This window comes from Actinomyces naeslundii (assembly GCF_001956585.1).
In the GTDB taxonomy this organism is placed as follows: Bacteria; Actinomycetota; Actinomycetes; order Actinomycetales; family Actinomycetaceae; genus Actinomyces; species Actinomyces naeslundii.
In genome coordinates this window covers 1-57,671 of sequence record NZ_MSRR01000031.1, presented here as the reverse complement: position 1 = coordinate 57,671, position 57,671 = coordinate 1, and the positions used below count along the sequence as shown (strand labels likewise).

Genomic DNA, 57,671 nt, shown 5'->3' with positions numbered 1-57,671 from the left:
GCTCACAGCGGATGCCGCCCTGGACCTGCGGGCCAACCCGGAGACCGAGGCCCGCGGCGTCACCATCGAGGCCAAGCTCGACAAGGGCCGCGGTGCCGTGAGCACCATCCTGGTCGAGCGCGGCACGCTGCGGGTCGGCGACCCGATCGTGGCCGGAAGCGCCTACGGGCGCGTGCGGGCGATGTTCAACGAGCACGGGGAGAACCTCACCGAGGCCGGGCCCGCCCGTCCGGCCCTGGTCCTGGGACTGACGAACGTGCCCAGCGCCGGCGACTCCTTCATCGTCGCCCCCGACGACCGCACGGCCCGTCAGATCGCCGACAAGCGTGAGGCCGCCGAGCGCGCCGCCCTGCTGGCCAAGCGTCGCAAGCGCGTGTCCCTGGAGAACCTCAGCGACGTCCTCAAGGAGGGCAAGGTCGACACCCTCAACCTCATCCTCAAGGGTGACAGCTCGGGTGCGGTCGAGGCCCTGGAGGACTCCCTGCTCAAGATCGATGTCGGCGAGGAGGTCGCCCTGCGCGTCATCCACCGTGGTGTGGGTGCCATCACGCAGAACGACGTCAACCTGGCCACGGTGGACTCCGCCGTCATCATCGGCTTCAACGTCCGGCCCGCTGAGCGGGTCTCGGAGATCGCCGACCGCGAGGGCGTCGACATGAAGTTCTACTCGGTCATCTACAACGCGATCGAGGACGTCGAGGCCGCCATGAAGGGCATGCTCAAGCCCGTCTACGAGGAGGTCGAGCTCGGCACCGCCGAGATCCGGCAGATCTTCCGCTCCTCGAAGTTCGGTTCCATCGCCGGCTCCATCGTCCGCTCGGGCATCATCAAGCGGGGTACCAAGGCCCGCCTGGTGCGTGACGGCGTCGTCATCAACGGCGATCTGTCCATCGAGACACTGCGCCGCGAGAAGGACGACGTCACCGAGGTCCGCGAGGGCTACGAGTGCGGTATCAACCTGGGCTTCAAGGACATCGCCGAGGGCGACGTCATCGAGACCTGGGAGATGCGCGAGAAGCCTCGCGACTGAGCGCTGCCGCCTCAGTAACAACGGCGGGCCGGCCACCCACTCGGTGGCCGGCCCGCCGGCGTCATCAGACTGCCCTGAGATCGGTCGGTGTGATGTCGTCAGATGCGTGCGTTGACGTCCTGGTATCCGGAGTCCTCGCGGGTCCCGCCCATGCCGTCACCGACCTCGCTGTAGTGACGGATCACCGTCACTGACCGGACCCACTTGATCATCTTGTACCCGTGGCTCGTTTCGCAGCGCAGTCGCAGTGGGGCGCCGAACATGCCCGAGAGCGGCTCGTCATTGCGGTCCCAGGCCAGGATCGTGTCATCCTCGAGGGCCATGTCCAGTGAGAGGCACGTGTAGTACGGCTCGACCGGGCGCCCGTCGTGCATGTGCTGGGCCATGCCGAAGGACTCGAACATCACCCATCCGGCCTCGGGGTCGACCTGGCCGACCTGCTCGAGCAGATCCCGCACCCGGATCCCCGTCCACTTGGCGATACCCGTCCATCCCTGCATGCAGGTGTGCATGGTGATCTGGGACTGGCTGGCGATCGCCTTGAGCTCTTCGAGGGAGAAGGACGCCGGCTCCGAGACCATGCCACCTACTTCGAGGCGGAAGTCGGCGAAGTCGTTCGCCGCCAGCTCCTGGTACTCCGGGGACTCCTCACGCGAGGGGGTACGGGTGTTGACCCAGTGGAACTTGGAGATGTCCTTCTCCGTCCACGGCCTCTTGGCCGCCTGCTGGGAGTTGAAGCGGTCCACCGTGACGTGGCGGATCCCCCGCGTGGCGTCCCACAGGATCCGCTGGCTGCGGCGCGTGTCCGTCAGCGTCCAGTAGGACATGGCGATCCACAGTGCCACGACGACGATGATCGTCGCGATCACGGTGACGTAGGCCTGACCCACACGGCTGGGGTCGTAGTAACCGAAGACGATGTGGGTGAGGTTGTGGGGCGCGTGCACGATGAACACCAGGCCCACGTGGACGACGGCGAAGCCCAGGTAGGTGAACATGCCGATCAGGTGCAGGGAGCGGGCGGCCTGGCGTCCACCGAACATCTTGGCGTACCAGGGGAAGCGCCCGACGACTGCCGGAGACATGACCGGGCCCGTCACGATCATCAGCGGGGCGGCGATGAAGACGATGAAGAAGTACCCCAGCTGCTGAAGGCTGTCGTAGGGGGTGAAGTCGCACAGGGACGGGGTGCGCAGGTGCGCGTAGGTCAGTAATGAGTCCCAGGCGTCGGGCAGGATCCGCCAGGTCGTCGGAACCAGGCGCTGCCACGCCCCGGTGCCCACGAGGAAGACGACATACACGACGCCGTTGAGCAGCCAGAAGCTCGTGGCTACTCCGTGCCAGGCGCGTCCTAACCCGATCTTGGCCCGGCCGGGCAGCGAGATGAGTGGGGAGAGGTCGCGCTGGTCGTCTCGAGCGGTGAAGGCGCCCTCCTCGAGGGGCACCTTGTCCTTGGTGAACCGGATCCACTCGGAGCCGGGCTCGCACTGGTCCTTGAGGTAGAAGCGCGGGTGCGAGGCGATGATCTCGATGCCTGAGCGGATGAGGACGCCCATGAGGAGGAAGTTGATGAAGTGGGTGACGCGCAGCCACAGTGGAAAGGTCTCGGTGTCGACGCACTGCTGGGCGACGTCGTTGACGGTCTGTGCGGCTAGAGGCAGAAGGGACATCGTCGTGCCTAACAAAACGGGATGAAAACACTTGCCGTACAAACAATTGTACTGCTGATCATCGGTTTTATGCAGGGTTTTGTGACGGTGTGTTTCGATCAGCTCTGCGGGGTGAGAGTTGTAACCCAAGAATGCCTTACCTAAATAACAAAGTATGTTGTTGTCAAAATGATCGGCACCTCGGCCGTCGGCCGATTCGACACGTTGAATATATATGGTTTATTTCTGATGAAATGGGGCCGATCGGTCGGTGGGCTGACGGAGTAGTACCGGATTGCTCCGTAAGTGGACAGCGTGGTGCTTGTACGGTGGCTGCCAGACGCGGAAGACATCCGCCGTCTCCTGAGATACACGGAGGTACTCTCATGTCATCCGCTGCCACGGCTGAGGGGGCGACCTCCCGACGCGCTCGCCTCATTGGCAAGGGGTGGATCCAGGGCGTCGCCCTGGTCATGCTCTTCGGATTCACCGTCATGGGCCTGCTGGCCTATCGCACCTACACCAACTCCATGCCTCAACCGGAGAGGGTTGTCACAGAGAGCGGCGAGACCCTCTTCACGACGCAGGACATCACCGAGGGGCAGAAGCTCTTCCAGGCCAGAGGCCTCATGGAGTACGGCTCCATCCTGGGGCACGGCGGCTACCTCGGCCCCGACTTCACCGCCGAGTACCTCCGCATGGAGGCCACGAGCGTCAAGGAGCAGCTTGCCTCCCAGGGCGTCGACGACCCGGCCGCCGCCACCAAGGAGATGCTGCGGACCAACCGCTACGATCCCTCCACGGGGACCCTGGTGTGGACCGATGAGCAGGTCAAGGCCTACAACGACGCCGTCGGTCACTACACCAAGATGTTCGGGCCCGATGCCCACAGCCATGGTCTTAAACCGGATCTCATCACTGATCCCGTCCAGGTCAAGCAGGTGACGGCCTTCTTCGGCTGGACCGCTTGGGGCTCGTCTGCGCAGCGCCCGGGTCACGACTACTCATACACGAACAACTGGCCCCCGGAGTCCCTGGTCGGCAACGCGCCCACGGGAGACCTCATGATCTGGTCGGTCCTGTCGCTGATCGTCCTCATCGGCGGAACCGGGGTCATGTTCGCCATCTACGGCCGCTGGAGCCAGAAGATCGGCTGGCACTCGGAGGAGGCCCCGGCCCTGTCCTTCCGACAACCCGAGGAGATCGGACTGACCAAGTCGCAGAGGGTGGTGGCCTGGTACGTCTTCACCATCGCCGCCCTGTTCCTCGTGCAGACGCTCCTGGGCGCCCTGGCCGAGCACTACCGGGCCGACGTGCTGTCCTTCTTCGGCCTCGACCTGGGCAGGCTCCTGCCCTTCTCACTGGCCCGCACCTGGCACGTCCAGCTCTCCTTGTTCTGGACCGCCATCGGGCTGCTCGCGGCCGGCCTGTTCCTGACGCCTTTCATCGCCAGGCGCGAGCCGAGGAGGCAGCACGTCCTGGTATGGACCCTGTTCATCGCGGCCACGGTCGTCGTCGTTCTGTCCTGCCTGGCCGAGGGGGCCAGCCAGCACGGTCTGAGCTGGGCCAAGGGGCCGCTGTTCTCCCAGCAGTGGGAGTACCTCGACCTGCCCTTCGTCTTCCAGGTCCTGCTCACCGTGGCCCTGTTCGTCTGGGTGTTCATCATCTGGCGCGCCATGCGCCGGCGCCTGAGCAACGAGCACGTGGCCAACATGCCCTGGCTGTTCATGTTCGCCGCGCTGGCGATCCCGGCCTTCTACGCCGTGGGGATGATGGCCCGCACCGGTACCCATGTCACCGTCGCCGAGTTCTGGCGCTTCTGGGTGGTGCACCTGTGGGTCGAGGACTTCCTCGAACTGTTCACCACCGTCATGGTCGCCTACGTGTTCGTCCTCCTGGGCGTCGTCCGGGAGAGGATCGCGCTGGGCATCATCTTCATGGACATCATCCTGTACTCCGCCGGTGGCGTCATCGGGACCATGCACCACCTCTACTTCTCCGGCACGCCGGTGGAGCACATGGCCCTGGGCGCCTTCTTCTCAGCCGCCGAGGTGATCCCCCTGACCTTCCTGACGGTGGAGGCCTGGGCCTTCATGCAGCTGGGCGCCAACCGTCACGGCAAGGAGGCGGGGCCCTTCCCGCACCGCTGGGCCGTCATGTTCCTCATGGCCGTCGGCTTCTGGAACTTCCTGGGTGCCGGTGTCTTCGGCTTCCTGGTCAACCTGCCCATCGTGTCCTACTACGAGATCGGCACCGCGCTGACGGCCAACCACGCCCACGCCTCCATGATGGGGGTCTACGGCTTCATGGCGCTGGCACTGGGAATGTTCGCCCTGCGCTACCTGGTACCGGTCGACAAGTGGCCCGAGAAGCTCGCCAAGACCTCCTTCTGGAGCCTCAACATCGGCCTGGCCTGGATGTGCTTCGCCACCCTGCTGCCGCTGGGCATCCTCCAGCTGCGCTACTCGGTGGGCACTGGCTACTTCGAGGCCCGCCAGCTCACTTACGTCACCAACTCGGTCAACACGATCATCGAGTGGGGACGGATGCCCGGAGACCTCATCTTCATCATCGGCGGAGTCCTGCCCTACCTCTACATCGCCTTCCTGGGACTGAGGAACTGGCGTCGCGGACGGACGGTGGACACCTTCGCCGAGGACGCCCTCTACGAGGAGATCAAGGGCGGGCGCAAGGCCTGGCGCGGTGAGCGCGCGGAGCTGAACGACTGATGGGCTCACCCGACCTGAGCGTGTGGCTCATCTCCGCCTACGCGCTCATCATGCTGGCCGCCGCGTGGGTCGTGGACGTCCTCGGCTCACGCAGCGCCCGGCACTCGATGTCCTGGCGCCACTCGGACTTCGTCTACCACGACGACGTCGACGGCTGGAGGTGCCACGAGGACCAGTGGCTGTGGCCCACCGCCTTCGACCCGGACAAGCGCGTCATCCGCTATGAGGGGGCCCACGCGATCTGCGGGCGCTGCCCGTCCAAGGACAGCTGCTCACCGACTCCCGGCCCGCGGGAGATCACCCGGCCCGTTGACCCGTGGCCCTACTCCGACGCCGGACGCTTCCATCGCGGTGTGGGCCTGGTCATCGCCTGCGTCGGCGTCTTCATCCCGCTGCTGCTCATGATGGCCTTTCACGCCGTCGGCGACCTCATCGTCCTGGGCACAACGGCCGTTGTCGTCATTGTCACCGGAGTCCTGCCGCTGGCCCGCCACCTGTGGAGCACTCCTGACAACGCACCGGCACACCTGCCCCACGTCGGCTCCCAGGAGTACCGGGAGGCCGAGGAGTCCCGTCGCTTGGCGGCGAGCGCCCCAGCCGGACCCGTGCCGGTGACGATCGGCTCTCGCCCCTCGGGCTACCGCTCGGTGCGCGAGGCGGCCGAGGCGATCGCCGCCGCTCAGGCGCGTGCGGCGGCGTCGGGGCGGTCCGTGCACGTCTCCTTCGTCGCCGAGCCCGACGGCGTCGGGAAGGCGGACGGCGGGACTGCCGCCTCCGCAGAGCCCGAGCTGCGCCGTGTCACTGCCCTGCGCACCCGCAGACGAGTACCGGTCGCCGGTGCCGAGCTCGGCTCGGACGGTGTTCGTGATGGTGCCCGTGGTGGAGCTCGGCGCTCATGGTCCTCGGCATGGAACGAGGCCACCGACACCACAACCAGATGATCCGGCCCCAGCCCTGACCCGCTTCGACCCACCTTCCTGAAGGACCCTTCATGACTACTTCCGTCTCCGCCGTCGTGGCGCTCGCCGTCCTCGTGCTGCTCGCCCTGGCGCTCTCGCTGAAGATCATCACCCAGTACGAGCGGGGCATCGTCTTCAGGCTGGGGCGCCTGCGGCCCGTCTACGAGCCCGGTCTGCACCTGGTCGTCCCCTTCCTCGAGCGCCTGGTACGGGTCGACACCCGAGTGGTCACCCTGACCATCCCGCCACAGGAGGTCATCACGGAGGACAACGTGCCGGCGCGCGTCAACGCCGTCGTCCTGTTCAACGTCACCGACCCGGTCAAAGCCGTCATGGCGGTGGAGAACTACGCGATCGCCACCTCCCAGATCGCGCAGACCACACTGAGATCCGTCCTCGGGCGGGTCGACCTGGACACCGTGCTCGCCCACCGCAGCGCCCTGAACGCCGACCTGCGCGACATCATCGAGAAGCTCACCGAGCCCTGGGGTGTGGAGGTCAGCGTCGTCGAGATCAAGGACGTCGAGATCCCCGAGCAGATGCAGCGGGCCATGGCCCGTGGTGCCGAGGCCGAGCGCGAGCGCCGTGCCAAGATCATCAATGCCCGCGGTGAGCTTCAGGCCTCCGAGGAGCTGCGCCAGGCGGCGGACACGCTCTCGAAGTCACCGGCCTCCCTCCAGCTGCGCTACCTGCAGACCCTCCTGGAGCTCGGCGCCGACCAGAACTCCACAGTCGTCTTCCCCCTCCCGATGGACATCATCGGTCCGCTCCTGGAGCGTTTCAGGGCCGAGGCCGGTTTGCCGGACGCGGATGAGGACGGCGAATGAGCTGGTGCACGGCGTCGCCGATGAAGACCGCGACCGCCGCCCACACCAGCACCATGGCCGCCCAGCGCGCCGGCGGGATCTGCTCATGGAAGACGGCCCAGGCCAGAAGGAACTGGATGGTCGGGGCGATGTACTGACTCATCCCCACCACCGACAGCGGTACCCGCCTGGTCCCTGCGGCGAAGAGCAGCAGGGGCACGGCCGTGACCGGACCGGCCACCACGAGCAGAGCCATGATCTGCCAGCCCTGGTCGGGGGACTGCCAGGCCGACTGCCCCTGCCAGGCCAGGCAGCTCAGGTAGGCAAGGGCGATAGGCGCCACGACGGCGCTCTCCACCGTCAGTCCGGTCAGGGCATCCACGTCAGGCCCGATCCGCTTCTTGACCAGCCCGTACAGGGCGAAGGAGAAGGCCAGGGCCAGGGAGATCCACGGCAGCGAGCCCTGGAGCACCACCAGGAGCGCGACGGCGGCGCTCGCCAGCACGATCGAGACCCGGTGGACGGGGCGCAGCCGCTCGCGCAGGACCAGCGAGGCCAGGGCCACCGTCACCAACGGGTTGATGAAGTAGCCCAGGGCGGCATCGGCCGTGCGTGCGGTGTTGACACCGTAGACGTAGACGAGCCAGTTGACCGAGACCAGGAGTCCACAGACGGTCAGCGCCCCCAGCAGTCGGGGCGTGCGGCAGACGCGGGCAAGGCTCGCCCAACGGCGGCGCGCGGCGATGAGCGCCAGACAGGTGCCCAGGGTCCACACGATCCGGTGACCGATGATCTCCACACTGCCGGCCGCGGACAACAGGTGGAAGTAGAGGGGGAAGACGCCCCACAGGGTGTAGCAGCCGATGACCAGGGCCATCCCGGTACCGTCGAGCGCCCCGGAGGCCGACGCCGGCCCTCGGGCGCCTGCCGGAGAACTCGGCGTCGCGGAGGGTTCGGGTTCCAAGGAGGATGCACCGGGGGAGGAGCTCATTGTGATCTGTTCCTGATCCGTTCGCGCTCGGGGATGGCGGCGGTGACAGCGTCGCCGCTCCACGTAGCATAGTGAGGCGCACTGGATCGCCTCGGAAGGGCTCGCTCTTTCGCGGGCGAGGACGACGCGCCGATCGGTCCCGATCGCTCAGCCCCGGGCCTCACAGACCCGGCCCCCGCACGTGAAGGAGCCCCGCCATGGCCGACGCCGCCCGCGCCCGCAAGGTCGCCGACCGCATTCATGAGACCGTCGCCCGCCTCCTTCAGGGGCGTATCAAGGATCCGCGCCTGGGCTTCGTCACCGTCACCGACGTCCGTGTCACCGGCGACCTGCAGCAGGCGACCATCTTCTACACCGTCTACGGCAGCGACGAGGAGCGCGAGGAGACGGCCAAGGCACTGCGCTCGGCCAAGGGCCTCATCCGCTCAGAGGTCGGCAAGGCCCTGGGGATCCGTCTCACCCCGTCCCTGACCTTCCAGCTCGACGCCCTGCCCACGACCGCCAAGACCCTCGAGGACGCCCTGGCTCAGGCCCGCGTGCGCGACGCCCAGATCGCCAAGGCCGCCGAGGGCGCCACCTATGCGGGAGAGGCCGACCCCTACCGCCACGACGACGAGGACACGGGCGAGACCGACGAGGATGATGAGCAGACGGCCGATCAGGGGCCGGCTCGGGACGCAGAGGGCCTGTGAGCGTCTCCGATCAGGCCGAGCCGGTGGAGCGGGCCGGTGGCGATAACGACCACCACCGTGCGCGTCGGCGCCGCCCCGACGTCCCTCGCGGAGCCGTCCCAGCCTCCGACGGGATCCTCCTGGTGGACAAGCCCCAGGGGCTGACCAGCCACGACGTCGTCGGTGCCACGCGGCGCCTGGCCGCCACCCGCAAGGTGGGGCACGCCGGCACCCTCGACCCCATGGCCACCGGCCTGCTGCTCCTGGGCGTCGGACGCGCCACCCGATTCCTCACCTACCTGGTGGGAGCGGACAAGACCTACGCGGCCACCATCCGCCTCGGGCTGGAGACCACTACCGAGGACGCCGAGGGCGAGGTCACCGCAGCCCACGGCTGCCGGATCGACGACCTGTCCGGGGACCGCCTCCAGAAGGCACTGGCCGGCCTGACCGGACAGATCCAGCAGGTGCCCAGCGCCGTCTCGGCCATCAAGGTCGACGGCGTGCGCGCCTACAAACGGGTTCGCGACGGGCAGGACGTCGAGCTGGAGGCCAGGCCCGTCACCATCCACGATCTGCGCCTGACCGGAGAGCCCCGTCAGGCCGGTGTCGACCTCGCCGGTGCTGCGGCAGGGGGAGTCGCAACGGGCGCCGAGACGGACGGAGCCGAGGGCGAGGTCCAGGTCGTGGACCATGATGTCGTGGTCTCCTGCTCGTCGGGCACCTACGTGCGAGCCCTGGCCCGTGACCTGGGCCAGGCCCTGGGGTGCGGCGCGCACCTGACCGCGCTGCGGCGCACCGGGGTCGGCCCCTTCGACGTCGGTCAGGCCAGCACCCTGATCGAGCTGTCCGAGCAGGTCGAGACCGACGCCGTCACCCCTGACCCGCGCGGAGCCGCCACAGTCCCGTTGGAGGAGGTGGCCCGGCGCTGCTTCGAGCGGCTCGCCCTCACAGAGCCCGAGGCTCGCGGACTGCGCCACGGTCAGCCGCTCGACGCCGCGGTCCTGGAACGGGCCGAGGCGCCCGAGGGCCGGTTGGGGGAAGTGGCCTCCAAGGGGATCTCCAGGCAGCGCGTCGTGGCCGGATTCGCTCCTGACGGGCGGCTCGTGGCACTGTTGAGGCATCAAGGCTCGCGCGCGCGTCCGGTGCTGGTCCTCGACCCGGCCTGAGACGGGCTCGGAGTCGAGCCGCCGGCTCGTCCGGCGTGAGCAGACATGATGAGTGCCTTTATCTGAGGAGATCTGATGAGCCAGACCGGTGGGTGCAGCTGCGGATGCGGCGGTCACGCCAAGCAGAGCGAGCGGGACGAGCGGGCGGCCGCTCCCGAGGTTGCCCAGCCCCTGGGTGAGGGCTACCGGCCCCAGCCCGTGCAGACATCGCCGGAGGACGTGGACGCCGTCGCAGTCGCCACAGCGGTGACGACTGCGCTGGGGGCGGCGGCCCCGCAGGGCGTCACTCCCGGACACAAGACCGGCAACCTGCTGGGCCTGCGTGACGTCTCCGCGTCCGCCTCGAGCGGCGGCGGTTGCGGCTGTGGCGGTCACTGAGTCCGGTGCCTTCACACGCTGCGGCGCTGAAGGGCCTCGGTGACCGTCGTCAGGCGTGAGGGCGCCTCAGCCTCCTCATAGCGCCCCAGGGAGAGGTCCTCCACGATCCGTCCGTCCACGAGCACCAGGACCCGGTCCGCCCGGACCGCCACCTGGGCGTCGTGGGTGACCATGACGAGAGTCGTTCCCGAGGCGTGCACCTGACCGAGCAGGTCGAGGATCTGCAGCGCGGTGGCTGAGTTGAGCGCTCCGGTGGGCTCGTCGGCGAACACGATTCCGGGATCATTGATCAGGGCCCGGCAGATGCCGGCTCGTTGGAGCTGGCCTCCGGAGACCTCGGTGACGCTGCTGGCGGCCAGCTCGGCGATCCCCATGCGTTCCATGAGCTCCTCTCCGCGCGCCGTGACCTCGGGGCGCGGACGCAGACCCGCCAGGAACCCGGGTAGGACGATGTTGTCCAGCAGGCACAGAGTGGCCATGAGGTGGGCCTGCTGGAAGACGAATCCGAAGCGCGTCAGCCGTAGCGCCGCCAGCTCCTTCTCGCTCAAGGTCGTCATTTCTGTGTCTCCCAGGAGCACTGAGCCGTCAGTGGGCCGGTCCATGCCGCTCAGGCAGTGCAGGAGGGTGGACTTCCCGGATCCGGAGGGGCCCATGATGGCGACGAACTGCCCCTGCTCGATATCCAGGTCCAGCTTCGTCAGAACGGGGCTCTGGTAGCTCTTCGACAGGCCCCGGGCACTCAGGGCGGGACCCGTGGTCCCGGCCGGTGTCGTGCTCGCAGCGTTCAGGCGGGCGTTGGTGGGGATCGAGGTGTTCATCGTTTCTCTCTCATTCGCCGGTGGTCAGAGCAGTGGACAGGGACATGGTGCGAAGGCGTCTGAGTGCCAGGGCGACCGCGCCGATGACGGTGGCCAGCAGCGCACCCGGCAGGAGCAGTCCCACCAGCCACGGGTTGGGGAGAAGCTGAAGATCGGGCGCTCCTCGAGAGGACATGGCAGCCCCGATCGCGGAGGCTCCCAGTGTGAAGGAGCCCAGCAGCCCCAAGGCGATACCGGTCAGGGCCAGGACGCCGAAACGGATGAGGTACTGACGGGCGATGGCGCCCCTGGTGCAGCCCAGTGCGAGGAGGACGCCCAGCTGGGGCCTCTCCCTCGACACGACCAGGACGGTGAACAGGACGGTGATGAGGAAGGACAGTCCCAGTGCGATGGCGCAGGCCATCATGGTGATGCGGTGAACCTGGGAGCCGGTGGCCCCGAAGAACTGGGAGGCGTACTGGTTCATGCCGATCGCCTGGACGCCCGGGTACTTCTCGTTCAGGTCACGGGCGAAGGCGCTGGCCTGGTCCGGGGAGTGGGCATCGGCGTAGATGACCTGCCACAGCGCGGGAGCGCCGTCGTCGAAGGTGGCCTTGGCGGTCTTCCCGTTGTTGGTGATGTCCTGGTAGACGCCCGTGACCGTGAGGTCCTTGTCCCCGTCGGCGGTCTGCACGGTGACCGTGGATCCCTCCTTCGCGCCCGTGGCCTCGGCCTGGCTGTAGGACAGGGAGACCTCGTCGTCCGTGGTGGGACCATGTCCGGAGATGTACTTCATGGGGAAGGCCTCGTGATTTCCGATATCGATGATCACCGGCTCCCAGCCGCCACTGCTCGTGGACATCTTGTAGCTGCGGCGCAGTACCGTGGTGTGCCGGGTGATACGGGGGTCGGAGTCGACCTCCTTGTCCACCGTGGCCAGGTCCTGGACCCCGGTGCGCACGTCGATGCGCAGATCCGCCTGGCCGACTCCCAGATAGGTGGCGATCTGCGGATTGCTCAGGGTGGTGGAGACATTGGTCGGCAGCACCATGGTGAAGGTGCACAGCGCCAGGACGCCGAGCAGCAGCGCGTTGGAGGGGCGTAGCGCCTCACGCGCGCCGAGCCATACCTGGACCGGAAGACGACGCACGCTACTGAGCCTCCACCGCTGACGGCGCGGGCGCAGGGAGGCGCTGGTGCCGCTGTGCAGGGCCTCGATCGTCGAGATGCGTCCGACGCGTCGCAGGGACAGCCACGTGAAGCCGACGATGATCGCGGCCAGAACCAGCACCGCGAGGATGGGGATCCCCACGCTCCAGACGGTCCTGGGTGGCGTGCCCAGGTAGAGGGTCGTGGGGGCCTCCAGCTGTGCCGCCAGGGGCTGGCCCGCTGCGTAGCCGATGATCGCTCCCACCGCTGACAGGGCCAGGTACTTGATCACGTAGAGGCGGCGTATCCGGCTGTGAGGCGCTCCGATGGCCTTGAGCACGGCGATCTGGGCCAGGTCCGACTCGATGGCCGCCAGCACTGTGTAGCGCAGGGCGAGGATGGCGACTACGGCCAGCACGATCGCCACCACCAGGGCCACGGCCACGATGAGCATGGTGTTCAGGGAGTTCATGAGCTGAATCATCGAGGCGCTGATGTTGATGCCGTTGCTGGGCAGGCCCGCTTCCTTATAGCTGCTGATGACGGTTCCGGGGCGGGCGGAGCCGGTCAGGGTGAACTCGATGAGGTACTCGGGCTCGCTGATCTGCTGCTCCAGGGCGGAGAAGTCCTTAGGTGAGACCACGAGGCGCTTGGAAGTGATCATGGCGGCATTCATCTGCGCGTCGCGTGCGAAACCCACCACTTTCAGCGTCGTCGTCCTGCCCCCGGCGGTGACGGTGACGGTGTCACCGACGTCGGCGGCCTCGATCGCCCGGTAGTGGATCGGCAGAACCACCTCGCCCGGCCTCGGGTCCACGGGGTTGCCTTGATCATCGAGCAGCAGGTCGAGGCGCTTGGGGGAGGTGACGAAGGCGGGCTCACTGTAGGACTCGCTCTGGTTGCGGCCGTTGATCGTCAGCTCTTGGCGCGGTACCGGCAGGGTCTTGATGACCTCGTGATCGGCGATGTCGCTGCGCGTCGCGGCCCACTGGTCAATGGTCTCGGAGTCCACTGTCCCGGTGTGCATCTGGACCAGATCCGGCAGCTTGGCCTGGGTGGACAGCCGGCTCGTTGCCGACAGGCTGTCCACGATCAGGGACGTCCCGGCCGACATCAGCGTGGCCGCCAGGGCGATGAGGGCGGTCAGGGTGGCGGCCACGACGGCGCCGCGCGCCAGGTCGGCCTTGAGCAGTCGCGTCAGCATGGCAGCGGCCTCCTTGAGTCTTTCTCTCCGGTCTCTGTGTCTCTTTTCTCGGTCACGTGAACGGTTTCGAGGTGAACCGACCATCGGTCGATATTGAGAATAGACCGACGGTCGGTTCACGTCAAGGCGGGTCTGCGGCGATGAGGTCGCGCCCGAAGGCGTGACCGTGGCAGGGTTGTCCCGCACAAGCAACCTTCCCCGACCTGTCTGTGCAGTTCGGGAGCATGCGGACAAGGGTGCAGGTAAGGATGCAGGCGGGGACGCGACGCGTCCCTCGAGGAGACGAGAGCAGGGATATCGGCAGTGGAGGTCTGGTACGGCGCCGAGCAGGTGCCAGCGAGCCTGAGCGCGCCGGGCGGAGTGGGGTCCGTGGTCACCATGGGGATCTTCGACGGCGTCCACCGCGGACACCAAGCGGTCCTAGGACGCGTCGTCGAGCTCTCCTGTGAGCTCGCCTGCGACGGCGAGCGGCCACTGGCTGTCGCGGTCACCTTCGACCCGCATCCCCGCAGCGTCCACCAGCCGGAGGTGGACCTGCCCCTCATCACCTCCTTGACCGACCGCCTGGCCTCCCTCAAGGACCTCGGTCTCGACGCGGTCCTGGTCATCACCTACACCCTCGACTTCGCCGCCCAGAGCCCGCAGGACTTCGTGCGCACCTGGCTGGAGGGGCTGCTGGGGGCGCGAGCGGTCGTCGTCGGTGATGACGTGCGCTTCGGCTGCCGCAACTCCGGCGACGCCACCACCCTGGAACAGATCGGCCGCGATGACGGCTTCGAGGTCGAGATCGTCTCCAAGATCCGCTCGGAGGAGGGACGGCGCTGGTCATCGACCTGGATCCGCCAGTGCCTCAAGGACGGAGACATGGGGCGGGCCAGCCAGGTTCTGGGCCGTCCCCACCGGCTGCGCGGCGTCGTCGTGCGGGGGCTGCGCCGTGGGCGCGAGCTCGGGTTCCCCACTGCCAACCTGGAGGCCGCCACCGCCGGCGTCGTGCCGCCGGACGGCGTCTACGCCGGCTGGCTGGTTCGAGGCAGTAGCGCCGAGGCCGGTGGCCAGCGGCTGCCCGCCGCCATCTCGATCGGCACCAACCCCACCTTCGACGACGTCCCCCAGCGCACGGTCGAGGCTCACGTCCTGGGACGCGCCGACCTCAACCTCTACGGCGAGGAGGTGGGGATCGAGCTCGTCGAGCGCCTGCGCCCCATGCTCGCCTTCGACGGACTGGACCCGCTCCTGGTCCAGATGCGCGCCGACATCGAGGACACCGCCCGGATCCTGGATGTCCCGGTTCCTGATCCGATCCGTCCCGAGGACGTCACCGCGCAGTAGCTCTGGTGCCGGAGCGGGGCCCGGGGCGTGCTCGCCGTCGGAGCGGCGCCGTGGCAGCCCGGTTCTGCCCTGGAATTGTGCCGGTTCACACAGCCTCCGGTGCGATCGGGAGGATGCGGCGCTGGTAAGGTTGGCGGGCCGTCGATCGGCCACGGATACCTCATGCCCGGGAGAACCTGCCCCGGCGCTCCGTGCAACGAGACCCGAAGGAGTCCGCATGTCGGTTACCGCAGAGCGCAAGCAAGAGATCATCGCCGAGTACGCCACCCACGAGGGTGACACGGGCTCCCCTGAGGTCCAGGTCGCCATCCTCACCGAGCGCATCTCCAACCTCACCGAGCACTTCAAGGGCCACACCCACGACCACCACTCGCGTCGCGGCCTCTACCTGCTCATCGGTAAGCGCCGCCGCCTGCTCGACTACCTCATGAAGGAGGACATCGAGCGCTACCGTGCCCTCATCGCCCGCCTCGGCATCCGCCGCTGAGCGAGCTGACAGCCTCGAACCGTGCGGCCCGGTCCCATTGTTGGGAGCCGGGCCGCACGGCGTGTCGAGGAGAGTCTTCGCCTCTCCTGGACGCGATTACAGCAGTGAGGTGTAGAGCGCCTTGATGTCCTCACGGGTCGCGGGGCGAGGGTTGCCCGGCGTGCACACGTCGGCGAAGGCGTCATCGGTCAGGGCCTCGACGCCGTCGGCCTCCACCCCGACCTCGGAGATCCGGGTGGGGTTGCCCAGGTCCCGCGTCAGCTGGGCCACGGCCTCCACGGCCGCGGCGCGCGCCTCCTCCAGCGGCATCGTCCGGGCTCCCTCGACCCCGAAGGCCTCGGCGATATCGCGGTACTTCTCCCCGGTGTGCTCGGCGTTGAAGGCCATGACCGGTGCCAGGAGGATCCCGTTGGCCACCCCGTGCGGGGCGTTGTAGCGTCCGCCCAGCGGGTGGGCCATGCCGTGGACCAGGCCGAGCCCGACGTTGGAGTAGGCCATGCCGTTGATGTAGGCGGCCAGGCCCATCTGCTCGACGGCGTCGGCGTCCCCGTCGGCAGCGGCCCGCAGGTTCGCAGCGATCATCTGGATGGAGCGCAGGCACAGGGCGTCGGAGAGCTCCCACGCGCCCGGCGTGATGTAGCCCTCGATGGCGTGGGTGAGGGCGTCCAGCCCGGTGGCGACCTTGAGCGAGCGGGGCATGCCGTCCATGAGGTCGGGGTCCACGATGGCCAGGACCGGGATGTCGTGGGGGTCGACGCACACGAACTTGCGCCGCTTGGCGGTGTCGGTGATGACGTAGTTGATGGTGGTCTCGCTGGCCGTGCCCGCGGTGGTGGGCACGCCGATGATCGGCACGCCCGGACGGGTGGTGGGGGACAGGCCCTCCAGGCTCAGCACGTCCTCGAAGTCGGGGTTGGTGGCGATGACCGAGATCGCCTTGCACGTGTCCTGGGGCGAGCCCCCGCCCAGGCCGATGAGCACGTCGGCGCCCGAGGTGCGGAAGGCGGCCAGGCCGGCCTGGACCTTCTCGATCGGCGGGTTGGGGGCGACGTCGGAGAAGACCTCCCAGCTGATGCCGGCCTCGTCGAGCAGGTCGGTGATACGGGCAGCGGTGCCGTTGTCGGCCAGGACCGGGTCGGTGACGATGAAGGCCTTGGTCAGGCCCCGGCGGGCGATCTCGGGGGCGATATGGGCGATCGCGCCCCTGCCGAAGTAGCCGGTCTGGTTGAAGATCATGCGGTGGGTCATCGTTGACACTCCTGAGAAGAGAGGGGGACAGGACTGCTCCGTCCTGCCGTTGGCCACCACTTTGTCATGATCAAGCGAGCCCGGTCCAGACAGTCCAAGGTTCCGCGCGTCCCATCTCACGTGGCATCCGGTGGTGCTGATCGGCATCATGAGGCCGCGCACGATAGAATCTGCGCGGCTGCGCCCTCGGGTACTCGCCACGGCTCTTCGATGCTCTCCCAGCGTGTGAGCCGGCCAGGAGTACGGAGGAGCCGTAGTCCGCCTCCGGGAAGAGACCCGGGGAGCGGCCGGCCCCGTCGGTTTTCGGTGGTGGCCTCCGGAACCGCGCTCGCGCCGTCGGATCATGGAGATCTGCGTGTGGCAGGACTTGGCTCCGTGGGCCTCGATCGAAGGCCACGGACCGGCACGACGATCGCGAGAAAGAGACTTCATGTTCATTGACGACCCCGAGGTCACCGCCGCCGAGGCAGTGATCGACAACGGCTCCTTCGGCAAGCGCGTGGTGCGCTTCGAGACGGGCCGCCTGGCCAAGCAGGCAGCAGGAAGCGCCATGGCCTACCTCGACGGCGAGACCGCCGTCCTGTCCGCCACCACCGTGGGCAAGCACCCCAAGGACCAGTTCGACTTCTTCCCCCTGACCGTGGACGTCGAGGAGCGCCAGTACGCGGCCGGCCGCATCCCCGGCTCCTTCTTCCGCCGAGAGGGCCGCGCCGGAACCGCAGCCATCCTGGCCTGCCGCCTCATCGACCGCCCGCTGCGCCCCTCCTTCGTCAAGGGCCTGCGCAACGAGGTCCAGGTCGTTGAGACCGTCCTGGCCATCCACCCTGACGACGACTACGACGTCTTGGCCATCAACGCCGCCTCAATGTCCACCCAGATCGCCGGCCTGCCCTTCTCCGGGCCCGTGGCCGGCACCCGCCTGGCCCTCATCGACGGGCACTGGGTGGCCTTCCCCCGCTACTCCGAGCAGCAGCGCGCCACCTTCCAGATGGTTGTGGCCGGCCGCGTCCTGGAGTCCGGCGACGTCGCCATCATGATGGTCGAGGCCGGTGCCACCGAGCACGCCTGGGAGCTCATCAACGCCGGGGCCGTGGCCCCCACCGAGGCCGTCGTCGCCGAGGGCCTGGAGGCCGCCAAGCCTCACATCAAGGCCCTGTGCGAGGCCCAGCTCGAGGTCGCCCAGCACGCCTCGAAGCCCACCGCCGAGTTCCCCCTCTACCTGGACTACTCCGACGAGCAGTACGACGCCGTCGAGAAGGCCGCCGAGGCCCACGGCCTGGCCGGCGCCATCGCCACCGAGGGCAAGCAGGCCCGTGACCTGGCCACCGATGCCGTGCGCGACGAGGTCCTGGCCGAGCTCGCCGAGGCCTTCCCCACCGAGGAGGACACCAAGGCCCTCAAGGCCGCCTTCCGCTCCGTGACCAAGAAGATCGTGCGCCACCGCACCCTCACCGAGGGCGTGCGCATGGACGGTCGCGGCCTGAAGGACATCCGCACCCTGGCCGCCGAGGTCGAGGTCCTGCCCCGCGTGCACGGCTCTGCCATCTTCGAGCGCGGCGAGACCCAGATCCTGGGCGTGACCACTCTCAACATGCTGCGCATGGAGCAGCAGGTGGACGACCTCTCCCCGGTCACCCACAAGCGCTACATGCACAACTACAACTTCCCGCCCTTCTCCACCGGCGAGACCGGCCGCGTGGGCGCCCCCAAGCGCCGCGAGATCGGCCACGGCAACCTGGCCGAGCGGGCCCTCGTGCCCGTCCTGCCCACCCGCGAGGACTTCCCCTACGCGATCCGCCAGGTCTCCGAGGCCCTGGGCTCCAACGGCTCGACCTCCATGGGCTCGGTGTGCGCCTCCACCCTGTCCCTGCTCAACGCCGGTGTGCCACTGCGCGCCCCCGTGGCCGGTATCGCCATGGGTCTCATGCACGAGGTCATCGACGGCGAGACCAAGTGGGCCACCCTCACCGACATCCTCGGCTCCGAGGACGCCTTCGGGGACATGGACTTCAAGGTCGCCGGAACCCGTGACTTCATCACGGCGCTCCAGCTGGACACCAAGCTCGACGGTCTGCCCTCCGAGGTCCTGGCCGGCGCGCTCGGCCAGGCCCGTGACGCCCGCCTGTTCATCCTCGACGTCCTGGCCCAGGCCATCGACGCCCCCGACGAGATGGCCCCCACGGCCCCGCGCGTTCTGGCCGTGCGCATCCCGGTGGACAAGATCGGTGAGGTCATCGGCCCCAAGGGCAAGATGATCAACCAGATCCAGGAGGACACCGGCGCGGACCTTACGGTCGAGGACGACGGCACCGTCTATATCGGTGCCTCCGACGGCCCCTCGGCCGAGGCGGCCCGCGACGCCGTCAACGCCATCGCCAACCCGCAGATGCCCGAGATCGGCGAGCGCTTCGTGGGCACCGTGGTCAAGACCACGACCTTCGGCGCCTTCGTCTCGCTGACCCCCGGCAAGGACGGCCTGCTCCACATCTCCCAGATCCGCCGGCTCGTCGGCGGCAAGCGCGTGGAGAACGTCGAGGACGTCCTGGGCGTGGGCGACAAGGTCCAGGTCGAGCTGGCCGAGATCGACCAGCGCGGCAAGCTGAGCCTGCACGCGGTCCTCACCGACGAGCAGCTCGCCGCTGAGGCCGAGGGTGAGGCGGCTCGCAAGGCATCTCGCGAGAACGGTTCGCGCCGTGAGAGCCGTGAGGGCAAGGACGGCGAGGGCGAGCAGCCGCGCCGTGAGCGCCGCCCGCGCCGTCGTCGCATGCGCAGCGCCGAGTCCTCCGAGGAGGAGTGAGACCCGTTCAGCGGCGCTAGCCGACTGACGCGTATTCACGGTGTCCCCGTTCGGTCCGATGGACCGAACGGGGACACCGTCGTCTTCGGGGAGTGCGTTCGCTGCGCGCGGCAGAGTGCGCTGGGTGGCGGGAACGACAGCGGGCCCACCTGCCCGTTAGTCTTCGCGGGTGACCAACCCAGACATGCTAGCCGGCTCAGCGGGGCCGGCGGCCTCCGCGCCCTCGACAGCCCTCCCTTCGACCCTTATGACCGGGGAGTCCTCGAGCCCGACCGACTACTCCGAGGTGGAGCTGCGGCGGGGCCGTCCCGGCCGCGACGGCACCGAGCTCACCCTGCACGACGACGGTGCGCTCACCCGCCGCTCCGTCCTGCCCGGTGGGGTGCGGGTCATCACCGAGTCCGTGCCGGGCCTGCGCTCGGCCTCGATCGGCATGTGGTTCGGCGTCGGGAGCCGCGACGAGGAGCCCGGCCAGGAGGGCTCCACCCACTTCCTGGAGCACCTGCTCTTCAAGGGCACCGCCACACGCGACGCCCACGACATTGCCGAGGCCTTCGACATGATCGGCGGGGAGTCCAACGCCGCCACGTCCAAGGAGCACACCTCCTACTACGCCCGCGTGCTCGCCCCCGACGGCATGGCGGCCCTCGACGTGCTCGCCGACATGGTGACCTCCTCTCTCCTGGAGCCGACCGACGTCGAGACCGAGCGCGGCGTCATCGTCTCCGAGCTGGCCGATGCCGCCGATGACCCTGCCGACGTCGCCCAGGAGGCCTTCGCCCGGGCCGCCTTCGGTGAGGACACGCCGCTGGGCCGACCCATCGGCGGCACCAACGAGACCGTCACCGCGGTTCCGCGCGACGCCGTGTGGGAGCACTACAAGCGCACCTACGCCTCCGACACCCTCGTGGTGGCGGCCGCCGGCGCCGTCGACCACGACGAGGTCTGCGAACGGGTCCTGGCCGATCTGGCCGCGGCCGGCTGGGACGCCTCGCCCGACGCCGCCCCGCGCGAGCGCCGCTTCGAGATCGAGCCCTTCGCGGCCCTGGACGTTCACGACATCACCGTCCCGCGTGAGAGCGAGCAGACCCACCTGTACCTGACGTGCCAGGGCATCGCCGTGCGTGACGAGCGGCGCTGGGCCATGAGCGTACTCACCACCATCCTGGGCGGTGGCATGTCCTCGCGCCTGTTCCAGGAAGTGCGTGAGAAGCGCGGCCTGGCCTACACCACCTATGCCTTCGACACCTCCTACGCCGGTGCCGGAGCCTTCGGGCTCTACGCGGGCTGCGCTCCCGGCGACGTCGATGAGGTGTGCGCCGTCATGATCGGCGAGTTCGAGAAGCTCGCCGAGCACGGCGTCACCGAACGGGAGATGATGCGCGCCCGCGGCCAGCTGCGCGGGGCCATGGTCCTCGGGGGAGAGGACTCCCTGGCGCGCATGGGGCGCCTGGGGCGGGCCGAGGTCGTCACCGGGCGCCTGCGCTCCATGGAGGAGAACCTGCGCCGCCTGGAGGCTGTCACCCCCGAGGAGGTCCGGGAGATGGCTGCCTGGCTGGTGGAGCAGAAACGCGCCCGCATCCTCGTGGGCCCGGTCGACTGACGCCTGCCGACTACAAACGGGGCCCATGGACCCGTTCATCGAGTACCGCCGGAGCCAGAAGAGGGGCTGAGTGTCCAAATCGGTGACAAAGGCGCGGATCGCTTTCATCCAGCCGATGCGCAACCGCATGATTCCAAGGTTCTCCAGCCTGCGCTCTAAGAGGTGGAGGCCCTTTGTCTCCGATTTGGACACCAAAAGGCTGATTCCAGTCGTCGGCCCCAGGTGCTGGCGGGGTTACGTGGGCCCGTCGCTCAGCGACGGAAGCCGAAGGCGGCACCGATGAGCTGATCGAAGGCACGGTCCGGCAGGACCCGACGTGCGGCAATGAGCGGCTTTGCCATGAAGCCCACGGCGTAGCGGGTCCGGGGGTGGCGGGCGGTGACGATCTTGCCGACGGTACGGGCGATGACCTCCGGCGGGGAGTAGCGCCGATTGTTCGACTCGCTGCGCATGGCACCGGCCACGGCCCGGATCTGATTGGCGTAGGCGCTGCCCTCGGCCGTGGCCTCGAGGTGGTCGGCGGCGATTGATGCCCACTCGGTGCGGATGCCGCCGGGCTCGACCACGACGACGTCGATCCCGAAGGGGCGCAGCTCCATGCGCAGGGCGTCGCTCAGGGCCTCGACGGCGTACTTCGTGGCGTGGTACCAGCCGCCCAGCGGCGTGGTCAGCTTCCCGCCCATGGAGGAGATGTTGATGATGGTGCCCGAGCCCTGGGTGCGCATGTGCGGGGTGACGAGCTGGGTGAGGCGACCCAGGCCGAAGACGTTGACCTCGAACTGGCGACGGGCCTCATCGATCGGGACGTCCTCGATGGCCCCGTAGGAGCCGTAGCCGGCGTTGTTGACCAGGACGTCGATGCGGTCGGTCTCCTCCAGGATGCGGTTCACACCGGCGGTCATGGAGGCGTCGTCGGTCACGTCCATGGCCAGTGGGCGGATGCCGTCGGCGGTCAGGGCCTGGAGGCGGTCGGTACGGCGGGCCGCACCGTAGACGATGTAGCCCAGGGCCTGGAGCTTGCGGGCGGTGTCCTCACCGATGCCGGAGGAGGCGCCGGTGACGAGGGCGGTGCGGGTCGCACCGTGGTCTGCGGCGTTCTCCGAAGAGCTCTCGGTGGAGGTCGCGGGGGCCTGGGCCGGCGTGGTGGTGGTCATCGTCTGAGGTGTCCTCTCGTTAACATGAATCGTCGTTCAGGTAATATCGTGAATGTAGATTCATGTTTGTGCAAGTGAGATGCTCGGCACGCTATTGAGCAAGCCTGAGGAAAGGGAGAAGGATGGCTCGGGTTACCCATGACGCGGTTGAGCGGACCGGGACGGTGACGGAGGCGAGCGGCATCACCTCAGAGCGCTCGTCAAGGCGTGCCGATGCGGTGCGCAACCGGACCTCCATCCTGGAGGCCGCCAGACGGCTGGTCGCTGAGCAGGGCACTGAGGTCGCCATGGGGGAGATCGCTCGGGCGGCCGGCGTCGCCGTGGGCACGCTCTACCGCCACTTCCCCAACAAGACGGACCTGCTTGCGGCGGTCGTCAACGAGTATGTCGAGGCCCTGGCCGATGACGCTCAGGACGCCTGGGCGCGCGTCGAGGCCGGCCGTTCCGACGCCGCCCAGGAGCTCCTGGGTTTCCTGGAGCGGGCCCTGGAGATGATCTCCCGGAGCCATGCCGCCAAGACCGTTGCTCGGGCGCTGGGGGCGGAGGTGGAGTACGCCGAGCCGGAGACTCGCGCCACTGAGGCGCTGGGACGCCTCATCGAGGAGGGACGGGCCAGCGGGCGGCTGCGCTCCGACCTCGCTGTCTCCGACCTCTACGTCCTCATGGTCTTCTACCCCGGCGACGGCTCTCTCGAGGTCCGTCGGCGCTGGCTGGAGCTCATCCGCCCCGGTCTGCTGGGGCACGGTGGGAAAGACGGCCCCCGTGGTGGACCGGAGAGTCGCTAGGGTGGAGCCATGACGATTCGCGTAGCTGTTGTGGGCGCCGCCGGGCGCATGGGATCGACCGTCTGCCAGGCGGTCCAGGACGCTGAGGGCCTCGAGCTCGTGGCCCGCCTGGACGTGGGGGACACCCTTGACGCCGAGCACCTGGCGGGCGCCGACGTCGCCGTCGACTTCACCGTCCCCAGCGTCACCGAGTCCAATGTCCATGCCCTCCTCGACGCCGGGGTGGATGTCGTCGTCGGTACCACTGGCTGGAACAAGGAGTCCTACGGGCGCGTCCGCGAGCACCTGGCCCGGCCCGAGGCCGCCGGTCGCAGCGTCCTCATCGCCCCGAACTTCGCCCTGTCCGCCGTGCTGGCCATGAGCTTCGCCGCGAAGGCCGCCCCCTACTTCGAGTCCGCCGAGGTCATCGAGCTCCACCACCCGAACAAGGTCGACGCGCCCTCGGGCACCGCGGTCGCCACCGCCCAGGGCATCGCCGCCGCCCGCGCCGAGGCCGGCCTGGGCGCCATGCCGGATGCCACGCAGACCGACCCCGACGGCGCCCGCGGGGCCGTCGTCGACGGCGTCCACGTCCACGCCGTGCGCCTGCGGGGGCTGACCGCCCACGAGGAGGTCGTGCTCGGCAACCCCGGCGAGCAGCTGACCATCCGCACCGACTCCTTCGACCGGGCCTCCTTCATGCCCGGCGTGGTCCTCGCCGTCCGGCAGGTCTCCAGCCACCCCGGCCTGACCATCGGCCTGGACGCCCTGCTCGACCTCTGAGTCGAGGGAGTAGGCGGGAGCCGGCCGGGAGCTGGTCAGGGGCTACAGCGAGGCCGCCCAGCAGTCCTCGGTGATGCCCTCGCCGACGCCGAGTACCCGGTGGGCCCCGGTGGGGGCCATGCCGACCGAGGCCAGGAGCCGGCTCACCGACTCGTCCCCGCCTACGGCCCAGGCCACCAGTGCCTTGGCACCATCCCGACGGGCCAGGTCGACGGCCGCGGCCAGGAGTCTGGATCCGTGTCCCCGGCGCTGGCTGTCGGGTTCCACCCCGAGGGCCGTGACCTCCACGGCCTGCACGCCGGTCTCGTCAACGTGTCCCTCGGCGTCCATGGACCGGGTGGGGGCCAGACCCAGCAGGCCCACTACCGTCCGGTTAGCAGCGTCTGCCTCGGCGGTGGTGGCCACCAGGACGTGGTGCTCGGGCGAGGGCGGCTCGGCCACGGCCGCCTCCCAGCCCGCCGCGATGACGGGGGCCGCGATCATCGCCCGCACGCCCTCGGGCAGCGGTGCGTGGTGCTCTGCGGTGTGCCCGGCCTCCAGGGAGGCGAGCATGGTCGCTGACTGGACCTGCCCGATCGCCGCCAGATCCCCCAACCGAGCCGGGCGCACGAACCCCCCTGATACCTGGGGGCCGTCATGGTCATGCGGGTCGTGAGCGCCGTGGGAGTGCTGGTGCGGGGCGCGTGCATCCAGTTCTGGGCTGAGCCCGGCCAGCGGGTCGGCGTTCAGGAAGGAGCCGTCCCGGCTGCCGGAGGGGGATGAGGGCGATGAGGTCATGGACCGAGCCTAAGTGACGGGCCTGCCGGGTCCCTGGGTGCAGCTGGGGATGTAGGTACCTATGCAACAGATCATGAGAACGGATCCTCTGCGGGCCGGGTGCACGTTAGGGTTGGCACCATGAGCGCAGCCCCTTCCCGCAGCTTCGGTTCCGTCGGCGTCGCCATGGTCACCCCCTTCACGCCCAGTGGGGAGGTCGACTTCGACGCCGCCCGCGCCCTGGCGGTCAGCCTGGTCGACGACGGCGCCGACCTGATCCTCCTGTCGGGCACCACCGGTGAGTCCCCGACCACCCACACTCCCGAGAAGCAGGAGCTGATCCACCAGGTCAAGGACGCCCTGGCCGGACGCGCCATGGTCATGGCCGGCGCCGGCTCCAACGACACGGCCCACGCGGTGCGCATCGGTGTGGCCTCCCAGGAGGCCGGTGCCGAGGGCCTGCTCATCAACGCTCCCTACTACAACCGCCCCAGCCAGGAGGGGGTCTACCGGCACATCAACGCCGTCGTCGAGGCCACCGACCTGCCCGTCATGGTCTATGACATCCCCGGGCGCACCGGCGTGAAGATCACCGAGGACACCCTGGCGCGCCTGGCGGAGAACCCCCGCGTCAAGGCCGTCAAGGACGCCACCGGCGACGTCGAGCAGGGCTTCAGGCGCATGGAGTCCACCGGCCTGGAGTACTACTCCGGCGACGACGGCCTCAACTTCGCCTGGCTCACCCACGGCGCCTCCGGTGTCATCTCCGTGGCCGCCCACGCCGACGCCCACTCCTGGCGCCAGATGATCGCTGCCGTCGACGCCGGCGACCTGGCCAGCGCCCGCACCCTCGCCCGGAGTCTGCGTCCCCTCGTGCACGCCATCATGGGCGGCGGGCAGGGGGCCGTCATGGCCAAGGAGGCCCTGCACCTCCAGGGACGCCTGCCCAGCCCCGCCCTGCGCCTGCCCCTCGTGCGCGCCGAGGAGGCCGAGGTGGCCGCCCTGCGCGAGGTCCTGGCCGCCTCCGGGCTGCTCTAAGAACCGGTAGGGCACTCCCGCCATGCGCATGTGGTCGCTGCACCCGCGCCATCTGGACCGCGCGGGCCTGGTGGCCTGCTGGCGCGAGTCGCTGCTGGCCCAGGCGGTCCTGGCCGGACGCACCCGCGGCTACCGCAACCACCCCCAGCTCGAACGCTTCCGCGCCGCCCCCGATCCGGTCACCCCGGCGGTAGCGGTGGGCGCCTACCTGTGGGGGCTGCGCGAGGAGGCCGTCCGGCGCGGCTACCGCTTCGACGCCACCCGCATCGACCTGCCCGAGGCGGAGTGCACCGGCGTCGGCCTGACGGTCACCGAGGGCCAGATGGACTTGGAGCGCATGCACCTTGAGGCCAAGCTGGCCGGGCGCGCCCCCGAGCTCCTGCCCCTGCCCGAGCGGCTTGAGGCGCACCCGATCTTCCGGGTCGTCCCCGGCGACGTCGAGCCCTGGGAACGGGCGCTGGCTCCGTAGCTTCAGAGGAGCCGCAGGGTTACTCGTCTCCGGCAAGCACCCGCTCGCGCACGACGCGGCGCAGGATCTTGCCGATCTGGGAGCGCGGCATCTCCTCGATGACCTCCAGGCGGTGCGGCAGCGAGTAACGCGGGACCGTCCGCTCGGCGTGCTCCCGCACCGCCTCAAGAGTCAGGGAGTCCGGCGCGGTTCCCTCGGCGAGAACCACGGCGGCGCACACGAGCTCGCCTCTGGCGCCGTCGGGAAGCCCCACCACGGCGACGTCGGCCACGCCCTCGAGGGAGCGGATCGCGGTCTCGACCTGACTGGGGTAGACGTTGAAGCCACCGGTGAGGATCAGCTCGCGCTTGCGGTCGGCCATCCACAGGAAGGAGTCCTCCCTGCGCACGATGTCGCCCGTGCGCAGCCACCCGCCCGGCAGGATCGCGGCCTGCGTGGCCGCCTCATCCTCCCAGTAGCCGGCGAAGACCTGCGGGCCACGCACCAGCAGCTCGCCCGGCTCGCCGTCGGGCACCTCCCGATTGGGATCCGGGTCCTCGGGGTCCACGACGCGCACGTCCGTGGACGGGAAGGGCAGTCCCAGCGCCCCCAGGCGGCGCGAGGGCCCCATGGGTGTGCCCGCGACGATCGGACTCGTCTCGGTCATGCCGTAGCCTTCGACGAAGAAGCCGCCGGTCGCCTTCTCCCACCGGGCCCCGACCTCCGGCGGCATCGGGGCCGCCCCGCACACCCCGTAGCGCAGGGTGCCAAGGCTCGTGCCCCGCTTCTGGGCGCCGTCGAGGATCCGCTCGAACATGACCGGCACGCCGACGAAGAAGGTGAAGGGACGCCGCTCGTGCGCGGCGAGCACCTGATCCACCGAGAACTTGGGCAGCATCACCTGGGTGGCGGCCTTCTGCACCGCGCAGAAGAGGTTGAAGGTCAGTCCGAAGGCGTGGAAGAAGGGCAGCAGGCACAGGAAGTTCTCCCCGCCCTCGTGCAGCATCGGCACCCAGGCGATGGCCTGGTTGGCGTTGGCCCGCAGGTTGGTGTGCGTGAGCATCGCCGCCTTGGGCGTGCCGGTCGTCCCACCGGTGTGCAGCAGGACCGCGACGTCGGAGCCGGCCGGGTAGGGGAAGCGTGAGGGGATCCGGTGAGCACCGGTCACCTCCTTGTCCCAGGAGCGCACACCGGCGGGAAGCTGCTCGGCCTTCAAGGCGGCCCGCTGCTGGCGGGCCCGCTCCACCGGGAGGCGCAGCGCGGCGCGCAGGCGCACCGGCATCGCCGCTGAGAGGTCCACGCTGAAGACCGTGCGGCCCTTGAGCGGGTCGCCGCCGGCCCGTGGATCGGCGGCGGGATCCGTGATGAGATCGATGCCTTTCTCCCACGCGATGACAACCTGCGCCCCGTGCGCATCCAGCTGGGAGCGGATCTCCTCGGCGGGCGCCAACGGGTTGTGCTCGGCCACGACCGCGCCGATGCGCAGCGCCCCGTAGAGCGCGACGGCGTGCTGCGGACAGTTCGGCATGATGAGAGCCACCCGGTCGCCCTTGTGCACCCCCGAGGTCCGCAGCACCTGCGCCGCCCGCTCCGAGGCCTCCAGCAGCTCGTGGTAGGTCAACGTGGCGCCCAGGAAGTCAATGGCGACCCGGTCGGGGTAGAAGCGCGCCGCCGTCTCCAGCAGATCGCTCAGAGGCGCGTCGGGAACCTCGATCGCTGCGGGGATCCCGGGCAGGTAGTGAGGGCGCAGGTAGTGGTGGTAGTCCTCGGTGGCCTGCTGCGGTGAGGCTCCGGCGTCGATGGTGCTGCTGCTCATGTCTGTGGGGTCGGATAGGGCTGTCGCTGGGGGAGATGGGCGGGCGGTGGTGACCGGGGCGGGGCTCAGTGAGGCGTCTTGTCATCCTCGCTGTCGTGCTGAGCGTCGTCCTTGCGCTCGCCCCTGCCAGGGAAGTGCTCGACGATCGAGACGGCCGCCGCCGTCGCGGCCCCGGAGGCCGCCTCCCGGGCGGCCAGGAGCTCGTCTCGCACGACGCGTCGCAGCACCTTGCCGATCTGGGAGCGGGGCATCTCGGTGAGGATCGCGATCTGACGCGGCAGCGCGTAGTTGGACAGGTTCTTGGCCGCCCACTCGCGCACCTGCTCCAGGGTGACCGTCTGGCCCTCCTTGGGCAGGATCGCGGCGACGACGGACTCGTTACCGGCCTCGGCCGGCAGCCCGACGACGGCGACGTCCTCCACCTGCGGCATTGAGCGGACCGCGGCCTCCACCTCCGTGGGGTAGATGTTGAAGCCCCCGGAGATGATGAGCTCCTTGCGGCGGTCGGCGATGACGTAGAAGCCGTCCTCCTCCTGACGCACCAGGTCTCCCGTGCGCAACCAGCCCCCGTCCAGCATCGCCTCGGCGCTCTCCTCGGGGTTGTCCCAGTAGCCGGTGAAGACCTGCGGGCCTCGGGCCACCAGCTCGCCGATCTCACCGGGAGCCACCTCGCGCTCGACGTCCTCGGGGTCCACCAGCCGCACCTGCGTGGAGGGGTAGGGCACCCCCAGGGTGCCGGGCCGGCGCGCCGGCGAGATCGGGTTGCCCAGGATGATGGGGGAGGACTCGGTCATGCCGTAGCCCTCGATGATGGTGCCGCCGGTGGCCTCCTCCCAGGCCTGGGCCACGGCCAACGGGTTGGGGGCGGCCCCGCACACGGCGATCTTGCAGGAGGACAGGTTCGCGCCCGTCGCTCGTGCCCGGGTCGCCAGACGGTCGAACATGACCGGGACCCCGGGGAAGAAGGTGGCCGGGCGCCGCTTCCAGGCGGCCAGCACCAGGTCCGCCCCGAACTTGGGCAGCACCACCTGGGTGGCGGCCAGCCCCACCGCGCACAGCAGCGACAGGGACATGCCGAAGGCGTGGAAGAAGGGCAGGACGGCGTAGAAGGTCTCCTTGCCCGGGCTCGTGGTGCGCGAGGCCCAGGCCAGCGACATCTCGGCGTTGGAGCGCAGGTTCTCGTGGCTGAGGCAGACCGCCTTGGGCGTGCCCGTCGTCCCGCCGGTGTACAGCAGCGCGGCCGTCTCAGAGACGCCTGGCAGGGGGAATCCCGTCGCCAGGGGAGCGGCCGAGGCGGCCAGGTCGTCCCAGGAGCGCACCCCGGCCGGCACCTTGCCGCGCAGCTCGCGGCGCTGGGTGCGGGCGGCGGCAACCGGCAGCCTCAGGGCCAGGCGGCTGCGCAGCGGCAGGTGACGGGACAGGTCCACCGAGTACACGCTCAGGCCCCCCAGGCCTGCCGCCTCCAGGGAGCCCACTGCCGCCTCGAGGCGCTCGAGGGTCTTCTCCCAGGCGATGATGACGCGCCCGCGGTGGATGTGGAACTGCTCGCGCAGCTGGGCGGCGGGAGCCAGCGGGTTGTGCTCGGCCACGATCGCCCCGATGCGCCAGGCCGCATAGGCCAGCACCACGTGCTGGGGGCAGTTGGGGAGAATGAGCCCGACGACGTCCCCGCGCCCGACCCCCAGGCCCCGCAGGGCCTCGGCGGCCCGCGCCACCTGGGTCTCCAGCTGGGAGTAGGTGGTGGTGGCGCCCAGGAAGTCCAGGGCGACCCGTTCCGGGAAGTCCCGGGCGGCGTCGCGCAGCATGCAGGACAGGGGCTCGCTCACCGCGGGGATCGCGGAAGGAACCCCGGCCTCCCGGTAGACGGCGTCGAGGACCTCGTCCCGGGAGGCGCCTGAACCGGTCGCGGCTACGCTGTCGTCGGTCTGCGTGGGCGCCGACGCGCGTGAAGCACTCATGGGTCTTCCCCCTTGTCTGCCGTGAGCCTCCCCTGTCGGGAAGGTCCCGCCCGCCGCGGGTGTCACACGGCGCGACGGCGAGAGGTCAGGAGCAACCGTAACCTACGGTGGCGTAACCTGCCTGGGCGGTGCTGCCGATGATTGTGTGCGATGGCGCTCACCGGGCGCCGGGGCGCGCCTCGAGCCCTCCGGGCAGGGGCAGGCGGCTGACCACCCGCAGACGGCGTGTGGGTCGGGTCATCGCCACGTACAGGTCGCCTGCGCTGCGCTCACCGATGTCGGCCGGGTCCACCAGCACGACGACGTCGAACTCCAGTCCCTTGGACAGCACCGGGCTGACCACCAGCAGCCGTGAGCGCAGCACGTCCCCGCCCGGTGCCTCCATCGCGGCGGCCAGGCCCGGGTCCTCGCGCAGCAGCGACTCGGTGCGGCGAGGCGAGGGCGAGATGACCGCGATGCGTCCGACGCCGGTGCCCACCTCCTGATCAAGACGAGCCGCCTCCTGTGTCACCGCCTCGCGCAGAGCCCGCCCCCAGGCGCCGGAGCCCTCGTCGGTCGAGTCCTCCGGGGCCTGCACCGGCGCGGCAGGAACACTCCCCGCCTCAGTGACCTCAGTGATCTCGAGACACTCGGGCAGGTCGCGCACCGAGCGCACCGGGTAGACCGGGGGATGGCCCAGCTGCGTCACCGTCTCCTCGGCCACCTCCATGATCGTGGCCGGAGTGCGGTAGCAGACGCTGAGCGCCTCCTCGCGCAGCGGGGTCGACCCGCCGCGCGAGCGTCCCGACTGCTTGCTCCGCCGCGAGCGCGAACGGGCCCGGTGACGGGACTGGGACCGGGACTGGCCGGCAGCGTCCTCGGCGGAAGCCGTCCCCAGGGCGGAGAGCACCTCGCCCCAGCTGTCAGGAGCGTGGGGGCCCGAGTACTGGGCCAGGTCGCCCACCACCGTGAAGGAGCGCACCGGGCAGCGGCGCGCCAGTGCCCGCCAGGCCATGGCGCCGAGCTCCTGGGCCTCATCGACGACGACGTGCCCGTAGGTCCACGTCCGATCCGCCCGGGCCCGCTCGGCCAGGGTGAGAGTGGGGCCGCCCTGGGAGACCCGGTCGGCGAGCATCTCGGCACTGACCATGCCGTCACCCAGGTCCTGGGCCTCGATCGCCTGGGCCGCGTAGGCCACCAGGTCCTCACGGCGTCGGGCCTCCAGCCGGGAGCGCCGGGCCTGGGCGTCCTCGCTGGGACCCAGCAGCTCGGCCAGCTCGTCAATGAGTGGGATGTCCGCGGAGGTGAGGGGGCTTCCCGGTTCCCGGCGCAGCAGCCGCCGCTCCTGATCGCTCAGGGAAGGTGCTACCTGCTCCAGGAGCGCGGGCCGGCTCCACAGCCGCTCCAGCAGCCCCTGGGGCGTCGTCGGCATCCAGCACAGGTTGATCTCCCGGCGGGCGTCGCGGGCGGTACGGATGTCCTCGCGGATCCAGGCCCGCGTGTCGGCGTCCGAGGCGTCCTGGTTCGTGGCCGCAGCGTACTGGTCGGTCAGGCGCTCCAGGAGCCAGATCACGAAGGCCTCCCGGGCCAGGTTGTGGGGCTTGCCGCCCCGGCGGGCCCGTGAGGCCGCCTCTCGCACATCGCTGGGTTCCAGTGTCAGACGCACCCCCTGGATCTCGATCACGCGCGGAGCCTCGGGGACCCGCTGCAGACCGCGCACCGCGCGCTCGAGGGCCTTGACCCACAAGGAGCGCCCCTTGACCTCGGCGACGCGGGCGTCCTCCTGCGCCGTCGCCCGAATCCCGGGAACCAGGTCGCCGATCGTCGTGGAGACCACGCCCGTCTCACCCAGGGAGGGCAGGACCTGCTCCACGTAGCGCAGGAAGGTGCGTGACGGTCCCACCAGCAGCACGCCCGAGCGCTCCAGGCGCTCGCGCTCGGAGTAGAACAGGTAGGCCACCCGGTGCAGAGCCACCGCCGTCTTACCCGTCCCCGGGCCGCCCTGGACCACGAGCACGCCCCGGCCTGAGGAGGTGACGATCCGGTCCTGCTCGGCCTGGATCGTGGCCACGATGTCGCCCATCCGGCCGTCACGGGCCGTGGACATCGCGGCGATGAGGGCCCCCTCGCCCTGCAGCTCGCCGGCGGCCACGGTGGCGGCGGAGGCCCCCTCCGGGGCTCCCTCGGATCCCAGGGCGGAAAGGTCCAGGACCTCGTCCTCCACCCCGAGCACCTGGCGGGCCCGGGTATCGATGTGCCGACGGCGCACCAGCCCCATGGGATGGGAGGCCGTGGCCTGGTAGAAGGCCCGGGCCAGGGGGGCGCGCCAGTCCAGGATCACCTCACGGTGCTGAGCGTCCTGCAGGCCGATACGGCCCACGTAGTGGCGCCTTCCCCCGTCCGTGACCGGGGAGGAGCTGCCCACGCCCCGGCCCGATCCGGGGGAGGGTGCAGAGTCGTTTCCGGATCCGGATGCTCCAGCGGCGTCGTCGGGCGCGCGGCACATGTCCATCCGTCCGAAGACCAACCGGTCCTCGACTCCCTCCAGGGAGGAGACCAGCGACGAGTAGTGCACGGCGTAGGCGTCCCGCTCCCCGCGCGACTGGTGGGTTCCGCTGACACCCTGGGCCTCGGTTCGTGCCAGGGAGCGGCGGGCCTGGGCCAGCTGACGGTCCAGCTCGCTGTAGGCGAGGTCGACGACCTCCTGCTCACCATGTATCTCGCGCTCGCGGACTCTGCCCGCATCGTCTCCCGCGTCGTCCTGTGCCCGCTCACGTGTTTCCCGCTGAGACTGCGGCGAGTGGGAGGGGATCGTCTGACTCACAAGGCCTCGCATCGGTTCTGGTTCTGGCCGGCTGGCACGTGCCGGCACTGACTGGCGCTGATTGACACTGACGGGTACTGGGGTCGGTGATGGCTTCAGTACGGTCGACCCATTATTCTCCTGCTGAAGCCTCGGTGGGGACGCCGAGGGCGAACACGTCGCCCGGGCCCGGCGCGGGCGGGAACATCGACAAGCCAGAAGGTGTTGGCAGGAGTGCCGAGGACGCTATCCGCTGTTCCCGGGCACTTACCCGGACGAATCCTGGTAAAACGCCGAATCTCGTCCCCGAGTCGGCGTCACTCGACCGAGGCGGGATCACGCCGAGTACCGAGCTGAGACCATTGCACGATACATACATGACCCTCCCCGACGTCGTCGGCCCCACCCGCCCCCGCAGCAGGGCGGCGATGGTGCGAACCGGCTCGCGCCAGGGGAGGACGGACCAGACCAGACAGGAGGAGACGGGTTCGTGAGACCACTGTTCACCATCCAGCACCCCGCGGATCAGCCGATCTCCCCGAGGGTCCTCATCCACTACTTCGAGGGCGCCATGGACGCCGGGAACGCCGGCGCCCTGGCCGTCGACCAGCTGCTGATGACGTTGCCCAGCGAGCGTCTGGCCACCTTCGACATCGACGCTCTCGTGGACTACCGCGCCCGACGCCCCGCGATGACCTTCGTCCACAACACCTACTCCTCAGTCGCCATGCCTGAGCTGGTCCTGGACCTCCTCCACGACGACAACGGCGAGGACCTCCTGCTGCTCCACGGCAGCGAGCCGGACTATCGGTGGGACGAGTTCGTCGGAGCCGTGGCCCACCTGGCAGTCTCCATGGGAGTGAGCCAGGCCGTCGGCATGAGTGGCATCCCCATGGCCGTGCCCCACACTCGCCCGACCTACGTGCACCACCACGGCAGTCAGCCCGACCTGCTGCCCCATCAGCCCGAGCTCTTCGGCCACGTCGAGCTTCCCGGCTCGATGTCGGCCTACCTCGAGCTGCGGCTAGGTGAGCTGGGCCTGGACTCCCGAGGGGTGTCCGCGGCGATCCCGCACTACGTGGCCCGCGACGAGTTCCCGCAGGGGGCCTCGGCGCTGCTGACCGCCGTCGTGCACGCCACCGGCCTGGCCCTGCCGGTGGGGGACCTGGAGGCCGCCGCCAACATCAACCGCGCCGAGATCAACGCCGAGGCCGCCCAGCAGCCGGAGGTCAGCGCCGTCGTCTCCGCCCTGGAGGCTCAGTACGACGCCATGGCACCCCGGATCGCCACCGGTGAGGCGGACACCGCTGCACCCGTCATCAACCTGCCCAGCGCCGATGAGATCGGCGCCCGCCTGGAGGCCTTCCTGGAGGCCAATGACTCCGGGGACCTGGGAACTCAGGGCTGGAACCCCGGCCGCAGGGGCTGACGACCCCGGGCGGGGCCTGTCGGCCTGCCGTCTCTAACGGGGCAGGACGCCCTCGGGGCGCGGTACCGCGGCGTCGTCGGGGGACCAGGTGCGCACCGGCAGCGGTAGGCGACGCACCGCGCGCTCGACCTCCTCGAGCTCTCCGGCTGTGAAGGGATCGGGGCGGGCCACCAGCACCAGGTTCCCCCGACGGCGGCCGCGCATCGCAGCCGGATCGGCGACGATCACCAGGCCTGAGGCCTTCCCCTCCAGGGCTTCTCGCAGCGCCTGGATCTCGGCTCCGGCCTGGGACCGGGGCACGGAGGAGGTGTTGACCAGCAGCAGCCCGCCGGGCGCGAGCGCCTCCAGGCACGAGGCCATGAACGCCCCACTCCTGCAGGAGGCCGGCACGCTGCCACCGTTGAACACGTCCCGCACGATGACGTCCCACTGTCCGGGCCGCAGCCCTTCGACCACCTCGGCGGCGTCGCCGACCCGGATGCGCAGCCTGGGGGAGCGGGGCAGGTCGAACCAGGTGCGGACCCGGGCCGCCAGAACCTCGTCGATCTCGACGGCGACCTGCTGGGAGCCGGGACGGGTGACGTCCCACGCCCTGGCCAGGGCGCAGCCCGCCCCACCCAGGTGGAGAGCCCTGACGGGGCCGCCCTCGCCGCGCAGCGCCGTCAGCGCCGCGTCCATCTGCTGGTGGTACTCGAAGTCCAGGTGCGCCGGATCGCGCAGGTCCAGGAAGGAGGACTCCGCGCCGTCCAGCATGAGGAGGATCCCGGTGTCTCGCGCCACGAGCTCGGCGGTGGCGAAGGAGGTTCGCACCGGGCCTGAGGGCAGGTCGGCGAGCGCCGGGGCGCCGGAGGCCCTGCGTCTACGTGTCACAGCCCCACGGTAGCCTGTCAGGGGCGCAGAGGGACTCAACCGGTCTTGAGTCGGATGCTGTCGACTACTGCCGGCTACTGCCGACCATGACTGCGGCGACGCCACCGTGCGCCCGCAGCACGCCAGGGGCTCACTCGGTGAGCCCGTCGTACTCGTTGAGGAGGTGGAGATGAGCAGGGCGCCTCGCTCCCAGGCCGTGCGCCGGTCCTGGGGGAACGACGACTCCGCCACCCCCATCGTCCACGTCGACATGGACGCGTTCTTCGCCTCGGTCGAGCTGCTCGAGCACCCCGAGCTGGCCGGCCGTCCGGTCATCGTTGGTGGCCGTGATGGTCGGGGCGTCGTCTCAGCGGCCTCCTATGAGGCCCGCGCCTTCGGCGTCTCCTCGGCGATGTCCATGGCCGAGGCCTCCCGACGCTGCCCCCAGGCCGTGGTCCTGCCCGTGCGCCACGGCCTCTACTCCCAGGTCTCCGCGCAGGTCATGTCCGTCCTGGCGGAGGTCACCCCGGTTCTGGAGAAGGTGAGCATCGACGAGGCCTTCCTGGACGTTGCCGGGGCCCGGCGCCGCATGGGCTCGCCAGTGACCATCGGCAGGTGGATCCGTGCCGAGATCCGTCGTCGTGTGGGCGTTCCGGCCTCGGTGGGCATCGCCTCCACCAAGTTCGTCGCCAAGCTCGCCTCGTCCCACGCCAAGCCCGATGGGCTGCTTCTTGTGCCGGCCGGCGCCACGCAGGACTTCCTCAACCTGCTGCCGGTCGGGGCCCTGTGGGGCGTGGGCGCGCGGACTCAGGAGGTCCTGGCCAGGTGGGGGATCGAGGACGTGCGTACGTTGGCGGACACTGACGTGCGCCACCTGGAGAAGATCCTCGGCCGGGCCGCCGGGCGTCACCTGCACGAGCTGTCCCACGGCGTCGACCCCCGCCGGGTGGAGCCGGTACGCGAGGAGAAGTCGGTGGGCACTGAGACGACCTTCTTCGATACAGTCACCGATCGCGAGCACGCCCGGGTGGTCCTGCTGGACCAGACCCACCAGTGCGCCGCCCGACTGCGTGCGAGCGACCTGCGGTGCCGCGTCGTGGTCCTCAAGGCTCGAGGTGCTGACTTCACCACCGTCACCCGCTCACGCACACTGTCGGTTCCCACCGACCTCGCCCATGACATCTGGGAGACCGTCTCCTCGCTCTACTCCGCCCTGCCCACACCGGCAGGCGGCTTCCGTCTGCTGGGGGTGCGGGTCGAGGGCCTGCTGCGCCCCGACGACGGCGTCCAGCTCCTTCTGGGGGAGGACCCCCGGCGCGGTGCCTCGGAGCGGGCGGCCGATGCCGTGCGGCGCAGGTGGGGCAGCAGCGCGCTGGCCCCGGCCAGCCTCCTAGGAGGCGGGACCGGGGCCGCCCGAGCACCGCGGGGCGAGGTGAGGCAGCCAGGACGCGAAGATGAGGAGGGCAGATAGAGCGGCGAGCCGGACCGGCCCCGGTTGATTCCGGCCTCGGCTGAGCCATCTGGGCCCATCCCGGTCAATCTTGACCAACCTGCTCCGGTGAGTTTCTCCTGAGCCCCCACAGCGCCTATCCTGGCAACTACGGCGCAGATCCCCGGCCCCGTCCGGAAGCAAGGAGCATGATGGCACTGTCAGAGCGAGAGCAGCAGGTCCTGCGGGACCTGGAGTCGCAGCTCCACCAGGACGACCCTGACCTGGCTCAGACGCTCCAACGCGAGGAGCGTCGGCTATCCCGGCCCTCTCCCCGTCACATCGGCGGGGGCGTTACCCTGGTCCTCATCGGTCTGGCCCTTCTCATCGCCGGGGTCTCGGTGCGCCACAACCTCGTCTCCATTTTGCTGGGAGTGGCGGGCTTTCTCGTCGCCGTCGGCGGAGTGGCCCTGGCCCTGACCCGGGTCGAGAGCGCCTCGGGGTCGCGCCAGTTCACCCCCCGTGGCGGCAAACCGTCTCGCGGCAAGAGTGGTGGGGGAAGGCGCTCCTCCTTCATGGACCGCCAGTCCGAGCGCTGGGACCGTCGCCGCAACTCAGAGGACTGACCGCCTTCACCCGGCTCCATCTGACACCATCGCCGTCTTCGAGGGTGTCGCCCCAGGCTGGATCCCCACTTCCCTCCACCGCCCCCACTTCCCTCCACCTCCACCTCCCACCACAGGCCCCGGTTTCACAGGTCCTGTCCCGATGCTCACCTGCTCGGGACAGGACCTGACGTCGTCCAATCCCCTCCAGATCCCGCCAGGACTCGCAGAATCTCAGGGAGTTCCAAGAGAATCCAGGAAGCTTCCAGGGGGCCTCCACGTCGTGCGCCCCATCGCCTGAAACCTGCGTGCAGACCGAGTGAAGTCTGCTTTTGTCCTGGATGCCCACCACGCCGAGAGAGTCGTGGTGAATGCCTCCCTCCACCTTCCTCCACCATCTTCGTCTCTTCCAGAGATGACTGTCGTGCCAACGAAAGGTGGTGGTGGGGTGGACCTGGGGTCGCGCTGAAGATGCGCAGTTGTGATGCGCTCGCGGGATAGGGGTGGGAGAAAAGGGAGGGAAGTGGAGTAGGGTGGGGCTCACTGGGTCGTCGAGGGGAAGGAGGTGGCTCATGTTCCTGGGGACGCATGCACCCAAGCTGGACGAGAAGGGTCGCCTCATCCTCCCGGCGAAGTTCCGTGAGGAACTTGCGGGCGGAGTGGTTCTGACCAGAGGTCAGGAGCACTGCCTGTACGCCTTCACTGCTGTCGAGTTCGAGCGCATGTACGCCCAGCTGCGTGAGGCGCCCCTCGCTCAGAAGCAGGCGCGTGACTATGTGCGCGTCATGCTCTCGGGCGCGGACTCGCAGATCCCGGACAAGCAGGGGCGCATCACGCTGCCGGCACCGCTGAGGGCCTATGCGGGCCTGAAGAAGGACCTGGCCGTGATCGGAGCCGGGGCGCGGGTGGAGATCTGGGACGCCGAGTCCTGGAGCACCTACCTGGCGGCTCAGGAACAGGTCTTCGCCGACACGGCCGAGGAGATCATCCCCGGCTTCTTCTGAGCCGAACCGTATGCCGGCACCGCCGAGCGACCGACAACTGAACACCACGCTGAAGCTGTGGACCGCACGCAGATGCCATCAGGGCTCTGACGAACCATCTCGTGAGGTCTCCGCCCGATGTTGCGTCCGACGTCTCTTCCCCGGCGCCGGAACCACGGGAGGAGTCCTGGTGGGATGGCCGTCCCCGGTCCTCGAGCCGACGTCGGCAGCGCGTTTGACCACCCCTCTGCGGAGCCGCGGCGGTGACCTGCTGAAAGATCCTCAGCCCCAGCAACCAGCCCAGCTCCCGGCCGTGCGTCGGGTCGTCACCAGGAAGGAGAACGCCGTATGACCAGCCCTCAAGCTCAGGCAACCGCCACCGACGCCGCCGGCCGGCACGAGCCGGTGCTCCTGCAACGGTGTCTGGACCTGCTCGCACCCGCGGTCGAGGGCGTAGACGGGCGATCCTCTGAGGGGGCCGCTGCCGGAGCGGTCATGATCGACTGCACCCTGGGGATGGGTGGGCACAGTGAGGCGGCGCTCGAACGCTTCCCGGCTCTGAGCGTCGTGGGTATTGACCGTGACCCCGAGGCGATCGCGCTGGCCTCAGCGCGCCTGGAGCGATTCGGAGACCGCTTCATCGCGGTTCAGACCACCTACGACGCCGTGAGCCGAGTCTCCCAGGAGCACTCCGTCAATGGCGCGGGAACGGTGGACGCGATCCTCATGGACCTGGGCGTCTCCTCCCTCCAGCTCGACGAGGTCTCACGAGGCTTCTCCTATGCCCGCCCAGCGCCCCTCGACATGCGCATGGATCAGGGCTCGGGCCCTACCGCCCAGGAGCTGCTGGAGACCGCCGAAGCCGCCGAACTCGCCCACATCCTGCGCACCTACGGCGAAGAGCGATTCGCCTCCCGCATCGCCGCCGCCGTCGTGCGCCGACGTGAGGCCGGCCAGCCGGTCACCACGACCCAGGACCTGGCCGAGCTCGTCCGTCAGGCCGTGCCGGCGCCGGCTCGTCGCAGCGGCGGGCACCCGGCCAAACGGACCTTCCAGGCACTGCGCATCGCGGTCAACGCCGAGCTCGACGTCCTGGAGCGGGCCGTGCCCCGGGCGCTCAACAGTCTGCGGGTCGGGGGACGACTGGTGGTGGAGTCCTACCAGTCCCTGGAGGACCGCATCGTCAAACGCGCTCTGAACCACGGAGCCACCTCCCGGGCGCCGCAGGACCTGCCGGTCGTGCCCGAGACGGACCGCCCCTACCTCGAGCTGCTCACCAACGGCGCCGAGAAGGCCGACGCCCGCGAGCTCGACCACAACCCCCGCTCAGCACCGGTACGGCTGCGCGCGGCCGTGCGTCTGCGTCCCGCCGACCAGGCCCCTGCGCCGGAAGAGCATCCCTCCTCGGGCGGCCCGGGCCGCTCCGGCCGCCGAGCCGGGCGTCGTGCCCACCGGGACCGAGCCAGATAGCGGCCACCTCGGCCCTCACGCGGCGACCGTCCGTCACCGCAAGTCTCAACCTCAACCTCATCTCTCACTACTTCTTCAACCGCACCAGTCCAGACACACCACAGGGAAGGCACATCGATGAGCGCCACCGCCACTGCTCGAGTCACCCGCCCGATCACGACGCGGCGTACCGCCCAGGCAAGTGGTTCCACCGGCACCCAGGGACGCACCGAGGCCGGCTCCGTCTCCCGGCCCCAGCTGCGAGTCATCAGCGGCGCCTCGACGGTGACCTCGTCCTCCCTGCCCTTCCTCACGCTCATCATCCTGGTGCTGGCCGGCGCTCTCATCGCCTCAATGCTCCTCAACGCCAAGATGGCCGACACCGCCTACCGGATGAAGGAGAAGCAGGTCGAGCTCAACGTCGCCGAGGACCACGTCGAGACCCTCCGTACCCAGGTGCAGGAGGCCTCGGCGCCCGACGCCCTGGCTGACCGTGCCAAGGATCTTGGTATGGTGCCCGCCGCCGCGCCCGGCGTCGTCGACGTCGACAAGGGCCAGCTCACCGAGGGCACCCCGGCCCACGCTCCCAAGACCGGCCAGACCGGGAGGTAGGCGTCGGTGAACCCCTCGCGTCGTCAGGTGCTCCAGGCCGGAGGCCTGCTGCTCTTCACGGCCCTGTCCGGGCGCACCGTCTACGTCCAGGCGATCAACGGGCCCAAGCTGGCCGCCAAGGCCAAGGCCGAGCGCACGGTCTCCTGGGTCAACCGGGCTCCCCGGGGAGACATCACGGGACGGGACGGCACGGTCCTGGCCTCGTCGGCAGTCAGCTACGACATCGGCGTCAACCAGCCGCTCATCGCCCAGTACGAGCGCACCGAGATGCGTCTCAACGAGTCCACCGGTGTCAATGAGAAGGTCGTCGTCGGCTACGGGGCGGCGGCGGTCGCCGCCCAGCTCGCCCCGATCCTCAACGTCGATCCCCTCGAGCTCGGGGCCAAGCTCGTGGGTGATCGGAGCTACGAGGTCATCGCCCAGGAGGTCGCTCCTGACACCTGGCGCAAGATCAAGGCCCTCGACATCCCCGGCGTCGAGCCCGACCAGCGCACCCGTCGCACCTACCCGGCCGGGACCGTGGCGGGCAACGTCCTGGGCTTCACCCACGAGGGTGAGCACAACCGCGAGCTCATCGGGGCCGCCGGCCTGGAGCTGACCCAGAACAAGGTCCTCACCGGCGTCGACGGCAAGGGCAGCGAGGAGATCGGGCGCAGCGGCGTCATCATCCCCACCGGTGAGCAGAAGGATCAGCCCGCCAGGGCGGGTGCCACCGTGCGCACCACCCTCAATCCGGACCTGCAGTCCATCGCCCAGGAGACCATCGACCGCACGGTGGCAGCCCAGCACGCCGACTGGGGCATCGTCATGGCCATGGAGCCGAGCACCGGCAAGGTCGTCGTCCTGGCCGACTCCAACTCCGTCGACCCCTCCGACCCCTCGGCCACCTCCGAGGAGAACCGCACCGCCCGCAGCGTCCAGGCCGTCTTCGAGCCCGGAAGCGTCGGCAAGGTCGTCACCTTCGCCACCGCCCTGGATGAGGGCGCGGTCAAGCCCGAGGACACCTGGAACGTCCCCTACACCTGGACCTCGGCCAGCGGGCAGACCTTCAGGGACTCCCACGAGCACGAGACCCAGTCGATGACCACCGCAGGCGTCCTGGCGGAGTCCTCCAACGTCGGCACCGTCCAGATCGGCGAGAAGGTCTCCGACGACATCCGCTACGACTACATGAAGCGCTTCGGCTGGGGCGAGGCCACGGGCATCGAGATGCCGGCCGAGTCCGAGGGGATCATCTACCCGCCCAGTTCCTGGGACGACCGCACCCGCTACACCACGATGTTCGGACAGGGCGTGGCCGGAACCACCCTCCAGTCTCTCCAGGTGCTGGCCACCGTCGCCAACAAGGGCGTGCGCGTGGCCCCGCGCATCATCGACGCCTGGATCGACGCCGACGGCAAGGAGACCCCCCAGACCCGCCCCGAGGGCGTTCGTGTGATCTCCGAGGCCACCGCCAAGACCCTGACTGAGATGCTCATCGGCGTCACCCAGGAGGGTGGTACCGCCGAGTCCGCCTCCATCAACGGCTACCTGGTGGCCGGCAAGACCGGAACCACCGAGATCCTCACCGACGACTCCACCGTGGCCTCCTTCGTCGGTTTCCTTCCCGCGCGCAATCCGGCGCTGGCCATCGCCGTCATCGTCAACCGGCCCGAGGGCATCTTCGGAGGCACCGTCGCCGCCCCCGTCTTCCGGGAGGTGGCACTGGCCGCCATGCAGGCCCTCAACATCGCCCCCGACCCGAATGTCGTGGCGGCCCAGGCCGCGCGCAACGGCGCCGGCGGGGAGCGGGACGCGAGCCAATGAGGTGGCGCATGAGGTAGATGAGCGTGACCACCAGCACCCCGGCGAAGTGTGCCGGAGGGGCTCTTGTGGAAGATCGACAGTGGAAGGTCGCGATAGATTGAGGAACTATGAGCAACCACGCCTACGAGTCGGCCGCCGCCCTACGGCCGAGCTCCAATGGTCCCATACCCATCAGTACTCTGTGCGAGCGCTTCTCCCTGGTTCCCGCTTCAGCTGATGACTCCGCCGCCCTCAACGACCTGAGTGTTCTGGGGGTCAGCGTCGACTCTGGAGACACCTCCCCGGGTGAGCTCTTCGTGGGGCTGCCCGGCTTCACCGCCCACGGCGCCCGTTTCGCCGCCGAGGCCGTCGCCTCCGGTGCCGTCGCGGTCCTGACCGACTCCGATGGTGCCCAGATCGTCCACGAGCTCGCCCCCGGCACCCCCGCCCTCGTCCACGACGACCCTCGCGCCGTCGTCGGGCCTCTGAGCGCCGAGGTCTACCACCACCCGGCACGCGGCCTCATCACCACCGCCGTCACCGGCACCAATGGCAAGACGACCACCTCCTACTTCCTCGACGCGATCCTGTCGGCACACGTCGGTGGATGCATGGTCGCCGGGACCGTCGAGCTGCGCGTGGGGGAGCGCTCCGTGGAGTCCCCGCGCACCACCGTCGAGGCCCCCGTCCTGCAGCGGATGATGGCCCTGGCCGTGGAGGACCGGGTCGGCGCCGCCTCCCTGGAGGCCTCCAGCCACGCCATCGTCCTGCACCGCCTTGACGGCCTCGTCGTCGATGTCGCCGGCTTCACCAACCTCCAGCGTGACCACCTCGACTTCCACAAGACCATGGAGGGCTACCTGAAGGCCAAGGCGCAGCTGTTCACTCCCGAGCACGCCCGCCGCGGCGTCGTGTGCGTCGACGACCGGTGGGGCGCGGCCCTCGCCGACGAGGCGCCCATCGAGATCGACCGCGTGCGCGCCTACCCCGGAGACACCCCCGCCGACTGGTGGGTCAGCGACGCCACCGTCTCCCTGACCGACTCCGCCACCACCTTCACCCTCCACGGGCCCGACGGCGAGCAGATCGAGGCATCCTGCCCCCTGCCCGGGCTGGTCAACGTCCAGAACGCCGCCCTGGCCCTGGTCATGGCCATCCGAGCGGGCGTCCCCGCCGCCACGGCCACCGCCGCCCTGGCAGGGGCCCACAACATCCCGGGCCGCATGCAGCGCATCAGCCAGCGAGACGGGCAGCGGGGCCTGTGCATCGTCGACTTCGCTCACACCCCCGAGGCCATGGAGCTGGCCCTCAAGGCCGTGCGGCCCATCACTCCGGGACGCCTCATCGTGGTCTTCGGCTCCGACGGCGATCGCGACCAGGGCAAGCGGCCGATGCTGGGGGAGGTGTGCGCCCGCCTGGCGGACGTCCTGGTCGTCACTGACGAGAACCCCCGCAGCGAGGATCCCCAGCTCATCCGCAACGCCATCCTGGAGGGGGTGCGCAGCGTCCGCCCGGATCTAGAGGACGTTGAAGAGATCACAACCTGGCGCGGCGACGCCGTACGCCGCGGGGTCGAGCTGTGCGGACCCCAGGACACCGTCATCGTCACCGGCAAGGGCCACGAGCCCTTCCTGGAGGCGGCCGGTGAGTTCATCCGCTACAACGACGCTCCCGTGATGGCCGAGGCCGTCGAGCAGAAGTGGGGACGGGGATGAACCTCAGCCTGAGTCAGATCGCAGCCGCCGTCGGCGGCAGACTCATCGGCCCGGATGCGACCGTGACCGGCCCCGTCGTCACCGACTCCCGTCAAGCCTCCCCAGGAGCGCTGTTTGTCGCCGTCCACGGCGAACGCACCGACGGCCACGCCCACCTGGGCTCCGCCGGCGCCCTGGGTGCCGTCGGAGCCATCGTCTCCGACCTGAAGGCAGCCCGGACCGGGCTGTCCGTGGAGCCTGCGGAGGCTGCGGAGTCTGAGGACCTGCCCATGGGACTCGTCCTCGTGGAGGACACCGTCGTCGCCCTGGGTGCCCTGGCCCGCACCCACCTGGCCGGTCTGCGCCAGGGCGCCGTGGATCGCGGCGAGAGGCTCACCGTGGTGGCGATGACCGGCTCGGTGGGTAAGACCACCACCAAGGACCTCACTCGTCAGCTCCTGGCCGCCTCCGGCCCCACGGTGGCCCCCAGGGCCAGCTTCAACAACGAGATCGGCCTGCCGCTGACCGTGCTGGAGGCCGACGAGTCCACCCGCTACCTCGTCCTGGAGATGGGCGCCTCCGGATCGGGGCACATCGCCTACCTCACCGACATCGCGCCCCTGGACGCGGCCGGGGTCCTCATGATCGGCCATGCCCACATGGGCGGGTTCGGCTCCATCGAGGGGGTGGCCGCCGCCAAAGCGGAGATCATCGCGGGCCTGCTGCCTGAGGGGACCGCCATCCTCAACGCCGACGACGCCCGTTGCGCCGCGATGGCCGAGCTCGCACCGGCGCGGGTCCTCACCTTCTCCGCCCAGGGTGAGCCCGCCGACCTGCAGGCCGAGAACGTCGTCCTCGATGAGGCCGCTTGCGCGGCCTTCGACCTCCACCTGCCCGGGCTCGACGTCCCCCGGCGCGTCCAGCTGGCCGTGGCCGGCGCCCACAACGTGGCCAACGCCCTGGCTGCCGCGGGGCTGGCTCTGGCCGCGGGGCTGGAGCCCGAGCTCATCGCCGAACGGCTCGGCTCCGTCAGCATTGAGAGCCCCCACCGCATGGACGTGTCGGAGCTCAGTGGCGATCTTCTCCTTATCGACGACTCCTACAACGCCAACATCGACTCCATGACGGCCGCGCTGGCCGCGCTGCCGGCTCTGGCCGGCAGTCGGCGCCGCGTCGTCGTGGTTTCCGAGATGCTCGAGCTGGGGGAGTCCTCCGCCGCCGACCACGCTCGTACTGGGGAGCTAGCGGCCCAGGCCGGAGCCGCTATGCTCATCGGCATCGGCTCCACCCAGGAGGCGCTCGACGCAGCCCGGGCCCGAGGGGTCGAGGTCGTCGGCTTTGAGGACTCCGCGACCGCCATCTCCCAGATCGACGCGCTCCTGTCCGACGGCGACGCCGTCCTGGTCAAGGGCTCCAACGGATCAGGCGCCTGGCGCTTGGCCGACCACCTCAAGGAGGTACGTCCCCGATGACCGCCATCCTCATCTCCGGCGTGGTCGGACTGGTGGGCACCCTGCTGGGAACCCCGCTGCTCATCCGCTACCTCCACGCCAAGGAGTACGGGCAGTTCATCCGCCAGGACGGTCCCCAGGGTCACTTCACCAAGCGCGGTACGCCGACCATGGGCGGCCTCGTCATCATCATCTCCACCGTCCTGGGATACACCCTGGCCAACCTCAGCCAGCTGCGCACACCGCGCGCCTCCGGGGTCCTGCTGCTCTTCCTCGTCGTCGGGCTCGGACTCATCGGCTTCCTGGACGACTTCGAGAAGATCTCCAAGCAGCGCTCCCTGGGGCTGCGGGCCTGGCAGAAGATCGTCGGGCAGGCGCTCATCGGCGTCGGCTTCTCGGTGGCGGCGCTGCACTTCGCGGACCGCAACGGGCTCACCCCCGGCTCCACCCGGATCTCCTTCGCCCGGGACTCGGCGATCAACCTGGCCTTCGCCGGCAGCGTCGTCGGACTCATCCTGTTCATTCTGTGGGCGAACTTCCTCATCACCGCCTGGTCCAACGCCGTCAACCTCACCGACGGCCTTGATGGGCTGGCCGCGGGGGCATCGGCCATGGTCTTCGGCGCCTACACGCTCATCGGCGTGTGGCAGACCAACCAGTCCTGCAACTACGGCCACGACACCATGGTTCCCACCACCTGCTACCAGGTCCGGGATCCCCGTGACCTGGCGATGATCGCCGCCGCCCTCATGGGGGCCTGCTTCGGGTTTCTGTGGTGGAACGCATCACCGGCCAAGATCTTCATGGGGGACACCGGTTCCCTGGCCCTGGGAGGGGCGGTCGCGGGGCTGTCGATCCTGACCCGTACCGAGTTCCTCGCCGTTATCCTGGGCGGGCTCTTCCTGGCCGAGGTCATGAGTGACATCATCCAGATCGTCTCGTTCAAGTCGACAGGCCGACGCGTCTTCCGCATGGCTCCACTGCATCACCACTTCGAACTGGGAGGATGGACCGAGGTCAACGTGGTGATCCGCTTCTGGATCATCGCAGGCCTGTGCGTCATCGCGGGACTCGGGCTCTTCTACGCCGAGTACCTGCGTCAGCTCATCTTCGGATGATCCGGGCCGTCAGGACCGAGGAACCATTGATGCAGAGCCTTCCCGCCGGGGATCCGGCGAGAAGCAGTGAAGAACCAGGAGCGTGAACCCGCACCGTGACCAGTCTGACTGAAGTCCCCGGTGAACCGACCGGCGGCGCCGTTACCGGCTCCGCCGGGTCCCTGAGCGACCAGCTCGACGGCGCCCACGTGGCCGTCGTCGGGCTCGGACGCACCGGGCGCGCCGTCGCCGAGGCCCTGGCCACCCTGGGGGCACGCCTCCACCTCTTCGACAGCCAGGAGGCCTCCATCGAGGCACTGGACGCCTCTGCCCACGGCATCCTGGCCACCTCCGTGGTCTCAGCCACCGTGGCCGGCAGCGAGGCGACCGCGGCCGCCCTGGCGGACTCCCCGGCGCGGCTCCTGATCGTCTCGCCCGGGGTCCCGGCCACCGGTCCGGTCCTGCGCACCGCTGAGGCGGCCGGTATCGAGACCTGGAGCGAGATCGAGCTGGCCTGGAGACTTCAGCGGGACTCCTCCCGCCCGGACGTCCCCTGGCTCGCGCTGACCGGCACGGACGGCAAGACCACGACGGTGAGCATGCTCTCGGCCATCCTTCAGGCCCAGGGGCTCACTGCCCCCGCCGTCGGCAACATCGGCACCCCCGTCATCGAGACGGTACTGGCGGGCAGCGCTGACGCCCTGGCCGTGGAGCTGTCCAGCTTCCAGCTCCACACCACCCGCACCCTGTCGCCCCTGGCCTCGGTCTGCCTCAACCTGGCCGCCGATCACCTCGACTGGCACGGGGGCCTGGAGGCCTACGCCGCGGACAAGGCCCGTGTCTATGCCCGCACCCGGCTCGCCGCCGTCTACAACCTCGCCGACAGCGCCACCGAGGACATGGTCCGTCAGGCCGATGTCGTCGAGGGCTGTCGGGCTGTCGGCTTCACCCTGACCACGCCGGGGCTGGGACAGGTCGGCATGGTCGAGGACCTGCTGGTGGATCGGGCCTTCCACGCCGAGCGCCGCTCCAGCGGCGTCGAGCTCGCCACCACCGCTGACCTGGCGCACCTGGCGCCGGGGGGTCGCGCCGAGAACCTGCCCGCTCACCTGCTCGCCGACGCCCTGGCTGCAGCCGCTCTGGCCCGCGCGGCCGGGGTCGACGCCGAGGCGGTCGCATCGGGCCTGCGCCACTACAGCCCCGGAGCCCACCGGATCGTCACCGTCGCCGAGGCGGGCGGCGTCACCTGGGTCGACGACTCCAAGGCCACCAACCCGCACTCCGCCGAGGCCGCGCTGACCTCTCTGCCGCAGGGAACCGGCGTCTGGATCTGCGGTGGTGACACCAAGGGCGCCCAGTTCTTCGACCTGGTGCGCACAGTGAGACCCCACCTGCGCGGTGCCGTCGTCATCGGCAAGGACCAGAGCGACATCCTGGCCGCCCTGGAGAAGGAGGCACCGGGACTGGCAGTCACCCGTATCAGCCACGCCGCGCCTGAGCAGGTCAGTGCCGCGGCGGTGGAGGCAGCCGGAACCATGGCCCGCAGCGGCGACACCGTCATGCTGGCTCCGGCCTGCGCCTCCTGGGACCAGTTCACCTCCTACGCCCAGCGCGGCGACCTGTTCGCCACCGCCGCCAGGGCCTACGCCGGCGGCGGCTCCCCCGAGACCACGGACGCCTCCGGCGTCCAGGAGAAGCTGTGAAGACCGGGTCCCCCTCGGCCACAGCCCCTCGCTCGTCGACGCCCTCCTCGTCAGGCTCCTCGGCGGTCTCCGGGCGTGCGCCACAACAGTCTGGAAGCGGTCACAAGACCGGCCGCAAGCGGGACCAGGCCAGGGCTCGGGACGCTTCGGCCAGGCCCTCCAAGAAGTCTGGGAAGCAGGCGCGGAAACAGGCAGGAGCCGGTAAGCAGCCCGCATCGCGCTCGGCCAGGTCTCAGCCGTCGTCGAGTTCGCCGAGACGACGGACAGGCACCGCCTCGTCCCAGTCCTCCTCGCCGGCCTCATCGAGGACCCCGTCGAAGGCCATCGGATCGCAGGCCACCGGCCGGATCGGTCGGATGCGTGCGGCCTGGAGCAAGCGCCTGGCGAGCTGGGGCGAGCGTCTCTCCCGCCCCTGGGACGGCGCCACTGACTCCGAGCCCGACGGCGCCTCACAAGGGGTTCGCCGGCGTCGGTCGGACGGTGCCGCCGACTCCGCCCAGAGCTCCGAGCAGGTCACTCTGACCTACTACTGCCTGCTCATCTCCACCCTGGTGCTGGAGACCTTCGGACTCATCATGGTCTTCTCCGTGCAGTCGGTGACAGTAGCCGCCAATGGGGGCAACGCCTTCACCGACTTCGCCAAGTACCTCGTCTTCGCCGTCGTGGGGACCCTGGGCATGGTGGGGGTCTCCCGCATGCCACTGTCCTGGTTCCGCCGTATCGCCTGGGCGGTGCTGGGACTGACGATCGCCATGCAGTGCCTGGTCTTCACCCCCATCGGCGTCAACGTCTACGGCAATCGCAACTGGATCCTGGTTCCAGGAGTCGGTACGGCTCAGCCCTCGGAGTTCATCAAGGTGGCCCTCGCCCTGGTACTGGGCACGCTGGTGACCTGGTACACGGCCGGGCGCCGGGACCGGACCGTGTCGGCGGGCTGGGCCGGCGTCGGTATCGCGATCCTGGCCGTATTCGGAGGCCAGGACCTGGGAACCGTCATCATCCTGGTCCTCATCGTTGCGGGTGCTCTGTGGGTGGGGGGCCTGAGGAAACGATGGTTCGCCCTCCTGGGGGCGCTCGGTATGGTCATGTTTACCGGGGCCTCGATGCTCAGCGCCAACCGACGCGCTCGCATCGTCGCCTGGATCCATCCCGAGGGGGCGGACCCCACAGGTGTGGGTTACCAGCCCAAGCACGGCATGTGGGCGCTGGGAACCGGCGGATGGTTCGGTGTGGGCCCCGGCTCCTCGCGTCAGAAGTGGGGCTACCTCACCCAGGCCGACTCCGACTACATCTTCGCCGTGCTCGGTGAGGAGTTCGGGCTGGTGGGCACCCTCGTCGTCATTGCCCTGTTCGCCGCCATCGGCGCCTGCTGCCTACGTCTGATGAGGCGTCACACCTCCACCTACGTCGTGGCCACGTCCTCGGCCATCGGTGCGTGGATCGTGGGGCAGGCGATCATCAACATGGGGGTCGTCACCGGTGCGCTGCCGGTGCTGGGCGTCCCGCTCCCTCTCGTCAGCCGTGGAGGAACCGCCCTGGTCTCGGTCCTCCTGGCCATTGGAGTGCTTCTCGCCTTCGCCCGCCACGAACCCGGCGCGCAGGAGGCCCTGTCCACGAGTCCCGGGGCGCTGCGTCGTTCCCTGGCAGTCATTGTCCCAAGGAGGAACCGTGCCCGAGACAAGTGAGACCGCAGGCTCTCCCAGCCAGATGCAGCCGAGCCGGCAGGAGCGCCCCCGGCCCCTGCGGGTGCTGCTGGCCGGTGGAGGCACCGCCGGCCACGTCAACCCGTTGCTGGCCACGGCCGCGGCCCTGCAGGACCCGGCGCTGGGAGGTGACCCCCGCACGCAGATCCTCGTCCTGGGGACCGCCGAGGGGCTGGAGAACCGCCTGGTTCCCGAGGCCGGCTTCGAGCTGGCCCTGGTTCCCCGGGTCCCCCTGCCTCGACGCCCCAGCGGGGACCTGCTGCGTCTGCCGCACCGGCTGGGAAAAGCGATCAGCGCAGCCACCGAGGCCATCGAGGCCGTGAAGGCCGACGTCGTCGTCGGCTTCGGCGGATACGTCTCCACCCCCGCCTACCTGGCCGCCCGGAAGGCCGGCGTGCCGGTCGTCATCCACGAGCAGAACGCCCGCCCCGGCCTGGCCAACCGCCTGGGGGCGTCCTGGGCCCAAGCGGTGGCGCTGACCTTCGCATCGACCCGCCTCAAGGCCTCCAAGGGGCGTACCGAGGTGACCGGGCTGCCACTGCGCCCGGCCATCGCCGACCTGGTGACGCAGCGCTCCACCACTGAGGGGACTCATCGTGCCCGCGTCGACGGCGCCCAGGCGCTGGGACTCGACCCCGACATGCCCACGCTCCTGGTGACGGGCGGCTCTCTGGGAGCCCAGCACCTCAACGAGGTCCTCAGCGAGTCCTTGGACTCCCTGCCCGCTGGCCTGCAGGTGCTGCACCTGACCGGCAAGGACAAGGACGCCCCCGTGCGCGCCGCCCTGGAGGCGGCGGTTGCCGCCGGCGCACCGGAGGATCTGACCGAGCGCTATCACGTGCTGGACTATCTGACCACGATGGAACAGGCCTACGCCTGCGCCGACGGGGTCCTGTGCCGCTCCGGAGCCGGAACGGTTGCGGAGATCACCGCCCTGGGACTACCGGCGCTCTACGTGCCCCTCCCGATCGGAAACGGCGAGCAGCGCCTCAACGCCGCTGACGTCCTGGCCTCCGGGGGCGGGCGCATGGTGCTCGATGCCGACCTCAAGCCCTCCGACATCCTCGACTTCACGGTGCTCGTCTCCGACCCCGCGCGTCAGGCTGCCATGGCCCGGGCTGCCGCCTCCACCGGCGTCCAGGACGCGGCGGCCCGATTGGGCGCCCTCATCCAGCAGTGCGCCTCCACCAACAACACTCCCACCGACGAGGAGAACGCGGCATGACCGCCCCGACACAGCAGCCCACCTCCCGCACCGGCTCTCAGCAGACCGGTGCCGACCGCCACACGCTCACCGACAGGTCATTCCACCTCATCGGCATCGGGGGAGCGGGTATGAGCGTCGTCGCCCAGCTTCTCGCCGCTCGCGGCGCCCGGGTATCGGGGTCGGACGCCCACGGCTCACCCGCCTTCGACCACCTCTCCGACCTGGGCATCACGACTCACCTGGGCCATGACGCCGCGAATGTTCCCGCAGGGAGCACCGTCGTGGTCTCCACCGCGATCAAGGGGACCAACCCCGAGCTCGCTGAGGCCCGTCGCCGGGACCAGGAGGTCATCCATCGCTCGCAAGCCCTTGCCCTGGCCGCCCAGGGGCTGGACTTCGTCGCCGTGGCCGGTGCGCACGGCAAGACGACGACCTCGGGCATGCTCGCTGAGGCCCTGACGGACGCCGGGGCCGATCCCTCCTTCGCCATCGGCGGGGTCGTGCGGGCCCTGGGCACCGGGGCCCACCTGGGCGGTGGCTCCTCCCTGGTGGCTGAGGCCGACGAGTCCGACCGCTCCTTTCTCAACTACACGCCCCGCGTGGAGATCGTCACCAACGTCGAGCCCGACCACCTCGACACCTACGGCACCACCGAGGCCTTCGAGGCGGCCTTCGTCGACTTCGCCCACCGCCTGGTCCCCGGGGGGCTCCTGGTCGCCTGCGCCGCCGACCCCGGCTCGCTGCGCCTGGCACGCACCGCGGCCGCGGAAGGGCTGCGCGTAGTCACCTACTCCTTCGGAGGCCTCGACACCCTGCCTGGCGGGATGCTGGTGGGGGAGGGGCACGTCCACCTGGCGATCCAGGAACGCGGCGCGGCCTCCACCCGTGCACGGCTGACCCTGATCAGGGCGGCGGAGCCGGAGCGCAGCGGCAGCGCCCGCGCGGGGGAACAGGTCCAGAGCCAGGTCGAGCTGGTGCTGGCCGTGCCCGGTGACCACGTGGCCCTCGACGCCGGCGGCGCCTGGGCCGCTGGCATCGAGCTCGGTGTCGAACCGGCTGAGATGGCCCGTGCCCTGGGCTCCTTCGGGGGGACGGGGCGGCGCTTCGAGGACCGGGGACAAGCCGACGGCGTCCGCGTCATTGACGACTACGCCCACCACCCCACCGAGATCGAGGCGCTGCTGCGCACGGCGCGGGAGGTCGCTCAGGAGCGCGGTGGCCGGGTCCTGGTGCTCTTCCAACCGCACCTGTTCTCCCGCACCAGGGCCTTCGCCGACCGCTTCGGGCAGGCACTGGGCCTGGCCGACACCGTCGTCGTCGCAGACGTCTATCCGGCCAGGGAGATCCAGGCGGACTTCCCCGACGTCACCGGGGACACGGTCGTCCAGCGGGTTCCCGGTGGCAGAGCCACCTTCGTCGCGGATCGTCTGGAGGCCGCCCACGCGCTGGCCGCGCAGGCCCGTCCCGGCGACCTGCTGCTGACGGTCGGTGCCGGTGACGTCACCGAGCTCGCTACCACCGTCCTGTCCGACTTGGCGACCCGCGAGGGTGGTGCACCTGGTTCGCCCACGCGGCGAGGTGGGCACGCATGAGAAAGCCCTCGGCGCCGCGCCCCGAGCCGTCCAACCGTTCTGAGGGGACCCCGGCCAGCATTCCTCCGCGCCGCTCAGGCAACCGGCGCGCGCGTCCTGCTCGCTCAGGGCAGGGCGGGGCCGGGCAGAATGGTACGAGGAGATCCCCGCAGGCTTCACAGGCTCAGCGGGAGACCGAGCCGGCTGGGGCGGTCGGCCCGGCCCGGCGACCTCGAGCGCCGGGAGCCGGTGCGGCAGCGAGTTCTCCCAGGGGTACGGCGAGAACGGCTTCCTCCAAGGGGGGCGCACGCCCAGCCGTCTCCGGGAAGCGGACCGGTGGTGACTCGCCCGACGCCTCGTCCAAGTCGAGCCGGAGCCCCGAGAGCGCGCCCGGCGCCGAGCTGACCGTCTTCGGCCGTCGGCAGGTCGCACTGCCTCGTGGAGATGACCGGGTCGTCTCCACCGGGCTCGCCGACCGTCTCAAGGAGCGTCAGCAGGCTCTGCGCCGGCTGCGTCTGCGCCGAGTGACGACCGCCGCCATCGTCGTGCTCGTCGTCGCTCTGGCGACCTGGGCCCTGCTCTTCTCACCCCTTCTGGGGCTGCAGCCCCAGAGGATCTCCGTCGCCGGATCGGACGGCAGTGTCTCGGACAAGCAGGTTCGCGATGTCCTGGCGCCCTATACGGGTGACTCGTTACTGCGTCTGGACACCGGGCGGCTCTCCACCCAGGTGAGCGACAAGCTGGTCCGGGTGCGTCAGGCGCAGGTGACCAGGTCCTGGCCTCGCGGACTACGGGTGCAGCTGACGATGAGGGTGCCGGTGGCCACCGTTCAGGGAGCGGACGGCTACCAGGTCCTCGACAACGAGGCCGTGGTCCTTGAACGGGTCCCCGAGGCGCCGTCGGGTCTGGTGACCATCGTGCCTGACAAGACCGACGGGGCGTCCGGGTCGCAGACGATCTCAGCCAAGCAGGTCGCGGCCGTCACCCAGGTGGTGGGGTCGCTCACGCCGCAGACTCTTGCCCAGGTTGCCAGCGGGAGCGCTACCGAGGCCGGACAGGTCACGCTCACCATGTCCAACGGCGCCAGCGTGGTGTGGGGGGACACCCAGGACAACGAGCTCAAGGCACGGGTTCTGGCGACCCTCATGACCACCAGCGCGTCCATTTACGACGTCTCCTCGCCGCACCGCCCCACCACACGATCCGCGGACGGCGCGGCGTCGGCGACGACACCGCAGGCGTCCTGAGCGCCCCGGCGGATCGCGGCTCAGCGGTTCCGCCGGGCACCCGGCTACGGAGACGGGGCCGCACATCGCCGGTCTTCAGGTTAATTGCAGGCAAGTTGCAGTGATATAGCAGGAAATCCGCAGGCAACTGCACACGAACACGCCGGGCTTCAATGCGTCTCGAGGTCGCGGAAGTCTCATAGCGTTAAGCCAGTCATTCAAAGAATGACATAAGTATAGACCTTAACTTTAGGTTGAGGTTCGAGGGGAGTCCTCGCCAGAGGGCTCATGACGAAACTCGCGGAGGGGACGCCAGTGGTCGAGAGCATGGCTGTGGACGACGCACAGCACTACCAGGCAGAGATCAAGGTCGTCGGCGTCGGTGGTGGCGGCGTCAACGCCGTCAACCGAATGATCGAGGCCGATCTGCGTGGCGTCGAGTTCATCGCCGTGAACACCGACGCCCAGGCGCTGCTCATGTCCGACGCCGACGTCAAGCTTGATGTCGGACGTGATCTGACTCGAGGACTGGGGGCCGGAGCCGACCCGGCCATCGGCCGCAAGGCCGCAGAGGATCACGAGTCCGAGATCCGCGAGGCCCTTGATGGGTCGGACATGGTCTTCGTCACCGCGGGCGAGGGTGGCGGCACCGGTACCGGGGCCGCGCCCGTGGTCGCTCGCCTGGCCAAGAGCATCGGCGCGCTGACCATCGGCGTGGTGACCCGTCCCTTCTCGTTCGAGGGGCGTCGCCGCTCGGCTCAGGCCGAGGACGGTGTCCAGGCCCTGCGTGAGGAAGTCGATACCCTCATCGTCATCCCCAACGACCGACTCCTGCAGATCGCCGACAAGAACATCTCCGTCGTGGACGCCTTCAAGCAGGCGGACCAGGTCCTTCTTCAGGGTGTTCAGGGCATCACCGAGCTCATCACCACGCCCGGTCTCATCAACGTCGACTTCAACGACGTCAAGTCCGTCATGCAGGGCGCCGGCAGTGCGCTCATGGGTATCGGTTCGGCCACCGGCGAGGGACGTGCGATCACGGCCACCGAGGAGGCCATCGCGTCGCCGCTGCTGGAGACCTCGATCGACGGCGCCCACGGTGTGCTGCTCTTCTTCCAGGGCGGCTCCGACCTGGGGCTGTTCGAGATGAACGAGGCCGCCAACCTCGTTCGCGAGGCCGTCCACCCCGAGGCGAACATCATCGTCGGAAACGTCGTCGACGGTGCTCTGGGCGACGAGGTCCGGGTGACGGTTATCGCTGCCGGCTTCGACTCCGAGCCGGTAGTGGGGGGCCTGGCCGACCCTGTGACCCGCCTGTCCCGAGCTGCGGTTCCTCCGGTTCCCTCCTCCCCGGTCGATGACCTGCCGCCGGCCCCCGCTCCTCGCGGCGGGGCTCATGCTGCGCAGAACCCCGTCACCCGTCCGGTCCCGCTGGCTCCGGCGCCGTCCTCGCCGGCGGTTGCCGCTCACCTGTCGGAGGTGAGTGCGGCTGAGGCGCTGTCCTCCGGAAGCATGCCGGCCTACGTGGATGACTCCTACAGCTCTTACGGTTCCGTGCCGGCCCAGCAGTCGGTCCCTGATCTCGAGGTTCCCCAGGTCATTGGTGTCGACGCCGATGACGATGGTATTGACCTCCCCGATTTCCTGCGCTGAGTGATGCGAGCGTTGAGGACGCTCAGGCATGCGTGACGCGAGCCTCGATCAGGTCTCTGACCTGATCGAGGTGGATCTGGGTCCTGGAGCTCGCGGGTACTTCACCACCCGCGGCCTGCGGGGGACCTCACCCCTAGGCGGACATGATGGCGACGCGCGGGCTTGGAGCCTTGACGGGCGCGAGGCGAGCATCTACGAGGGATGGAATCTGGCTCTCCATGTCGGAGACGACCCGCAGCGCGTTCATCGTCACCGCAGACGGCTGGAGGATCTCCTCGGGCTCGACCGGGACCAGCACCTGGCCTGGATGAATCAGGTCCACTCCAGTGTCGTGGCCGCGGCCCGGGCGGAGCAGGTCCCCACAGCGGACGCGCTCGTCCTGGACTCTCGGGTAGCCGGCGCTCCCGCCGGATGCTGCGTCCTCGTGGCCGACTGCGTGCCGCTCCTCCTGTCCTCCCGAGACGGCAGCCTGGTGGCGGCTGTCCATGCCGGGCGTCGAGGCATGCTCGACGGCATCGTCCCCGCAACGATTGACGTCCTGCAGGGCGCCGGAGTGGATCCTGCTGACCTCTGGGCCGCCGTCGGGCCGTCGATCTGCGGCTCCTGCTACGAGGTCCCCGATGACATGCGCGCGCTGTCCGCGCAGCGCGAACCGGCCTGCGCCTCACGAACGTCATGGGGCACCCCCGGCCTTGATGTCGCGGCAGGCGTCCTGGCGCAGCTCGAGCGCGCTGGAGTCGGACATATCAGCGCGGGCCATTGGTGCACCTACGAGGACCCGCACTTCTACTCCTTTCGACGGGACGGAACGACCGGGCGGCTGGCCGGCGTCGTGGTCCCGAGATGACGTCCAGACGACTGAATACTTCCTGGGCGTGACCTTCTTGAAGCCTGAGGTGGGGGACACGCCGGGCTGAGGTCCCCGTGCGATGTTGCGGTGACGGATACCGTCGCAGCACATCCGGAACGCAGGGGACCGGACGAACCAAGGAGCGATAAATGGGCGCGCTGCGCAGTATGACCAGTTTCCTCGGCTACTCGGAGCCGGAGGAGGAGACCTACGAGGACAGCTATGAGGCTGCCGACGCGGGTTACGCCGTGCAGGAGCACGAGCAGGACTTCGTCGACGAGGGGTACGAGGATTTCTCCGCCCCGGCTGCGCCCGAGCCCGTCGCCGCCGCCCCTGACCTTCGCCGTATCGTCACGGTGCACCCATCGACCTACAACGAGGCCAGGATCATCGGCGAGTCCTTCCGTGACGGCGTTCCCGTCATCATCAATCTCACCGGCATGAGCGAGTCGGACGCACGTCGCATGGTTGACTTCTCCGCCGGTCTGGTCTTCGGTCTGCACGGCGCCATCGAGCGAGTCACCCCGCGGGTGTTCCTGCTGACCCCTGCCAGTGTCGAGATCGACGGTGGTGAGGTCGCCGAGGCTCGCGGCCGCTTCTTCAATCAGAGCTGAGCTGACTGAGACGTGACCCTTGTCTCTTTGCTGGCCTCGATCCTGTCGAGCATTCTGAGCCTGTACTTCCTCATCCTCCTGGTCAGGGTCGTGCTCGACTGGATTCAGGTCTTCGCCCGCCAGTGGCGTCCTCAGGGAGTCGTCCTGGTGCTGGCCAACTTCGTCTACGCGCTGACGGATCCGCCTCTGCGACTGATCCGTCGGTGGGTTCCCATGGCACGCCTGGGAGGGGTCGGTATCGACCTGAGTTTCCTGGTCCTGGTCTTCGGGATCTGGATCATCCAGTGGTTCCTCAGACTTCTCGTCAGCCTTCTCACCTGATCAGGTGTCAAGTCGTGAATGAACCGCTAGAGTGCTGTCCTCACGTCAGCGTGAGATAGCGCGCTTGATGTGGCCTGAACCTCGAGTTCAGGTACTCTGTCCGCATGAGTGACCGGATGCCCGGTGCTCGTGACCTTATCCGTAACGACACCGAGGTGACGACCCATGACGCTGCTGACAGCAGACGACGTCCTCAACAAAAAGTTCCAGGCGACCAAGTTCCGTGAGGGCTACGAGCAGGACGAGGTCGACGAGTTCCTCGACGAGGTAGTCGAGGCCATGCGTCAGCTGGAGGCTGAGAACGCCGACCTCAAGGCCAAGCTCGAGGCCGCCAACCGGCGAGTGGCGCAGCTCGGCGAGGGAGCTTCCATCCCCGCCGCCCCCGCTTCTCCCGTCTCTCCGGTTCAGGCCGAGCCTGCCGTTTCGATGCCGGCCGTCTCCGGCGAGTCCGGTGGCCAGGGGCCGGCCGCTGCCTCCGGCATGCTCGAGCTGGCTCAGCGTCTCCACGACGAGCACGTCGCCAACGGCAAGGCCGAGGGCGAGCGCATCGTCACCGAGGCCCGCTCCACCGGTGAGCAGATCGTGCGTGAGGCAGAGGACCAGCGCAACCGTACCCTGGCCCAGCTGGAGAAGGAGCGTTCCGCCCTCGAGCAGAAGATCGACGAGCTGCGGCGCTTCGAGTCCGACTACCGCACCCGTCTCAAGAGCTACCTGCAGAACCTGCTGACCAACGTCGAGGATGGTGGCGAGAGCTCCATCTCCGGCTTGTGATCCTGTCAAGGATCCCCTCTGCCGTGATCGTCTCCCGACGCCAACTCCTCAGCACTGAGAGCACTGGCCCTCTGAGTGCTGTGGCTCCCACCTGCCGAGGATGGTCCGGCTTCTTCAGTCGTCTCTGACACGGCCTTCTACGAAGGGCGGCGACCCGCGCGGGTCGCCGCCCTT

General features: G+C 69.5%; 46 protein-coding genes (1 of these 46 running past the window's edge). 35 read left to right on the top strand and 11 right to left on the bottom strand.

What is annotated here, in order from left to right; all coding sequences use genetic code 11:
- Positions 1 to 1,030, top strand: the end of a protein-coding gene (gene infB / locus BKH33_RS12160; RefSeq protein ID WP_076142776.1) for a translation initiation factor IF-2. It extends 1,940 nt beyond the left edge of the window; the window shows 1,030 of its 2,970 coding nt (coding positions 1,941-2,970); its start codon lies beyond the left edge, outside the window; it ends in the stop codon at positions 1,028 to 1,030.
- Between the two features lie 98 nt (positions 1,031 to 1,128).
- Here the strand turns inward: infB and BKH33_RS12155 are convergent, their stop codons facing one another.
- Positions 1,129 to 2,700: a molybdopterin-dependent oxidoreductase gene (locus BKH33_RS12155; RefSeq protein ID WP_076081440.1), complete on the bottom strand. Its 1,572-nt coding sequence runs from the start codon at positions 2,698 to 2,700 to the stop codon at positions 1,129 to 1,131.
- A gap of 365 nt (positions 2,701 to 3,065) precedes the next feature.
- Here BKH33_RS12155 and BKH33_RS12150 point away from each other — a divergent pair, with 365 nt between their 5' ends.
- Genes BKH33_RS12150 through BKH33_RS12140 form a run of 3 tightly spaced genes read left to right on the top strand, consistent with a single transcriptional unit; the run spans position 3,066 to position 7,194 of the window.
- The gene (locus BKH33_RS12150; protein ID WP_003782549.1) at positions 3,066 to 5,408 is read left to right on the top strand and encodes a nitric-oxide reductase large subunit; all 2,343 of its coding nucleotides are present in this window, start codon (positions 3,066 to 3,068) and stop codon (positions 5,406 to 5,408) included.
- Positions 5,408 to 6,349, top strand: coding sequence for a hypothetical protein (locus BKH33_RS12145; RefSeq protein WP_003782553.1), 942 nt, complete (start codon positions 5,408 to 5,410; stop codon positions 6,347 to 6,349). The genes BKH33_RS12150 and BKH33_RS12145 overlap by 1 nt, the downstream gene beginning before the upstream one ends.
- Before the next feature lie 50 nt (positions 6,350 to 6,399).
- On the top strand, positions 6,400 to 7,194 hold the full coding sequence (locus BKH33_RS12140) for a slipin family protein (protein ID WP_076081438.1): 795 nt from the start codon (positions 6,400 to 6,402) through the stop codon (positions 7,192 to 7,194).
- On the opposite strand, the gene rarD is transcribed toward BKH33_RS12140, so the two are convergent.
- Positions 7,148 to 8,164: an EamA family transporter RarD gene (gene rarD / locus BKH33_RS12135; RefSeq protein WP_076142775.1), complete on the bottom strand. Its 1,017-nt coding sequence runs from the start codon at positions 8,162 to 8,164 to the stop codon at positions 7,148 to 7,150. The genes BKH33_RS12140 and rarD overlap by 47 nt on opposite strands.
- Before the next feature lie 197 nt (positions 8,165 to 8,361).
- Between rarD and rbfA the strand changes: the two genes are divergently transcribed.
- From rbfA to BKH33_RS12120, 3 genes are all read left to right on the top strand, one after another.
- Entirely contained in the window at positions 8,362 to 8,856 is a 495-nt protein-coding gene (gene rbfA, locus BKH33_RS12130) for a 30S ribosome-binding factor RbfA (protein WP_003786016.1), read from the top strand.
- Positions 8,853 to 10,004 (top strand): tRNA pseudouridine(55) synthase TruB, encoded by a 1,152-nt coding sequence (truB, locus tag BKH33_RS12125; RefSeq protein WP_003786022.1) that lies wholly within the window; start codon positions 8,853 to 8,855, stop codon positions 10,002 to 10,004. The genes rbfA and truB overlap by 4 nt, the downstream gene beginning before the upstream one ends.
- A 75-nt stretch (positions 10,005 to 10,079) precedes the next feature.
- A complete protein-coding gene (locus tag BKH33_RS12120; protein WP_003786018.1) occupies positions 10,080 to 10,382 on the top strand; it encodes a hypothetical protein in 303 nt (100 codons plus the stop codon).
- An 11-nt stretch (positions 10,383 to 10,393) separates the two neighbouring features.
- Here the strand turns inward: BKH33_RS12120 and BKH33_RS12115 are convergent, their stop codons facing one another.
- Both BKH33_RS12115 and BKH33_RS12110 read right to left on the bottom strand, forming a co-directional pair.
- Positions 10,394 to 11,200 (bottom strand): ABC transporter ATP-binding protein, encoded by an 807-nt coding sequence (locus tag BKH33_RS12115; RefSeq protein WP_003786029.1) that lies wholly within the window; start codon positions 11,198 to 11,200, stop codon positions 10,394 to 10,396.
- Between the two features lie 10 nt (positions 11,201 to 11,210).
- The gene (locus BKH33_RS12110; protein WP_076142774.1) at positions 11,211 to 13,532 is read right to left on the bottom strand and encodes an ABC transporter permease; all 2,322 of its coding nucleotides are present in this window, start codon (positions 13,530 to 13,532) and stop codon (positions 11,211 to 11,213) included.
- A gap of 303 nt (positions 13,533 to 13,835) precedes the next feature.
- Here BKH33_RS12110 and BKH33_RS12105 point away from each other — a divergent pair, with 303 nt between their 5' ends.
- Both BKH33_RS12105 and rpsO read left to right on the top strand, forming a co-directional pair.
- Positions 13,836 to 14,861, top strand: coding sequence for a bifunctional riboflavin kinase/FAD synthetase (locus tag BKH33_RS12105; protein ID WP_003786024.1), 1,026 nt, complete (start codon positions 13,836 to 13,838; stop codon positions 14,859 to 14,861).
- A gap of 217 nt (positions 14,862 to 15,078) precedes the next feature.
- Complete coding sequence (gene rpsO / locus BKH33_RS12100; RefSeq protein WP_003786006.1) at positions 15,079 to 15,348, top strand: 30S ribosomal protein S15; 270 nt, start codon at positions 15,079 to 15,081, stop codon at positions 15,346 to 15,348.
- Between the two features lie 96 nt (positions 15,349 to 15,444).
- On the opposite strand, the gene fucO is transcribed toward rpsO, so the two are convergent.
- Entirely contained in the window at positions 15,445 to 16,596 is a 1,152-nt protein-coding gene (fucO, locus tag BKH33_RS12095) for a lactaldehyde reductase (RefSeq protein ID WP_003786010.1), read from the bottom strand.
- Between the two features lie 430 nt (positions 16,597 to 17,026).
- Between fucO and BKH33_RS12090 the strand changes: the two genes are divergently transcribed.
- Positions 17,027 to 19,393, top strand: a complete 2,367-nt coding sequence (locus BKH33_RS12090) for a polyribonucleotide nucleotidyltransferase (RefSeq protein ID WP_043540056.1) — start codon at positions 17,027 to 17,029, stop codon at positions 19,391 to 19,393.
- Positions 19,394 to 19,577: 184 nt separating this feature from the next.
- Positions 19,578 to 20,996 (top strand): M16 family metallopeptidase, encoded by a 1,419-nt coding sequence (locus BKH33_RS12085; RefSeq protein WP_171972233.1) that lies wholly within the window; start codon positions 19,578 to 19,580, stop codon positions 20,994 to 20,996.
- 251 nt (positions 20,997 to 21,247) lie between these two features.
- Here the strand turns inward: BKH33_RS12085 and BKH33_RS12080 are convergent, their stop codons facing one another.
- Positions 21,248 to 22,150, bottom strand: a complete 903-nt coding sequence (locus tag BKH33_RS12080; protein ID WP_003786020.1) for an oxidoreductase — start codon at positions 22,148 to 22,150, stop codon at positions 21,248 to 21,250.
- 122 nt (positions 22,151 to 22,272) lie between these two features.
- On the opposite strand from BKH33_RS12080, the gene BKH33_RS12075 reads away from it, so the two are divergent.
- Both BKH33_RS12075 and dapB read left to right on the top strand, forming a co-directional pair.
- The gene (locus BKH33_RS12075) at positions 22,273 to 22,935 is read left to right on the top strand and encodes a TetR/AcrR family transcriptional regulator (protein WP_003786008.1); all 663 of its coding nucleotides are present in this window, start codon (positions 22,273 to 22,275) and stop codon (positions 22,933 to 22,935) included.
- Positions 22,936 to 22,944: 9 nt separating this feature from the next.
- Positions 22,945 to 23,697 carry a 4-hydroxy-tetrahydrodipicolinate reductase gene (gene dapB / locus BKH33_RS12070; RefSeq protein WP_076142773.1) on the top strand — a complete coding sequence of 251 codons (753 nt, stop codon included), beginning with the start codon at positions 22,945 to 22,947 and terminating at the stop codon, positions 23,695 to 23,697.
- 42 nt (positions 23,698 to 23,739) lie between these two features.
- Here dapB and BKH33_RS12065 read toward each other — a convergent pair whose 3' ends face one another.
- Positions 23,740 to 24,474, bottom strand: a complete 735-nt coding sequence (locus BKH33_RS12065) for a GNAT family N-acetyltransferase (protein WP_076142772.1) — start codon at positions 24,472 to 24,474, stop codon at positions 23,740 to 23,742.
- Between the two features lie 120 nt (positions 24,475 to 24,594).
- Here BKH33_RS12065 and dapA point away from each other — a divergent pair, with 120 nt between their 5' ends.
- Positions 24,595 to 25,491, top strand: a complete 897-nt coding sequence (gene dapA / locus BKH33_RS12060; protein WP_003780169.1) for a 4-hydroxy-tetrahydrodipicolinate synthase — start codon at positions 24,595 to 24,597, stop codon at positions 25,489 to 25,491.
- Positions 25,492 to 25,513: 22 nt separating this feature from the next.
- A complete protein-coding gene (locus BKH33_RS12055) occupies positions 25,514 to 25,960 on the top strand; it encodes a pyrimidine dimer DNA glycosylase/endonuclease V (protein WP_003780173.1) in 447 nt (148 codons plus the stop codon).
- 19 nt (positions 25,961 to 25,979) lie between these two features.
- Here the strand turns inward: BKH33_RS12055 and BKH33_RS12050 are convergent, their stop codons facing one another.
- The 3 genes from BKH33_RS12050 to BKH33_RS12040 all read right to left on the bottom strand — a co-directional run bounded on the left by BKH33_RS12050 (position 25,980) and on the right by BKH33_RS12040 (position 32,528).
- A complete protein-coding gene (locus tag BKH33_RS12050) occupies positions 25,980 to 27,755 on the bottom strand; it encodes an AMP-binding protein (RefSeq protein ID WP_003780171.1) in 1,776 nt (591 codons plus the stop codon).
- A 65-nt stretch (positions 27,756 to 27,820) separates the two neighbouring features.
- Entirely contained in the window at positions 27,821 to 29,713 is a 1,893-nt protein-coding gene (locus BKH33_RS12045) for an AMP-binding protein (RefSeq protein ID WP_003780174.1), read from the bottom strand.
- Between the two features lie 157 nt (positions 29,714 to 29,870).
- A complete protein-coding gene (locus BKH33_RS12040; RefSeq protein WP_076072255.1) occupies positions 29,871 to 32,528 on the bottom strand; it encodes a HelD family protein in 2,658 nt (885 codons plus the stop codon).
- A 457-nt stretch (positions 32,529 to 32,985) separates the two neighbouring features.
- On the opposite strand from BKH33_RS12040, the gene BKH33_RS12035 reads away from it, so the two are divergent.
- The gene (locus BKH33_RS12035) at positions 32,986 to 33,924 is read left to right on the top strand and encodes a PAC2 family protein (protein ID WP_003780775.1); all 939 of its coding nucleotides are present in this window, start codon (positions 32,986 to 32,988) and stop codon (positions 33,922 to 33,924) included.
- A 33-nt stretch (positions 33,925 to 33,957) separates the two neighbouring features.
- Here the strand turns inward: BKH33_RS12035 and BKH33_RS12030 are convergent, their stop codons facing one another.
- Positions 33,958 to 34,794 (bottom strand): spermidine synthase, encoded by an 837-nt coding sequence (locus BKH33_RS12030; protein ID WP_003780777.1) that lies wholly within the window; start codon positions 34,792 to 34,794, stop codon positions 33,958 to 33,960.
- A 169-nt stretch (positions 34,795 to 34,963) separates the two neighbouring features.
- On the opposite strand from BKH33_RS12030, the gene dinB reads away from it, so the two are divergent.
- From dinB to BKH33_RS11935, 19 genes are all read left to right on the top strand, one after another.
- Positions 34,964 to 36,244 (top strand): DNA polymerase IV, encoded by a 1,281-nt coding sequence (gene dinB, locus BKH33_RS12025; protein ID WP_076072251.1) that lies wholly within the window; start codon positions 34,964 to 34,966, stop codon positions 36,242 to 36,244.
- Between the two features lie 170 nt (positions 36,245 to 36,414).
- Entirely contained in the window at positions 36,415 to 36,828 is a 414-nt protein-coding gene (locus BKH33_RS12020) for a DUF3040 domain-containing protein (RefSeq protein ID WP_003779874.1), read from the top strand.
- Between the two features lie 551 nt (positions 36,829 to 37,379).
- The gene (gene mraZ / locus BKH33_RS12015) at positions 37,380 to 37,811 is read left to right on the top strand and encodes a division/cell wall cluster transcriptional repressor MraZ (protein ID WP_003779863.1); all 432 of its coding nucleotides are present in this window, start codon (positions 37,380 to 37,382) and stop codon (positions 37,809 to 37,811) included.
- Between the two features lie 327 nt (positions 37,812 to 38,138).
- On the top strand, positions 38,139 to 39,260 hold the full coding sequence (gene rsmH, locus BKH33_RS12010) for a 16S rRNA (cytosine(1402)-N(4))-methyltransferase RsmH (RefSeq protein ID WP_003779882.1): 1,122 nt from the start codon (positions 38,139 to 38,141) through the stop codon (positions 39,258 to 39,260).
- Between the two features lie 117 nt (positions 39,261 to 39,377).
- The gene (ftsL, locus tag BKH33_RS12005; protein WP_003779837.1) at positions 39,378 to 39,851 is read left to right on the top strand and encodes a cell division protein FtsL; all 474 of its coding nucleotides are present in this window, start codon (positions 39,378 to 39,380) and stop codon (positions 39,849 to 39,851) included.
- A 6-nt stretch (positions 39,852 to 39,857) separates the two neighbouring features.
- The gene (locus tag BKH33_RS12000) at positions 39,858 to 41,657 is read left to right on the top strand and encodes a peptidoglycan D,D-transpeptidase FtsI family protein (RefSeq protein WP_076072242.1); all 1,800 of its coding nucleotides are present in this window, start codon (positions 39,858 to 39,860) and stop codon (positions 41,655 to 41,657) included.
- Positions 41,658 to 41,764: 107 nt separating this feature from the next.
- Positions 41,765 to 43,351, top strand: a complete 1,587-nt coding sequence (locus BKH33_RS11995) for a UDP-N-acetylmuramoyl-L-alanyl-D-glutamate--2,6-diaminopimelate ligase (protein ID WP_003779865.1) — start codon at positions 41,765 to 41,767, stop codon at positions 43,349 to 43,351.
- Positions 43,336 to 44,802, top strand: a complete 1,467-nt coding sequence (locus BKH33_RS11990; protein ID WP_043538544.1) for a UDP-N-acetylmuramoyl-tripeptide--D-alanyl-D-alanine ligase — start codon at positions 43,336 to 43,338, stop codon at positions 44,800 to 44,802. The genes BKH33_RS11995 and BKH33_RS11990 overlap by 16 nt, the downstream gene beginning before the upstream one ends.
- Complete coding sequence (mraY, locus tag BKH33_RS11985) at positions 44,799 to 45,899, top strand: phospho-N-acetylmuramoyl-pentapeptide-transferase (RefSeq protein WP_003779851.1); 1,101 nt, start codon at positions 44,799 to 44,801, stop codon at positions 45,897 to 45,899. Before BKH33_RS11990 ends, mraY begins: the two co-directional genes overlap by 4 nt.
- A 95-nt stretch (positions 45,900 to 45,994) precedes the next feature.
- Positions 45,995 to 47,581: a UDP-N-acetylmuramoyl-L-alanine--D-glutamate ligase gene (murD, locus tag BKH33_RS11980; protein ID WP_081392118.1), complete on the top strand. Its 1,587-nt coding sequence runs from the start codon at positions 45,995 to 45,997 to the stop codon at positions 47,579 to 47,581.
- A gap of 356 nt (positions 47,582 to 47,937) precedes the next feature.
- The gene (locus BKH33_RS11975; protein ID WP_003779846.1) at positions 47,938 to 49,266 is read left to right on the top strand and encodes an FtsW/RodA/SpoVE family cell cycle protein; all 1,329 of its coding nucleotides are present in this window, start codon (positions 47,938 to 47,940) and stop codon (positions 49,264 to 49,266) included.
- Entirely contained in the window at positions 49,250 to 50,509 is a 1,260-nt protein-coding gene (locus BKH33_RS11970; protein ID WP_003779871.1) for a UDP-N-acetylglucosamine--N-acetylmuramyl-(pentapeptide) pyrophosphoryl-undecaprenol N-acetylglucosamine transferase, read from the top strand. Before BKH33_RS11975 ends, BKH33_RS11970 begins: the two co-directional genes overlap by 17 nt.
- Positions 50,506 to 52,083, top strand: coding sequence for a UDP-N-acetylmuramate--L-alanine ligase (locus BKH33_RS11965; protein ID WP_003779836.1), 1,578 nt, complete (start codon positions 50,506 to 50,508; stop codon positions 52,081 to 52,083). Before BKH33_RS11970 ends, BKH33_RS11965 begins: the two co-directional genes overlap by 4 nt.
- Positions 52,080 to 53,309, top strand: coding sequence for a cell division protein FtsQ/DivIB (locus BKH33_RS11960; protein ID WP_003779872.1), 1,230 nt, complete (start codon positions 52,080 to 52,082; stop codon positions 53,307 to 53,309). Before BKH33_RS11965 ends, BKH33_RS11960 begins: the two co-directional genes overlap by 4 nt.
- A gap of 267 nt (positions 53,310 to 53,576) precedes the next feature.
- On the top strand, positions 53,577 to 54,941 hold the full coding sequence (ftsZ, locus tag BKH33_RS11955) for a cell division protein FtsZ (RefSeq protein WP_171972032.1): 1,365 nt from the start codon (positions 53,577 to 53,579) through the stop codon (positions 54,939 to 54,941).
- A 28-nt stretch (positions 54,942 to 54,969) separates the two neighbouring features.
- Entirely contained in the window at positions 54,970 to 55,788 is an 819-nt protein-coding gene (locus BKH33_RS11950) for a purine nucleoside phosphorylase YfiH/LACC1 family protein (protein WP_003779859.1), read from the top strand.
- Positions 55,789 to 55,940: 152 nt separating this feature from the next.
- Positions 55,941 to 56,405 (top strand): cell division protein SepF, encoded by a 465-nt coding sequence (locus tag BKH33_RS11945; protein WP_003779869.1) that lies wholly within the window; start codon positions 55,941 to 55,943, stop codon positions 56,403 to 56,405.
- Between the two features lie 12 nt (positions 56,406 to 56,417).
- Complete coding sequence (locus BKH33_RS11940; RefSeq protein ID WP_003779834.1) at positions 56,418 to 56,726, top strand: YggT family protein; 309 nt, start codon at positions 56,418 to 56,420, stop codon at positions 56,724 to 56,726.
- A gap of 165 nt (positions 56,727 to 56,891) precedes the next feature.
- Complete coding sequence (locus BKH33_RS11935; protein WP_003779839.1) at positions 56,892 to 57,497, top strand: DivIVA domain-containing protein; 606 nt, start codon at positions 56,892 to 56,894, stop codon at positions 57,495 to 57,497.
- Positions 57,498 to 57,671: the final 174 nt, after the last annotated feature.

Bases quoted from the DNA above. Each gene is read 5' to 3' on its own strand.
- BKH33_RS12155 (WP_076081440.1), bottom strand. From the start codon at position 2,700: ATGTCCCTTCTGCCTCTAGCCGCACAGACCGTCAACGACGTCGCCCAG.
- BKH33_RS12150 (WP_003782549.1), top strand. From the start codon at position 3,066: ATGTCATCCGCTGCCACGGCTGAGGGGGCGACCTCCCGACGCGCTCGC.
- BKH33_RS12145 (WP_003782553.1), top strand. From the start codon at position 5,408: ATGGGCTCACCCGACCTGAGCGTGTGGCTCATCTCCGCCTACGCGCTC.
- BKH33_RS12140 (WP_076081438.1), top strand. From the start codon at position 6,400: ATGACTACTTCCGTCTCCGCCGTCGTGGCGCTCGCCGTCCTCGTGCTG.
- rarD (WP_076142775.1), bottom strand. From the start codon at position 8,164: ATGAGCTCCTCCCCCGGTGCATCCTCCTTGGAACCCGAACCCTCCGCG.
- rbfA (WP_003786016.1), top strand. From the start codon at position 8,362: ATGGCCGACGCCGCCCGCGCCCGCAAGGTCGCCGACCGCATTCATGAG.
- BKH33_RS12120 (WP_003786018.1), top strand. From the start codon at position 10,080: ATGAGCCAGACCGGTGGGTGCAGCTGCGGATGCGGCGGTCACGCCAAG.
- BKH33_RS12115 (WP_003786029.1), bottom strand. From the start codon at position 11,200: ATGAACACCTCGATCCCCACCAACGCCCGCCTGAACGCTGCGAGCACG.
- BKH33_RS12110 (WP_076142774.1), bottom strand. From the start codon at position 13,532: ATGCTGACGCGACTGCTCAAGGCCGACCTGGCGCGCGGCGCCGTCGTG.
- rpsO (WP_003786006.1), top strand. From the start codon at position 15,079: ATGTCGGTTACCGCAGAGCGCAAGCAAGAGATCATCGCCGAGTACGCC.
- fucO (WP_003786010.1), bottom strand. From the start codon at position 16,596: ATGACCCACCGCATGATCTTCAACCAGACCGGCTACTTCGGCAGGGGC.
- BKH33_RS12090 (WP_043540056.1), top strand. From the start codon at position 17,027: ATGTTCATTGACGACCCCGAGGTCACCGCCGCCGAGGCAGTGATCGAC.
- BKH33_RS12085 (WP_171972233.1), top strand. From the start codon at position 19,578: ATGCTAGCCGGCTCAGCGGGGCCGGCGGCCTCCGCGCCCTCGACAGCC.
- BKH33_RS12080 (WP_003786020.1), bottom strand. From the start codon at position 22,150: ATGACCACCACCACGCCGGCCCAGGCCCCCGCGACCTCCACCGAGAGC.
- BKH33_RS12075 (WP_003786008.1), top strand. From the start codon at position 22,273: ATGGCTCGGGTTACCCATGACGCGGTTGAGCGGACCGGGACGGTGACG.
- dapB (WP_076142773.1), top strand. From the start codon at position 22,945: ATGACGATTCGCGTAGCTGTTGTGGGCGCCGCCGGGCGCATGGGATCG.
- BKH33_RS12065 (WP_076142772.1), bottom strand. From the start codon at position 24,474: ATGACCTCATCGCCCTCATCCCCCTCCGGCAGCCGGGACGGCTCCTTC.
- dapA (WP_003780169.1), top strand. From the start codon at position 24,595: ATGAGCGCAGCCCCTTCCCGCAGCTTCGGTTCCGTCGGCGTCGCCATG.
- BKH33_RS12055 (WP_003780173.1), top strand. From the start codon at position 25,514: ATGCGCATGTGGTCGCTGCACCCGCGCCATCTGGACCGCGCGGGCCTG.
- BKH33_RS12050 (WP_003780171.1), bottom strand. From the start codon at position 27,755: ATGAGCAGCAGCACCATCGACGCCGGAGCCTCACCGCAGCAGGCCACC.
- BKH33_RS12045 (WP_003780174.1), bottom strand. From the start codon at position 29,713: ATGAGTGCTTCACGCGCGTCGGCGCCCACGCAGACCGACGACAGCGTA.
- BKH33_RS12040 (WP_076072255.1), bottom strand. From the start codon at position 32,528: ATGCGAGGCCTTGTGAGTCAGACGATCCCCTCCCACTCGCCGCAGTCT.
- dinB (WP_076072251.1), top strand. From the start codon at position 34,964: ATGAGCAGGGCGCCTCGCTCCCAGGCCGTGCGCCGGTCCTGGGGGAAC.
- BKH33_RS12020 (WP_003779874.1), top strand. From the start codon at position 36,415: ATGGCACTGTCAGAGCGAGAGCAGCAGGTCCTGCGGGACCTGGAGTCG.
- mraZ (WP_003779863.1), top strand. From the start codon at position 37,380: ATGTTCCTGGGGACGCATGCACCCAAGCTGGACGAGAAGGGTCGCCTC.
- rsmH (WP_003779882.1), top strand. From the start codon at position 38,139: ATGACCAGCCCTCAAGCTCAGGCAACCGCCACCGACGCCGCCGGCCGG.
- ftsL (WP_003779837.1), top strand. From the start codon at position 39,378: ATGAGCGCCACCGCCACTGCTCGAGTCACCCGCCCGATCACGACGCGG.
- BKH33_RS11995 (WP_003779865.1), top strand. From the start codon at position 41,765: ATGAGCAACCACGCCTACGAGTCGGCCGCCGCCCTACGGCCGAGCTCC.
- mraY (WP_003779851.1), top strand. From the start codon at position 44,799: ATGACCGCCATCCTCATCTCCGGCGTGGTCGGACTGGTGGGCACCCTG.
- BKH33_RS11975 (WP_003779846.1), top strand. From the start codon at position 47,938: ATGCGTGCGGCCTGGAGCAAGCGCCTGGCGAGCTGGGGCGAGCGTCTC.
- BKH33_RS11965 (WP_003779836.1), top strand. From the start codon at position 50,506: ATGACCGCCCCGACACAGCAGCCCACCTCCCGCACCGGCTCTCAGCAG.
- BKH33_RS11960 (WP_003779872.1), top strand. From the start codon at position 52,080: ATGAGAAAGCCCTCGGCGCCGCGCCCCGAGCCGTCCAACCGTTCTGAG.
- ftsZ (WP_171972032.1), top strand. From the start codon at position 53,577: ATGACGAAACTCGCGGAGGGGACGCCAGTGGTCGAGAGCATGGCTGTG.
- BKH33_RS11950 (WP_003779859.1), top strand. From the start codon at position 54,970: ATGCGTGACGCGAGCCTCGATCAGGTCTCTGACCTGATCGAGGTGGAT.
- BKH33_RS11945 (WP_003779869.1), top strand. From the start codon at position 55,941: ATGGGCGCGCTGCGCAGTATGACCAGTTTCCTCGGCTACTCGGAGCCG.
- BKH33_RS11935 (WP_003779839.1), top strand. From the start codon at position 56,892: ATGACGCTGCTGACAGCAGACGACGTCCTCAACAAAAAGTTCCAGGCG.